Origin of the sequence: Streptomyces stoeckheimensis, from assembly GCF_045822005.1 — a bacterium.
Lineage (GTDB): Bacteria > Actinomycetota > Actinomycetes > Streptomycetales > Streptomycetaceae > Streptomyces > Streptomyces stoeckheimensis.
On sequence record NZ_CP169550.1, the window covers coordinates 3,635,404 to 3,693,074 of the forward strand.

A 57,671-nucleotide genomic window follows, 5' to 3' on the forward strand; every position below is an offset into this window, starting at 1 on the left:
CTTCTACACGGAGAAGGAGCTCGCCGCGATCGAGCTGACGGAGGCCGTGACCGTCCTGACGGACGGTTTCGTTCCCGACGAGGTCTACGAGCGGGCCGCGAAGCACTTCGAAGAGAAGGAGCTGGCCCAGGTGATCGCCCTGATCGCCGCGATCAACGTCTGGAACCGCATCGGCGTCACCACCCGCCTGACCCCGGGGCACTACACCCCGGGCATGTACAAGTAACCCCCTCCCGCTCCCGGCCGTCAGCCGCCCGTGGGGCGGAAGGCGGCCAGGGCGGCCTTGTGGTGGGACTGGGTGAGCGTCCACTCGGGCGCCGGGCCGGCCGTCAGGACGGCCCACTTCTTGCCGTCCTCGGCGACGAAGACCCGTTCCACGCCGCGGCGCCGGCCGTGTGACTCCGCGCTGTCGTACTCGTAGACCAGCTCCCCGCCCTCGGGGGCGCCCTGGGCCGGGCCCACGCGGATCTCCTCGTAGCCGGTGGTCTGGGCGCGCAGGTAGGTGGAGGCGCCCTGGACGGCCGCGAGGGGGGTCAGTTCGGGCTCGCTCACCTGGAAGATCTGGACCAGGGCGGTGCGGTCGGGAGAGCGGTAGAAGACCCCCGCGGCGGCCTCCTCCCGGAGCCACCCGGCGGGAACGGCGACGGTGAACCCCTTGGCGTCGCGCACGGTCTCGTGGGCGGAGTCGCTCGCGCTCGGGCTGGGCGTGGGGCTGCCGCTGCCGCTGCCCGTCGGTGACGGGGAGTCGGTGGCCGCGGCCGAGGAGGTCGGCGTCCCGTCCCCGCTCGGCGGGGCGCTGGAAGCCGTCGGCCCCGCCTGCGGCGGCTGCTCCCCGGTGTCCCGCGCCACGAACCACACGGTGGCCGCACCGATCGCGAGCGCGGCCACGGCGACGGCCGCCGTGGTCGGCGTCAGCCAACGCCCGCCGGCCCGCGGGGGTGGCGGCTGTGCGGGGTACCCCGGCTGTCCGGGCTGCGGATGCGGATACGCCGGGTACGGGTACGGGTCCTGCGCCGCCCCCGGGCCGTACCCACCGGGCCCGACCCCCGGGGCCGGGCTGTAGCCCGGGGCGGGGCCCGGGCCCGGAGCAGGTACCGGAGCTGCACCCGAGCCCGGGTCGTGGCCCGGAGCCGGGGCCGGGCCGGGAGCAGGGGCCGGGACCGGAGCCGGTGGCGGGCCGGGGGCCGGGGCGTAGTTCGGGGGCGGAGTGGGGGCCGGCGTAGGGGGCGGCGGCTGGTCGGGGGGTCGGGGCGGGTCGGAGTCCGTGACCCAGCGTTGGGTCGTGGGGTCCCAGCGGGGGGCGTTCTGCGGGGGCACGGATCAGCCTCCCAGGGTGGTCAGGAGCCCGGCCAGGGCGGTCGCGGCGCTGACCGAGTCCACCAGCGGGGCCCAGCGCTCCAGGGCCCCGCGGAGCCGGGGTACCAGGCCGGGGCGGATCTCATCGGCCCCTTCCAGTCCCTCCGCGACCCCGTCGAGCTCGGCGTCGAGCGCCGCCCTGTCCTCACCCCGCGGCAGCCGTACGAGGGCCGCGCGCAGCTCCAGTACGGCGTCGAGGAGGGCCTGCGGCCCGACGGTGTCCGTCCCCGCTCCCCCGTGGTGCACGGTGTTGGTGTTGTTGCCGCCGCCGATGCTGAACGCGCTGCCCGTGACATCGCCGATGCGGACCGCGGGCGCCTGCCCGGCCGCGCCCGCACCCGTACCCGTGTCCGTCACGCCGTCTTCAGTTGCCACCGGTACTCCTCTTGACCTTGGTGCTGTTGGTGTTGTTGCTGCCGCCGACACTGAAGGCGCTGTGGTTCACCGACTGGATGAACACCCCGCCCTCGGCGACGTTGACCGCGCGCTGCGCGAACTCCTCCGTGTGCCAGCCCGCTTCGTGCAGCGCGAGGACGATGCCCCCGACGACCCGGTCCTGGATCGTCTTCAGGAACCGGTCGAGGTCCATCAGGTGGAACAGCGAGCCGTTGTCCTCGGAGGCCAGCTCGCGCACCGACACCCGCGGCCCCTCCGGCCGGGCCCCGCCGTGGCCGCCGGTGACGATCCGCCACCAGCTCGCCAGGCCGCGGCCCAACGTGGCCGCGGAGGCCGCGAGGGAGCCGGGGGTGTGGCGCAGGGCCCAGACGGCCTTGCCGAAGCCGCTGTTGTTGCGGTAGCGCTGGGCGTCCGCGTCCGCGTTGTGGAAGTCGGTCCGGACGGGCAGCAGCACGTGCGGGGCCACCTCCAGCATCATCATGCCGCCCTGCGTGTGGACCCGTACGAAGACGGTGACGACGAGGTTCTCGTCCCAGCCGCCCACCCGTACGCGCAGGAAGTGCCGGCGGCGCTCGCCGCCTTCCTCGATGGCGGCGGCCCGCTGCTCGCCGAACTGCCCGTGCACCACCTGCGCGGTGTCCCGGTGCGGCAGCCCGCCCGCGGGCAGGAACACGCACTCGTCCAGGACCAGTTCGCGCATCCGGTCGCCCACGGCGGCGGCCTGCTCCGGGGAGCCGTGCGGGGAGGGCACCCGCAGGCCCTCCAGGAGCGGCACGATCCGCGCCAGGATGTGGGCGTTGGTGACCGCGACCGGCTTGCGGTCGGGGCCGAGGTCCTCCCGCGGCCGCAGTTCCACGGACAGCTGCCAGGGCCGGAAGGGATCACCCGCCCCGCAGAACGGGTCGTTGACGTCATACATGATCATCGGCGCGTGCTGCTCGGCCCGGATGCGCTGGCGGACCCTCTGGAAGCGTGCCCCGTCGGCCGCTTCGGCCTGGTCGTTCGCGTGGTCGGCGTAACTGCGCTCGGAGAGGTCGGTGGCGATCGTCCGGTAGACGTGCCCGCGCTGGAGGCCCACGACGGTGACCACCCCGGCGAAGACCACCGGCAGCCCCCACAGCACGGCGGTGCCCGCGGCGTCCCCGCCCGTCGGGGCGAACGGCAGGCCGCTCCCTCCCACCTCGTCCAGGACGCCGAACAGCACGAACCCGCCGAAGCCCAGGACGAACAGGACGATGAGCAGCATCCACCAGACGTAGATCCGCAGGACCACGGAGAGCACTCGCAGCGCCGGGACGTTCCGGGCGCGCAGCCAGTCGGCCAGGCTCAGCCCCAAGAAGGGCAGGACCAGCATGGCGAGGACGCCGCCCGTGAGCAGGGAGCCGACGAACCAGGCCCCGAGCACTCCGGCGGCCCAGCCCAGTTCGGCGCGCCGGGCGCGCAGCGCGTGGGCGAGGACCCGGGAGGCGTCGTAGCCGTAGGAGGGGGCGACGATCCGTTCCTCGTGGACGTACAGCTCGTCGATGACCCGGTCGCGGTACCCGGCGTCGAGGTACGTCCCCGCGCTCAGGAAGCGGCCGGCCTCGCTGAGGGAGGGGTGCACCGGGGGGCGGCCCACGGAGGGACCGGCCCAACTGCCGCCGGGCTGTTGGGGAATCGCGTTCTCGGTCACCGACCGACCCTAGGGTTCCCCTCCATGCGGCGACAGAACGAATCACGCCAAACGCCCCGGCCAGGTTTGGCCGGGGCGTTGTGGTGTTCGTACCGCTCGTACGGGGGCCTGCGCGGCCCGGCCGTACGAAAACGATCAGATCAGGCCGAGCTCGCGCACCGCGTCGCGCTCCTCGACGAGCTCCGCCACGGACGCGTCGATGCGCGCACGGGAGAACTCGTTGACGTCCAGGCCCTGGACGATCTCGTAGCGGCCGTCCTTCGTGGTGACCGGGAAGGAGGAGATGATGCCCTCCGGGACGCCGTAGGAGCCGTCCGACGGGATGCCCATGGAGGTCCAGTCGCCCGCCGCGGTGCCGTTGACCCAGGTGTGCACGTGGTCGATGGCGGCGTTGGCGGCCGAGGCGGCCGAGGACGCGCCGCGGGCCTCGATGATCGCCGCGCCGCGCTTGGCGACGGTCGGGATGAACTCGTCCGACAGCCAGGTCTGGTCGTTGACCAGCTCGGCGGCGTTCTTGCCGGCGATCTCCGCGTGGAAGATGTCCGGGTACTGGGTCGCCGAGTGGTTGCCCCAGATGGTCAGGCGCTTGATGTCGGAGACGGCGGCGCCGGTCTTGGCGGCCAGCTGCGAGATCGCGCGGTTGTGGTCCAGGCGGGTCATCGCGGTGAAGCGCTCGGCCGGTACGTCCGGGGCGGCGGCCTGCGCGATGAGCGCGTTGGTGTTGGCCGGGTTGCCCACGACCAGGACCTTGATGTCGTCCGCGGCGTGCGCGTTGATCGCGGCGCCCTGCGGCTTGAAGATGCCGCCGTTGGCGGAGAGCAGGTCACCGCGCTCCATGCCCGCGGTGCGCGGACGGGCGCCGACCAGCAGCGCGACGTTGGCACCCTCGAAGCCCTTGTTCGGGTCGTCGAAGATGTCGATGCCGGCGAGCAGCGGGAAGGCGCAGTCGTCGAGCTCCATGGCGGTGCCCTGGGCGGCCTTCATGCCCTGGGGGATCTCCAGGAGGCGGAGCTTGACCGGCACGTCCGCGCCGAGCAGGTGGCCGGAGGCGATGCGGAAGAGCAGCGCGTAGCCGATCTGGCCGGCGGCGCCGGTGACGGTGACATTCACGGGAGTGCGGGTCATGGCCTTCTCCGTTAGACAGCTGGGGGTGGGGCGTCCTTGCCCCATGTGCTGGGAGGACGCCGCTCCGTGGCCCGGTAAATCTTGACGTGAAGAGACATCCGCGGTCAGGCTATCCGACCCTGGAACACCCCAATCCCCCGCCCCGTGTGGCGCGGGGCACACGGGGCGTCCCCCCCGGGGGTGCCCCGGGGGCCCCGGAGGCTCAGCGGACCGTGAAACGGACCGCTGTCTCCAGGAAGGGGACGTCCAGCCACGGCTTGGGTTCCATGACCAGTGCGAGCAGGGTGATCGCCACGCCCAGCAGGCCGTACGTGACCATGTCGGTGAAGCGGGAGCGCACCGCGAGCATGCCCACGGAGGGCAGCAGCCGGCGCATCAGCGAACCCGCGATCATCGCGATCCCGATCAGCAGGCAGCCACCGCGCGGATGGCCCACGGCGGTGAGCAGCAGTCCGGCCGCCGTCGCGGCCAGGACGGCCAGCATCGGCCACTGCCGGGCCGGAGCCGGGGCGTCACCGGGCGCGGCCCGGCCGCCGCCCTCGGGACGCGCGGTGTCCCGGGTGACGGAGGGGAAGCGGCGCGACTTGGCCCCGTCCGCCTCGTCGGCGTCCGCGGACCCGGGGGTCGGCCCGCCGTCCCCGTCGCCCTTCCTGGCCCAGCTCGGCACCGGGCGCGGGGCCGCCGAGGCGGCGGCCCCGGTGGGAGCGGGGGTCCGGGCGGGTTCGGGGACGGTGCCGGGCTCCGGCTCGTACTCAGCCGGCACGGGGAACCGCCCGCTCGGCGGCCTCTACGACGTTGACGAGAACTGCGCGCGGGTCATCGGGCCGACGCCGCCCGGGTTCGGGGAGATCCAGCCGGCCACGTCCGCGACCCCGGGGTGCACGTCCCCGACGATCTTGCCGTTCTCGTCGCGGCTGACGCCGACGTCGAGCACGGCCGCGCCCGGCTTCACGTCCTCCGGCTTGACCAGGTGCGGCACGCCGGCCGCCGCGACGACGATGTCCGCCTGGCGCAGCAGTCCGGACAGGTCGCGGGTACCGGTGTGGCACAGGGTCACGGTCGCGTTCTCGGACTTGCGGGTGAGCAGCAGGCCGATGGACCGGCCGACGGTGATCCCGCGGCCGAGGACGACCACGTGCGCGCCGTTGATCTCGACGCCGTGGTGGCGCAGCAGCTGGACGATCCCGTACGGGGTGCACGGCAGCGGGCCCGGCTCGTTCAGGACCAGCCTGCCGAGTGACATCGGGTGCAGGCCGTCGGCGTCCTTCGCCGGGTCCATGAGCTCCAGGACGCGGTTGGTGTCGATGCCCTTGGGAAGCGGGAGTTGCACGATGTAGCCGGTGCACTCCGGGTTGGCGTTCAGCTCCCGCACAACCTCCTCGATGTCCTCCTGGGAGGCCGTCGCGGGCAGTTCGCGCTGGAGGGAGGCGATGCCGACCTCGGCGCAGTCCTTGTGCTTGCCGTTGACGTACCAGCGGCTGCCCGGGTCGTCGCCGACCAGCAGGGTGCCGAGGCCCGGGGTGATGCCCCTGGCCTTGAGCGCCGCCACGCGGGCGGTCAGTTCGGACTTGATCGCGGCTGCGGTGGCCTTGCCGTCGAGAATCTGGGCAGTCATGGCCCCATCCTCCCGGATGGAGCGGCCGCGGATCCAGTCGCGGCCTCCGTACGGCCGGTCCGGCGCACGGCTCGCCCGGCGTCGTTCCGGGTTCGTGCCGCCTTCGTTCCGGGTTCGTTGCACTTGCACAACAAGTACCGGGCGGACGGCGCCCCGGCTGGACAAGGCCGGTCCGGCCGGACGACGATGCGGGGAACGTAGTGCCGCGGGCAGTGCCGGGGGGCGGGCCGCACGACTTGCAGTGACTCCTCCGCGCGTGCCGTGCGTCCCCGCACTTCCACGGAGGAACACCCCAGATGAGCTTCGGCGACCCGAACAACCCGTACGGGCAGCAGCCGCAGGGCGGCCAGCCCGCCTACGGCTATCCCCAGCAGGCACCCCAGGGCATCCCGGCCCAGGGCGGCTACGCCTACCCGCAGCAGGCCTACCCGGGCGTCCCCGGCTACCCGGGCTCGCCGATGCCGATGCCGGGCGGGGTCAAGGGGGCGCGGGTCATCCTCTGGATCCTCGGGATCCTCACGGCCCTCGGCGGCGTGGCCGTCGCCATCATCGGCGCCCTGTTCGCCTCCGAGTTCGACTCCGGCAGCTCCTCGTCGAGCGACGCGGCCACCGCCATGAGCGTCTTCTTCGTCATCATCGGCATCGCGCTGGTCGGAATCTCGCTGTGGCCCATCCTGACCGCCGCCAAGCTGAGCAAGGGCCGTGGCGGTGTCCGGGTCTCCGGCATCATCTTCGGCTCGCTCCAGATCTTCTTCGCCGGCGCCGGTCTGATCATCAACATCGTGACGCTCAGCAGCCTGCACGACTCCGCGGGCGCCGCCATCGTGTTCTCGATGGTCCCCAATGTGATCTCCCTCGGCCTGGGCCTGTGGATCGTCGTCGGGCTGGCCAACTCGGCCGCGGGCGAATACTTCCGCCGGCCCCAGTACTCGTAGGACGCGGCACCAGGACGCACGACACGGCGAAGGCCGCCCCCCGCACTGCTGCGGTGGGCGGCCTTCGCCGTCTGCGGGTGAGCGCCGGACTCAGTGGAAGAAGTGCCGGGTCCCGGTGAGGTACATCGTCACGCCCGCCGCCTTCGCGGCCTCGACGACCAGCTCGTCGCGCATCGAACCGCCCGGCTGGACCACGGCCTTGATGCCGGCGGCCGTCAGGATCTCCAGCCCGTCCGCGAAGGGGAAGAAGGCGTCGGAGGCAGCGTACGAGCCCTGCGCGCGCTCGGCGCCCGCCCGCTCGACGGCCAGCTTCGCGGAGTCGACGCGGTTGACCTGGCCCATGCCGACGCCGACCGAGGCGCCGTCCTTGGCGAGCAGGATCGCGTTGGACTTGACGGCGCGGCAGGCCTTCCACGCGAAGGCGAGGTCGGCGAGCTCGTCGGCGGAGAGGGCCTCGCCGGTGGCGAGCGTCCAGTTCGCCGGGTCGTCGCCCTCGGCCTGGACGAGGTCGCTCTGCTGGAGCAGCACGCCGCCGGAGACGGGCTTGAGCTCGGCCGGCTGGTGCGGGGTGCCCTCGACCTTCAGGACGCGGATGTTCTTCTTCTTCGCGAGGACCTCGACGGCGCCCGGCTCGAAGTCGGGGGCGACGATGACCTCGGTGAAGATCTCCGCGACCTGCTCGGCGAGCTCGACGCTCACCGGGCGGTTGACGGCGATGACCCCGCCGAAGGCGGAGACCGGGTCGCAGGCGTGTGCCTTGCGGTGGGCCTCGGCGACGTCCTTGCCCACGGCGATGCCGCACGGGTTGGCGTGCTTGATGATCGCGACGCAGGGCTCTTCGTGGTCGTAGGCGGCGCGGCGGGCCGCGTCGGTGTCCACGTAGTTGTTGTAGGACATCTCCTTGCCGTGCAGCTGCTCGGCGTTGGCGAGCCCGCCCGGCCGGCCGTCCGTGTACAGCGCGGCCGCCTGGTGCGGGTTCTCGCCGTAGCGGAGGGTGGACTTGCGCTCCCAGGCGCCGGCCAGGAACTCGGGCAGTACGGCCTCCGGCTCCGGGGCGTACGCGTTCGTGAACCAGGAGGCCACGGCCACGTCGTACGCGGCGGTGTGCTGGAAGGCCTCGGCCGCGAGCCGCTTGCGGGCGGAGAGGTCGAAGCCGCCGCCCTGGGCTGCGGCGATCACGGCGTCGTAGCGGGCCGGGCTGGTGACTACGGCCACCGAGGGGTGGTTCTTGGCGGCGGCGCGGACCATCGAGGGGCCGCCGATGTCGATCTGCTCCACGCACTCGTCCTCGGTGGCGCCCGACTGCACGGTCGCGAGGAAGGGGTAGAGGTTGACGATCACCAGGTCGAAGGGCTCGACGCCCAGCTCGGCGAGCTGGTTGCGGTGGTCCTCCAGGCGCAGGTCGGCGAGGATGCCGGCGTGCACGCGCGGGTGCAGGGTCTTGACCCGGCCGTCCAGGCACTCGGGGAAGCCGGTCAGCTCCTCGACCTTGGTGACGGGCACCCCGGCGGCGGCGATCTTCGAGGCGGTGGAGCCGGTCGAGACGAGCGCGACACCCGCCTCGTGCAGACCGCGGGCCAGCTCTTCCAGGCCCGTCTTGTCGTACACGCTGATGAGCGCGCGCCGGATCGGGCGCTTCGACGCGGCGAGGTCCTCGCCCTCTGCGGTCACGGTCTCTACGGTCCCTGCGGCCTCTGCGGCGGTCACTGGATTGTTACCTTTCGTCCCTCGATGCGGTAGCCGTGCCGGGCCAGGCGCCCCACGACGTCGACGAGCAGCTCGCGCTCGACTTCCTTGATCCGCTCATGGAGAGCGGCTTCGTCCTCTTCGTCCCGGACCTCGACAACACCCTGGGCGATGATCGGACCGGTGTCCACGCCCGCGTCCACGAAGTGGACGGTGCAGCCGGTGACCTTCGCGCCGTAGGCGAGGGCGTCCCGTACGCCGTGGGCACCCGGGAAGGCCGGGAGGAGGGCGGGGTGGGTGTTGACGAACCGGCCGCCGAAGCGGCCGATGAACTCGGGCCCGACGATCTTCATGAACCCCGCCGAGATCACGAGGTCCGGCGCGTGCGCGTCCGTGGCCTCCGTCAGGGCGGCGTCCCACTCCGCACGGCTCGCGTACGCCTTGACCGGGCACACGAAGGTGGGGATCCCGGCCTTCTCGGCGCGCTCCAGGCCGGCGATGTTCTCGCGGTCGGCTCCCACGGCGACGACTTCGGCGCCGAAGCCCTCGGATCCGCCGGGATGGGCGTCGATGGCGTCGAGCAGGGCCTGGAGGTTGGTGCCGGATCCGGAGACCAGCACGACCAGGCGGGAGGCGGCCATGGGAGGCCCTTTCTCGTCGAGCGGGGGCGCCTCCCGGCGTGAACCGGGGGCGCGTCGTTCGTCTTGTGTGATCGCATGAAAATTCGGGTCCCCGATATACGGGGGACCATACGAAGCCACCGACCGCCTGCAACGATACCGGCACACCGGACGGCCCCCGAGGGACGGGGGGACGGGCGGGCGGTAGCGTCTGGCGTACACGCCGTAAACAGGCCTCGGACGTCCCAGCGGCGTCCACGACACAGGGGATGAAACACACCCGATGCCGGACCGCCCCCAGCCCGACCGCCCGACCGACGACAACCCCTTCGCGGCGCCCCCGGAAGGCCGGCCCGATCAGCTCTGGGAGCCGCGCGCCGGCGGCGACGGCGGCGACCCGCAGAACCCCGGGTCGGGACCGGGCACGGACCCCGGGTCGGGACCGGCTCGCTGGGACCCCACGGACCCGATCCAGCGACGGGCGCGGTACGCACTGCTGGCCGGCATGTGGGGCTTCTTCTTCGGGGTCTTCGGCATCCCGTCGATGGGGCTGCTGCTGGGCGCGCTCGCCCTCTACTGGGGGATCAGCGCGCTGCGCGGGGTCCCGGCGAAGCCGTCCGGGGACGGGGCGGACAGCACCTCGGGCCGCCCGGGCGCCTCGGCGGCGGACGTCGGTACGGGTACGGGCAGGGCTGCCGCCCCGGCCACGGACACCGGCGCCGCGGCATCCGGGGCGGCCCGGGGCGGACTGGCGGCGCTGGGCGCCGCCGCCCGGCCCCAGCGGACGGCGGCCGCGAGCGGCCTGGTGACCGCTTCGCTGGCGATCTTGCTGGCGCTGTCCTCGTACGCGGTGCAGCTCACGTACAAGGACTTCTACGTCTGCAAGCAGGACGCCCTCACCAAGGCGGCCGAGCTGCAGTGCAACGACCTGCTGCCGGACAACTTCATCGGCAAGATGCTCGAGGTCCAGCGGTAGCCGAGCGGTTGCCGAGCGATGGCTAGTCGATCCGGGCGGCCCCTTCGGGCTGCCCCGGGTCCGCTTCCGGTCGCGGCGCCGGCCCCGTCTCCGGCCCCGTTTCCGGCTTCCGGCGGGTCAGTACGCGGGCTCCGGTCACCGGCGGGACGAGCGGGGTCGGGCTCGGGGGCGCCGCAAGGGCCGATCCGGCCGCCACGAGCGCCCCGGGTCCGGGTCCGGACGCGGGCGTCATCGCCGCCGCCGGCTCCGCGGGCAGTGCGGGGATCGGGATCGGGGTCAGGTCCAGCTTGAGGCCGGGCATGACCAGCACGGGACGCTTCGGCGGTGCGGACACCGGCCGGGCCCCTTCCTCCGGGACCCGGGCCGCGGGAGACCCGCCGCCCTCCTCCGGTGTGCCGGAGAAGTCCGGGATCAGGGTGCCCGCCGCACGGCGCAGGGCCGCCCAGCGGACCTCCCGTACGCCGCTGTCGTGCCAGCCGTCCTCCGAGCCCTCGCCGGCCGGGCCCTTCGCGGGCCGGTTCCGCCAGGCGTGCACGGTGACGGCCAGCGGGACCGCGAGGACCAGGGTCCAGCCCAGGGCCGCCCCGCCCGCCTGCCACCACACGGGGCCGAAGGCGGCCAGCTCCCGGGAGCCGAGGGGCCCCGCCGAGGCCGCGGCCAGGGCGGCCGTCGCCAGGGCGCACACCAGGGCGCCCAACGCCGCCGTGAGCGCGGTCTCCCCGTACGAGACGTCGCGTGCCCGGCGTACCGCGAACCAGCCCACCGCCAGCCCGGCCGCCACCGGCACCGCGCCGACGGCCCAGGTCAGCGGCGTGCCGGGGCCCTCCGCGGGCAGCGCCGCGAGCAGCGGGAAGCCCGGCAGCGCGGCCGAACCGTCGAAGCCGAGCGGGGTCGCGGCGGCTCCGGTGCCCAGCGCGAAGCCGGGGCCGAGGGCGTAGGAGGCACCCCAGACGACGGCGTTCGGGATCAGCGCGAGGGCCAGCAGCAGCACCGCGAAGCGGCCCGACCAGACCCCGGTCAGCGCCGCGAACGAGCCCTGCACCTCCGGCCCGTGCCAGGCCAGCGAGGCGCCGACCAGCAGGGCTCCGCCGCCGAGGAGCACCAGCACCCCACCGGCACCGGCCCGCAGCGCGAGGGCGTAGCGGGGCCGGGTGAGCCGGCCGGGCAGCTGTCCGAGCGGCCTCCCCCGGTACTCCCAGACCCCGCCCGCGGCGGCGAGGGCGGCGACGACGGGGAGGTGCCGGGCCGCACTGAGCGGGTCGGCGGGCATCGGCCCGGAGGCGGCGTAGACGACGGCCAGGGCGCCGACCCCGAGGTAGCCGCAGAGCACGGCGGAGAACACCACGCCCGCGGGCAGCGGCTCCGCACCCCGGTCCTCCTGCGCGGCGCTGCCCAGCCGGGCGGCACGCCGGATGAGCAGGGCGGGCAGGGCCACCAGCAGCAACGGGGTCAGGCCGACGGGGGCGGGCACCCCGGAGAGGGTCTCGTAGCGGACGAGTTCGGTTCCGTGGGCGAGCAGCCAGAGGCCCGCGGCGAGGTGCAGGGCGCCGCCGGGGCCGCTGTCGGGGTAGGGGGAGCTGATCCACAGCACGACGACGAGCACGGCGAGGAAACCGAGCCCCAGCACTGCGGCGACGGCGCCACCCACGACACACGCGGCGGCCGCCGGTGAACGACGCCGTACGGGGGCCCTTGGGGGCGTGGGCAACGAGGTCCCGCGTTCGGTCACTTGGGTCACCCCGCCATGGTGCCAACGACACGCGCTATGGGCGGGTAACAGGCGAATGACCGTGGTGTCGCTCAATATACGTTTATGTACTTTTTCGGTCAGGGCGTCCGGGTCGCGGGGAGTGTGGCATGACACAAAGCGTCACGGAGCTGGGCCTCCCCACCCCGAAGGAACGCCGACGCCTGCGCGAAGCAGCCGATCTGACGCACGAAGAGGTCGCGGCGGCGGTGGGCGTCACCTCGAACACGGTCCGCTCCTGGGAGACCGGCCGCACCCACCCCCGGGGCCGCAAGCTGGAGGCCTACTCCAAGCTCCTGACCCGGCTGTCCGCGGACGACTCCCGCGGCTCCGCCCCCTCGGGCCCCACGGCCCGGGCCGACGGCTCGGCGGCCCCGGAGAGCCCTGACCTGGGCAAGGGCAGGGGCGCGGGCACGGGTTCCGCCTCGGGTTCCGCCGGCCCCGCGCAGGGCCGGGGCGACGGCACCGGGGCGGCACCGGGCGCCGACGGTACGCCCGCCCGGCCCCTGCGGCCCGCCTGGGCCAACGGCACCGCCACCCCGCAGGCCGACGCTCCCGCCGTCGGGGCGTCGGCGCTCGGCTCGGCTGCCGCAACCGGCCCCGCCGGGGCGGCCGCGGACGCGGCGTCAGCCCCGGGCGCCGCGCCCGGAAGTCGGCTCGACGGCGCCGCGGACGCCACGGAGGACGCCTCCGAGGACGCAGCGGAGGTCGCCGGCGCGGCAACCGACGCCGCTCCCGCGGATGCGGACACGGCGTCGGCCACCGACGCCCCCGAGGGCCGGTTCGGGCTGCGCATGATGCGCGGACTCACCCGGCCCGTCGGCGCGCAGACCCGGCCCAAGGCCGCCGCCAAGCGGGCCGCGAAGCCCCCCGTCGGGATGCCCCGGCACGAGGCCAAGTCCCCGGTCAAGGCCGGGGCCGCCGCGGGCGGCCACGGCGGAGGCGGCCGCGCAGCCCTCCGCCCCGGCAGCCCCCTGCCCCCTGGCACCGGTACGGACACCGGTACGGACACGGCCCCTGACACCGGCTCAGACGCCGGAGCGCACTCCGAGACGCGCTCCGGGAAGGTCTCCGCGCCGGACACCGGGCCGGGCCCGGCGAACCCCGCCGGAGCGGGCTCCGAAGCCGCCACCCGGACGGACACCACCGGGACGGGCTCCGGCTCGGACCCCGCGTCAGCGGCCGGGAAGACCGCCGGACCTGACGCCGCATCGGGCTCGGCATCGGGCTCGGCATCGGGCTCGGCATCGGACGCCGCGCAGAGTTCCGCGCCGAACTCCGCGCCGACCGGCGAGGCCACCGGACCGGCCGGACCCGAGGGAGACCCCGCCCCGGGCGAGGACACCGCCCCGACGGTGTCGGCGATCGACGCCTTCGAGGCCCTCTACGACCGCACCGCCCCCGCCCTGACCCGTCAGGCCTACCTCCTCACCGGCCGCCACGCCCTCTCCTGCGAGGCCGTGGAGCGCGCCTTCCAGCAGGCGTGGGAGCGCTGGCCCGAGGTCGCCACCGACCCCGATCCGGTCGGGTGGGTGCGCGCGGCCGCGTACGAGTACGCGCTCTCCCCCTGGCACCGGTTCCGGCGGTCCCACCGGCACCCCGACGAGCCCCCGGCCGACCCCGCGGACCGCATCCTCCTGGACGCGATGCTCGCACTGCCCCCGGCCCACCGCCGCACCGTGCTGCTCTACGACGGCGTCGGGCTGGACCTCCCCGACACCGCCGCCGAGACCGAGGCGTCCACGCCGACCGCCGGCAACCGGCTCGTCAACGCGCACGCCGACCTCGCCGACCAGCTCCCCGAACTGGACGGCGTACCGCCCGCGAAGCAGTCCGCGGTGCTGCGCGAGCGGCTCGGCACGCTGCGGCCCGCGGGCCGGCTGGAGCCGCGCGCGGCGGCCGTCGTACGGGTGGCCGGCGAGCACCGCAACCGGCTGTGGACGCGTGCGGTGATCGGGGTGACGGCCGTCATCACCGCGGCGACGGCCTACACCTGGGTGACCGCTCCGACCGAGTACGAGCCTCCGCGCGCCCCCGGCGCGAGCGTGTCGGGCGTGCCCCCGCACAGCGGCCCGCAGCAGCTCACGGACGAGGGCCGGCAGCTCCACGACAAGCTGCTGTCCGATCCGTCGGCCGGGCCTTCCCGGATCTCGCCGAGCCTCGAATAGCGGTACGCCGGGCATCCCCCGCGTACGGAAACGGGCGTGGCCCGCACCCCTCACAGGGTGCGGGCCACGCCCGTCTGCACGTACAACCAAAGGCTGCTGCTTACTGCGCGGCGTTCAGGATCTCGCGCGCCAGCTTCGCGGTCTCGGTCGGCGTCTTGCCGACCTTCACGCCCGCGGCCTCCAGGGCTTCCTTCTTGGCCTGTGCGGTGCCAGAAGAACCGGAGACGATCGCACCGGCGTGACCCATGGTCTTGCCCTCGGGGGCGGTGAAGCCCGCGACGTAGCCGACGACCGGCTTGGTGACGTTCTTCGCGATGAAGTCCGCCGCACGCTCCTCGGCGTCGCCGCCGATCTCGCCGATCATGACGATCAGGTCGGTGTCGGGGTCCGCCTCGAACGCCTCGAGGGCGTCGATGTGCGTGGTGCCGATGACCGGGTCGCCACCGATGCCGACGGCGGAGGAGAAGCCGATGTCACGGAGCTCGTACATCATCTGGTAGGTCAGCGTGCCCGACTTGGACACGAGACCGATGCGGCCGGGCTTGGTGATGTCGCCCGGGATGATGCCGGCGTTGGACTGGCCGGGGGTGATCAGACCCGGGCAGTTCGGGCCGATGATCCGCGTCTTGTTGCCCTTGGCGGACGCGTACGACCAGAAGGCGGCGGAGTCGTGCACCGCGATGCCCTCGGTGATGACGACGGCCAGCGGAATCTCGGCGTCGATCGCCTCGACCACGGCGGACTTGGCGAACGCCGGCGGGACGAAGAGGACGGAGACGTTGGCGCCCGTCTTCTCCATCGCCTCGGCGACGGAGCCGAAGACCGGGACCTCGGTGCCGTCGAAGTCGACGGTGGTGCCGGCCTTGCGCGGGTTCACGCCGCCGACGATGTTGGTGCCGTCAGCCAGCATCAGCTTGGTGTGCTTCATGCCCGTGGCACCGGTCATGCCCTGGACGATGACCTTGCTGTCCTTGTTGAGGAAGATAGCCATGTGAGTCTGTGACCTCTGCCCTTACTTCGCAGCCGCGAGCTCGGCGGCCTTGTCGGCCGCGCCGTCCATGGTGTCCACGCGCTGAACCAGCGGGTGGTTGGCGTCCGAGAGGATCTTGCGACCCAGCTCGGCGTTGTTGCCGTCGAGGCGGACGACCAGCGGCTTGGTGACCGCCTCGCCCTTGTCCTCGAGCAGCTTCAGCGCCTGGACGATGCCGTTGGCGACCTCGTCACACGCGGTGATGCCACCGAAGACGTTGACGAAGACGGACTTGACGTCCGGGTCGCCGAGGATGATCTCGAGACCGTTGGCCATGACGGCGGCGGAGGCGCCACCGCCGATGTCCAGGAAGTTGGCGGGCTTGACCCCGCCGTGGTTCTCGCCGGCGTACGCGACGACGTCGAGGGTGCTCATGACGAGACCCGCGCCGTTGCCGATGATGCCGACCTCGCCGTCGAGCTTCACGTAGTTGAGGTTCTTCGCCTTGGCGGCGGCCTCGAGCGGGTTCGCGGCAGCGTGGTCCACGAACTCCTCGTGGCCCGGCTGGCGGAACTCGGCGTTCTCGTCGAGCGAGACCTTGCCGTCGAGCGCGATGACGTCGCCGTTGGCGACCTTCGCGAGCGGGTTGACCTCGACGAGGAGCGCGTCCTCGGCGATGAAGGTCGCCCACAGGGTCACGAGGACCTCGGCGACCTTCTCGGCGACCTCGGCCGGGAACTTCGCCAGCGCGACGATCTCGCGGGCCTTCTCGATGGTCACGCCCTCGTTGGCGTTCACCGGGACCTTGGCGAGCTTCTCCGGGGTCTCCTCGGCGACCTGCTCGATGTCCATGCCGCCCGCGACCGAGGCCATGGCCAGGAAGGTGCGGTTGGTGCGGTCGAGGAGGTACGAAACGTAGTACTCCTCCAGGATCTCCGGAGCGGTCTCGGCGATCATCACCTTGTGGACCGTGTGGCCCTTGATGTCCATCCCGAGGATGTCCGTCGCACGGGCGACGGCCTCGTCCGGGGTGGCGGCGAGCTTCACGCCGCCGGCCTTGCCGCGGCCGCCGACCTTCACCTGCGCCTTGACGACCGACTTGCCGCCCAGCCGCTCCGTGGCCTCGCGCGCCGCCTCAGGCGTGTCGATCACTTCACCGGCCAGCACCGGTACACCGTGCTTGGCGAAGAGGTCCCTCGCCTGGTACTCGAACAGGTCCACGCGCGTCCGTCCCTTGTCTTCAAAGATTCGCAGTGATTCGCGGTTGTCTGCTATCTGCGTGGGCGTGCCGCGGAGGGCAACGTGACGGCGCTGTCACAAGGAAGGCGCACACGGTGACCGTGGACGCGGCATGTCCGTCCCGCAGGTTATCCCCGTGGGACGTAGGTCCCTAAATCGCAGATCACACCTGAGCGGTGATACCTGTCACAGATCGCCTCACGGTTGAACTGCATCTTCGTGCGATCCGCCGATGTACGGCCGCCGCGATGGCTCTCCTACGGGGCTGCGCGCGGCGGTGGCCGCCGGGTCACGGGACGGGCAGGGGCCGCTTCTCCAGCGCCGCGGCCATCACCTCCGGGAACAGGTCGGGCGTGCAGGCGAAGGCCGGGGCGCCGAGTGCGGCGAGGGCGGCGGCGTGGTCCCGGTCGTAGGCGGGCGCGCCCTCGTCGGACAGCGCGAGCAGCGCCACGAACTCCACCCCCGCCGCCTTCATGGCCGCGACCCGCTTCAGCATCTCGTCGCGTATGCCGCCCTCATAGAGATCACTGATGAGGACGACGACGGTGTCGGCGGGACGGGTGATCTTCGACTGGCAGTAGGCGAGCGCACGGTTGATGTCGGTGCCGCCCCCGAGCTGGGTGCCGAAGAGCACGTCGACGGGATCGTCGAGCTGGTCGGTCAGGTCCACGACCGCGGTGTCGAAGACGACCAGCCGGGTCGCGATCGAACGCATCGAGGCGAGCACCGCCCCGAAGACGGAGGCGTAGACGACGGAGGCCGCCATCGAACCCGACTGGTCGATGCACAGCACGACCTCCTTCTTCACCGCCCGCGAGGCGCGGCCGTACCCGACCAGCCGCTCGGGAACGACGGTCCGGTACTCGGGCAGGTAGTTCTTCAGGTTCGCCCGGATGGTCCGGTCCCAGTCGATGTCCGCGTGCCGCGGCCGGCTGGTCCGGGCGGACCGGTCGAGCGCGCCGGTCAGCGTGGCCCGCGTCCGGCTCGCGAGCCGCTTCTCCACCTGCTCGACCACCTTGCGGACGACGGCGCGGGCCGTCTCGCGGGTGGTCTCGGGCATGGCCTTGTTGAGGGAGAGCAGGGTGCCGACGAGGTGCACGTCGGGCTCCACCGCCTCCAGCATCTCGGGCTCCAGCAGCAGCGCGGACAGGCCGAGCCGCTGGATCGCGTCCCTCTGCATGACCTGCACCACGGAGGTGGGGAAGTAGGTCCGGATGTCCCCGAGCCAGCGCGCCACGTGGGGCGCGGACCCGCCGAGCCCGGCCGACCGCTCCCCCGCCCGCTTGCGTCCCCCTTCGCCGTCGGCCCCGTAGAGCGCCCCGAGCGCGGCGTCCATCCCCGCGTCCGCCCCGCTCAACGCGACCCCGGTCCCCTCCCCGTCTCCCCCGCCCAACACCATCCGCCACCGCCGCAACCGCTCTGCGCCGTCCGCTCCCGCACCAGCCATCTGCCTACCTCCCACTCTCGAAGCCATACCGACCACCCCGGGCTGCGCCCGGCCTCCTCCCGGGGCTCAACCGCCGACGAAAATCCAGCCCCTCCGGCGTTTGAGGAGCGGGGGTCCGGGGGCTGGCCCCCGGCAACGGCGCCGCACCCGGCACCGGGTCCGGGCAGCGCCCGGGGAACGGTGGAAGGGCGGGTAGGGGAACTCCGCCCCGCGCAGCGGCCCGACGCAGCCCGCCGGGCGGACCGGGCCGGCCCGGTCACCCCGGCGCGCCCGCCAGCAACAGGTGGACCAGGTCCACCACCGCATCCGCCCGGACAGGGTCCAGCTCCGGACCGAAGCCGACCGGCGCCACCCCGGCACCCACCCCGGCCGGACCACCGCCGGGCCCCCGCCGCACCAGCTCCCCCAGACTCCGCCGAACCCCGGCCTCGTACCCACCGAAGGTCCTCCGCAGGAGCGGCAGCACGTCGACGAACGCCCGCTCCGGCACCGACACCAGCCACGCGTCGATCAGCCCCAGCAGCCGCTCGTCGTGCACGAGCAGCGTGCCGCCGCCCCGGCGTCCAGCCCCGCCCGCGAACCCCTCGATCCAGCCCGCCGCGTCGGCCGGCGCGCATGCCGGGGACAGCGAGAGCCCCATCAGCCGCGCGGTCTCCTCGGGCGGCAGCCGCCCGTCGTCGAGCAGCAGCCGCGCCGCCCGCCCGCGGATCAGCCCGGGGACGGTGTCCCGCCCGGCCAGCGTCCGCAGCACCGCCGCCCAGCGCTCCCGCAGCCCCTCCGCGTCGAGCAGTGCGATCGCGCCGTGCACGCCGTCCACGTGCCCCCGCAGCTCCTCCGCCGCCTCGGCGTCCAGCCCCGCCGCGCAGGCGGGCGGCAGGGCCACGCATATCCGCTCCGCGAGCCCGGCCGCCACCGTCGCCAGCGCCGCCGCGTCGGTGCCCCGTACGTCCCCGTAGCGCAGCGAACGGGCCAGCGCGGGCAGCGCCTTGGCCAGGCCCGCCACGTCGGTGTCCAGTGCCGCCCGGTCGGCGAGGGCCCGCAGCACGGCGGGCAGCGCCCCGGAGAGCCCGGCCAGCAGGCACCGCTCCGCCAGGGCGGTGACCTCGCCCAGCTCCCGGGCGCCCACCGCGTCGGCCTCGGCCTTGGCGGTGGCCGCCCCGAGGACGGTGGTCCCCCAGATGCCGGCTTCGGCCACCCGTACGGCGAGCTCCGGCTCCCAGCAGAGCCGCCAGGTCTCGCGGAAGGTGCCCGTGCTCCCCCGGGAGGCCGTCGGCACGCCCCAGTCGATGCCGAGCAGCCGCAGCCGGTGCAGCAGCAGGGACTTGGCCGCGTCGGTGTCCTTGCGCAGGTCGAGCTCCAGCTCCCGGTGCTGCGCCTCGGGCTTGAGGCGCAGCGAGCGCTGCTGCCGGGTCAGGTCGCGCTGGAGCGGTACGACGGGCGCCGCGTCGGGGACTTCGCCGAGCACGTCCCCGACGACGAGCCGGTCCTCGATCAGCGCGAGCGGTATGTCGGAGCCGTCGCACATCACCGCCCGGACCGCTTCCAGGGTTTCCGTCAGCCCCGGCTCCGGTCGGCCCCGCATCGCGGCCAGGGTGTCGGCGAGCCGGACGGCTTCGATGACGTGGGCCGGGGACACCTGCCGGTCCTCCTCGCGGAGCAGGCCCGCGACCTTGGTCAGCCAGCGCTCGACGGGCCGGTCCCGGGCCGCGAAGAGGTGTGCGTACCAGCCGGGCGAGGTGATGCCCGCGCCGTACCCTCCGGCCCGGGCGAGGCGCCGGTGGGTCCAGGGCACCCAGGTGGTCTCCACCTTGACCTTGGGCAGCCCGGTCAGGAGCGCCCTGTCGGCGGCCGCGGTGGTCTTCGCCCGCAGGGCCGGGACGTGCCAGGCCCCGCAGACGACGGCGTAGGCGTCGCCGAACTCCCGGCGCGCGGCCCGCATCCGCTGCCGCATGTACGCCTCGCGCACCAGGTCCCGGTGGTGGCCGCCCGCTCCGTAGGCCTCGCGGAGGGCGCCCATGGCCTCCCCGACCGCCTCGAACACGGCCAGCGGGTCGGCGGCCGGTCCGGACCCGCCGCGGTGCTCGACCACGTCCTCCCACCACCGCTCGGGGTCCTCGTACCCGGCGGTCTCGGCCAGTACGGCCAGCGGGTCCAGCCGTACGGACCCGGGCGCCGCTCCGCTCCCTTCCCCGCTGCCCTCTCCGCCCCCTTCCCGGCCCCCGTCCCCGTCCCCGTCCCGACCCCCGTCCCCGTCCCCTTCTCCGGCCCGCTCCCCGCTCTCCTGCACGGCCAGCGAGTGCGCCGCCGGGAGGTCGATGAACCGGACCGGCAGGTCCCGCTCCTGCGCCCACCGGATGGCGGTCCATTCCGGGGAGAAGCCGGCCAGCGGCCAGAACGCGGCCCGGCCCGGGTCGTCGGCCGCGTGGGCGAGCAGGGCGACGGGCGGCCGCATCCCCGGGTCCGCGGCCAGCGGGAGCAGGGCGTCCCCCTCCGGCGGTCCTTCGATGAGCACCGCCGCGGGCCGGGCCGCGTCCAGGGCGGCCCGCACCGCACGGGCCGAGCCGGGCCCGTGGTGCCGTACGCCCAGCAGCAGCGGGCCGGTGGCGTCCTTGCCTGCCGTCCCCGGGCTCATGCCGTCACCTCCCGGCAGGCCCGGTAGAAGTCCTTCCAGCCGTCGCGCTCGCGGACCACGGCCTCCAGGTACTCCTGCCAGACGACCTGGTCGGCGGCCGGGTCCCGGACGACGGCCCCGAGGATCCCCGCCGCCACGTCGGAGGGGCGCAGGACGCCGTCGCCGAAGTGCGCGGCCAGGGCGAGGCCGCCCGTGACCACCGAGATGGCCTCGGCGGTGGACAGGGTGCCGCTGGGCGACTTGACCTTCGTGCGCCCATCGTCGGTGACTCCGCCGCGCAGCTCGCGGAAGACGGTGACCACGCGGCGGATCTCCTCCAGGCCCTCCGGGGCGGCGGGCAGGTCCAGGGCGCGGCCCATCTGGTCGACGCGGCGGGCGACGATGTCGACCTCGGCGTCGGCGGTGGCGGGCAGCGGCAGGACGACGGTGTTGAAGCGCCGGCGCAGGGCGCTGGAGAGCTCGTTGACCCCGCGGTCGCGGTCGTTGGCGGTGGCGATGAGGTTGAAGCCGCGCACGGCCTGCACCTCCTGACCCAGTTCCGGTATCGGGAGGGTCTTCTCGGACAGGACGGTGATGAGGGTGTCCTGCACGTCGGCGGGGATGCGGGTGAGCTCCTCGACGCGGGCGGTCATGCCCTCGGCCATGGCCCGCATGACCGGGCTCGGTACGAGCGCTTCGCGGCTCGGGCCGTGGGCGAGGAGGCGGGCGTAGTTCCAGCCGTAGCGGATGGCCTCCTCCGGGGTGCCCGCGGTGCCCTGGACGAGGAGGGTGGAGTCTCCGCTGACGGCGGCGGCGAGGTGCTCGGACACCCAGGTCTTGGCGGTGCCGGGCACTCCGAGGAGCAGCAGCGCGCGGTCGGTGGCGAGGGTGGTGACGGCGACTTCGACGATCCTGCGCGGGCCGACGTACTTGGGTGTGATGACGGTGCCGTCTTCGAGCGTGCCGCCCTGCAGGTACGTGGCCACGGCCCACGGGGAGAGTTTCCAGCGGGCCGGGCGGGGCCGGTCGTCGACGGCGGCCAGGGCTTTCAGTTCGTGCGCGAAGGCGTCTTCGGCGTGCGGTCGCAGCGCCTCTGCGGTGGTCTCGTTCCCGGTCGTGGCCATGGTCCCCCTCCAATGCTCCGCAGCCGCTTCCGACTGCTGCAACCACGATGCACCCGACCACTGACAACGCCCCCCGGGAGATGCGTTGTTGCAGGTCAGAGCGATTGTCAGTGGGGGTCTCTACGGTGGAACACATGACTGAGCAGGGGGTCCGCTGGACAGCGGAACAGGTACTGGCTCTGGCTCCTGACGACGCCTCACGCAAGGCGGGGGCCAAGCTCGGCGCGGCGGGGCCGTGGTCACAGACCGGAGGTTCCGCTTCCGGTGCGGTGTGGGGGTTGTGCAAGGGCAGCGGCAGCACGCCGTACCGGACGGTCGTCGACCTGTCCGGGCCCGCGTACAAGTGCTCCTGCCCGAGCCGGAAGTTCCCGTGCAAGCACGCGCTGGGCCTGTTGCTGCTCTGGGCCGCGGAGGAGCTCGACACCCCGGCCGGGGCTCCGGACTGGGCGGACGAATGGCTCGTGGAGCGGGCGGCGAAGGCCGCGCGACCCGCTGCCGACGGCTCCGGCCGGGCCGGACCGGCGGACGAGGAAGGAGCGCGCAAGCGGGCCGAGCGGAGGGCGGCCCGGATCGGCGCCGGCGTCACCGAGTTGGAACAGCGGCTCGCGGACCTGGTGCGCGGCGGCCTCGCCGGTCAGGAGCGGGCGGGATATGCGGCCTGGGAGGAGACCGCCGCCCGGATGGTCGACGCCCAGGCACCCGGACTGGCCGCGCGGGTAAGGGAGTTGGGGACGATACCCAGTTGCGGCGCCGGCTGGCCCGCCCGGATGCTGGAGGAGGCCGCGCTGCTGCACCTGCTGGACCGGGCCTGGCTGGGGGTTTCGGGACTGCCGGAGCCGCTGGCCGCGACGGTCCGCAGCCGTCTGGGACTGCAGCCCCGGGCGGAAGGCGAGGCCGTACGGGACCACTGGCTCGTGCTGGCCCAGTACGACACGGCGTCTCCGGACGGCCGTCTCACCACCCGCCGGATATGGCTGCGCGGGCTGGCGAGCGGGCGGCCTGCCCTGGTCCTGGACTTCGGCCCGCCCGGGCGACCGCCGGGGCTGGCACTGCCCGTCGGCTTGGTGCTGGAGGCGGAAGCCCGCTTCCGGCCCGGCTCCGCGGGACTGCGGGCGGACCTCGGGGAGAGGTTCGCGGCGGCCGAACCGTGCCGGACCGCGCCGACCGGCGTGAGCACGGGCGCGGCACTGGAGGCGTACGGCGCGGCCCTGCGTGAGGACCCCTGGCTGGAGTCCTGGCCGGTGGTGCTCGGCCCGGTGGTGCCGATACCGGGAGGGCGACAAGGACGGCAAGGGGGACCAGGGGGACGACAGGAAGGAGCGCAGGAGGACGGGCAGGACGCGCAACAGAGCCCAGCGGCCTGGCAATTGGCGGACTCGGAGGGGACGTCCGCCCTGCCCGTGCCCCTGACCGGGGCCGGGAGCCGGCCCGGGACCGGGTTGTGGCAGCTGGCCTCGCTCTCGGGGGGCGGCCCGTTGACGGTGTTCGGCGAATGCGGACACCGCGGATTCACCCCGCTGACGGCCTGGCAGCCGGGCTCCTCGGAGCCGGTGGTGCTGGGCTGAGCGGGCGGCAGGGGAAGGCGGCGGCGCGGGGGCGCCGACGTATTCGAGACGAGTGAGCCGGGGGGCTTTCGTGGACGACAACCACGCCAGTTGAGGCCGTAGTGCGGCCGTGTGCACCACAGGGAGATCGAGCTGCTCCGGTCCCGCGGAGGGGGCGGGACCGGAGCAGCCACCTGCACACGGCACGGCACGCGAAGGAAAGAGGGAGGGGATCCGGTGAACACGACCACGGACACGACGACGGACGCGACCACGGACAGAACGACGGGCGGGACGATGGACCCGGCCTACGGGGACGCGGCCTACGGGGACGCGGGCTACGGGGACGCGGGCTGGGACGAGCTGGTGGCCGCCGCGCTGCTGGGCACCGAGCGGCGCCGGGGCAGTCCCGGGGCGCTGCTCGGGGCCGCGGCCGTGCAGACGGTACGGCGCCGGGCCGGGCTGAGACCCGCCGAGGCGGGCCCCCGGCCCGAGCCCGCGCCGCGCGACCCGCGTCCCGAGCCTCCGGAGCCGGCCCGGCGGCGGCTCGCCCAGCTGTTGGCGGGCCGCGCCGGTGCGGGCAGCGGCAGCGGGCGGCGGGGGGCCGCCCCGGACCTGACGGAGCTGCTGCCGCAGTGGCTGGCCGCCGCCGGACAGCACGGGTACCGGGCTCCGGCTTCGCTCGTGCCCGCGCTGCTGGACGTGGCCCGGGCCCGTAGCGACCTCAGGCCGCAGGCGCTGGCACTGGCGGGGACGCGCGGGCTGTGGCTGGCCCGGCTCAATCCGGACTGGCGGTTCGCGCTGCGCGGGGGATCCGGGGGCGCCGGCGAACTGCCCGACGCGGAGGACTCGGCGGGGGTGGAGCGGCTGTGGCAGGAGGGGCTGTTCGCGGAGCGGGTCGCACTGCTCGGCCTCGTACGGGCCCACGAGGCGGCCGCCGGACCGCGGCTGCTGGAGACCACGTGGAGCACCGAGCGGGCCGAGGACCGGCTGATGTTCCTCGACTCCCTGCGGGTGGGGCTGTCGGCGGACGACGAGCCCTTCCTCGAGGCGGCGCTGGGCGACCGCAGCCGCAACGTCCGGGCGACCGCGGCCGAGCTGCTGTCCGCGCTGCCGACCTCGGCGCTGGCCGGGCGGATGGCGGAGCGGGCGCTGGCCTGTGTCGGCCCGGAGGGGGTGACACCGCCGGCCGCGTGCGATGCGGGGATGCTGCGCGACGGCGTGGTCAAACGGCCGCCGGCCGGTCGCGGAGAGCGGGCGTGGTGGCTGGGGCAGTTGGTGGAGTCCGCGCCGCTGTCGTGCTGGCGGGAGCGGTTCGGGGGGCTCGGCCCGGCGGAGATCGTGGCGCTGCCGGTGGCCGAGGGCTGGGCGGAGGAACTGCACGCGGCCTGGTGCCGGGCCGCGGTGCGGCAGGGCGATCCGGCGTGGTCGCAGGCCCTGCTCGGCTCGGCCTCCGCTCCGCCCGCGGCGGGCCCGGCGACGGCGTCGCTGGCGGAGCGGGCGAAGCTCCTGTCGACCCTCGGGGACGAGGAACGGGCGGCGTGGGTGGCGGAGTTCATACGGGCGCACGGGCTGTCGGAGGCGTTCCAACTGCTCGGGGTGTGCGTGGTGCCGTGGGCGGGGGCGCTGGGGAGGGCGGTGATCGAGGCGCTGGACTCCGCGCGGGAGGCGGGCGGCTACCCGTGGAGCTTCAGCGGGGTCATGGGGCTGGCGGAGCGGTGCCTTGATCCTGCGGAGGCGGGGCGGCTCGATGCGCTGGCGGCGGAGCCGGTGGAGGAGGGGGGTGCGGCGGCCTACTGGTCGGAGGCCTTCCAGCGACTGGTCGCCACCCTGCGGCTGCGGGCCGCGCTGCACGCGGAACTGGCGCCGCCGAGCTGATCGCCGGCGGGGCTGGAATTGCCCTGCGGGCAATCCAGCCCCGACCAGGCCGAATCCAGCCCCTCCGGCGTTTGAGGAGCGGGGGTCCGGGGGCCGGCCCCCGGAACGGCGCCGCGCAGGCGCGGGCTGCGGCTAGGCCGGCTGGCGGACGTGGGCGCGGACCCAGTCGACGATGGCCGTGGTCGTCGCGCCCGGAGTGAAGATCTCGGCCACGCCCTTCTCCTTCAGCGGAGCGATGTCCGCCTCCGGGATGATGCCGCCGCCGAACACCTTGATGTCCTCCGCGTCGCGCTCCGCGAGGAGTTCCAGCACGCGCGCGAACAGCGTGTTGTGCGCGCCCGACAGGATCGACAGACCGATCGCGTCGGCGTCCTCCTGGATCGCCGTGTCGACGATCTGTTCGGGAGTCTGGTGGAGGCCCGTGTAGATGACCTCCATGCCCGCGTCCCGCAGGGCCCGCGCGATCACCTTGGCGCCTCGGTCGTGGCCGTCGAGGCCCGGCTTGGCCACCACCACACGGATCGGACCGGTCACACCCATCGCACTGCCTCCCGAGTGAACGAACGTTAAGTACAGCATTGCGCACACCCCCGTTTCGCGGTCAACCACGAGGGGGAAATCACACGTGGGATGGCGTACCACCGCTCCGCGCCGACAGCCGCACGGCACGGGGCGGTCGGACGCCCCGGTCCCGAGTCGCCAGGACCTACGGGGGGGCCGTCGATGGGGCTGACCATGTCCGGGGCCGCACTGCGGGCCGGCGTACTGGAAGCGATCGTGCTCGGCGGGCACATCCTGCTGTATCCCACCGGAGTCCTGCCGGAGCGACCCGCCAGCGCCACCCACGAGCGTCCGCCGGTGCTGCTGCTCCACGGGTTCACCGACAACCGCTCCGTCTTCGTCCTGCTGCGCCGCTCCCTCGGGGCCGGCGGCCGGCGGCAGGTGGAGGCGTACAACTACTCCCCCTTCACCCGCGACCTGCGCGTCACCGCCCGGCACCTGGCCCGCCGCGTCGAGGAGGTGTGCGCGCGCACGGGGCAGGACCGGGTGGACCTGGTCGGGCACAGTCTCGGCGGGCTGGTCGGGCGGTACTACGTCCAGCGCCTCGGCGGCGACGCGCGCGTCCGCACGCTCGTCACGCTCGGCACCCCGCATTCCGGCACCCGCGTGGCGCCCTTCATGGACGCGCACCCCCTGGTCCGGCAGATGCGCCCGGATTCCGAGGTGCTCGCCGAACTGCGCGCGCCCGCGCCCGGCTGCCGGACCCGGTGCGTGGCGTTCTGGAGCGAGTTCGACGGGCTGATGGACCCGACCGAGACGGCCCGCATCGAGCACCCGGACCTGCTCGCGGAGAACGTGCAGGTCACCGGCATCGGACACCTCGCCCTGCCCGCGCACCCCACCGTCATCGCGGCCGTCCGGCGCGCGCTCGACGGCCCCAGGCCGATCGCCGTCCCGCACCCGGGGGCCGCTTCCGTCGCCTGAGCGGGCTCGAGCGAAAAGCGACCTCCAGTCGAACGGTTTTCGAACTCAAGGCCAAGGGTGGGTCTTCAGCCGACCGAAAGGCGGCCGAATGCCCGGTTCCGCCGAGCACAAAACCCTCCGAAGATTGTCGTTGCGTGTAACCGCCGGGTACAGTCACGCCACTGCTCTCCTCCGAGGACCCCACGTTCCTCGGCCACCCAGGCCCCCCGCTGCCGAGGCGAAAGAGAAGTTGGTGAACGACCGCCCCTCGTCGGGCCAGTACCCCGATTTCGGGTACGACGGCCTTTCCACCACCACTTTCGCTGGCGATTCAGCGTTTACGCCCTATGAAACACAGGGTCAGGGCTACAACTACGGTGCTGCCTACGGCTCCTACGACACCGGCTCGTACGACACCACGGCCTGGACCGCCCCCCAGAACGGCTACGCGCAGCCGTCCGTCGACGGATACGCCGGCTACGACGGCTACCTCTCGACCGTCCCCGTCCAGGGCGGCGTCTCCATGGACTACCAGTCCACCGGCTTCGGCTACGAGACCTCCGCCGAGCAGACCGGCCACTGGTCGGTCCCCGGCTACGGGACCGAGACCGGCGCCTACGACGCCACCGCCTGGAACACTGCCTCCGAGCAGACCTACGGGTACACCGGCTACGAGCAGCAGCAGCCGCAGCACGTCCCCGAGCCGGCGCAGGAACAGGCCCACGAGCAGCAGTACGCCTACGACTACGGCTACGAGCCCTACGCCGCGACCTCGCCCGAGGGCGAGACGGCCTACACCGAGACCGCCGTCTTCGCGTACCTCCCCACCGGTGCGGACGCCGACGGCGCGGACGTTGACCTGGACTTCCACGCGGACGCAGACGCAGACGTGGACATGAGCGCGGACGCCCGGGTGCACGATCTCCCCACCCAGGCCATGCCGGTCACCCCGGCCGGTCCCGCCGAGCCGCGCCCCTCGCGCCGCGCCGGCTCCAAGCCCGGATCGAAGCCCGCCGCCAAGGCGAGTACCGCCAAGGCCGGTGCCAACAACCGCCGTCGCACCCCGGCCAAGCGTTCCGCGCTGCTGACCGTGGCCGTTCCCTCGGCCTGCGTGATGGGCGTCGCGGGTGTCGCCGCCGCTTCCGTGGGCGGGCTCACCGGTGCGGAGAAGCCGTCCGAGGAGACCACCACCCTGGCCGCGCCCGACCCGGCCTCCATCAAGCCGGTCGCCGCGAACAGCAAGCTCGACACGCAGCTCACCGCCCTCAGCGCCGACGCCGGCGACTTCGCGGACCGGGCGAGCCGCACCCAGGAGCGCATCGACCTGCGCCTGCGCCAGGACGAGGAAAAGAAGAAGAAGGCGGAGGAGGAGGCGGCCAAGGAAGCGGCCCGCCCCAAGTTCGCGCTCCCCGTCGCACGGCACGGCCTCAGCGCCGGCTTCGGGCAGGCGGGCGTCAACTGGATGTCCGTGCACACCGGCATCGACTTCCCGGTGGGCTACGGCACTTCGGTCATGGCCGCCACCGACGGCACCGTGCGCAGCCAGTTCAACAGCGCCTACGGCAACATGGTGATACTCACCGCGCCCGACGGTACCGAGACCTGGTACTGCCACCTCAGCAGCGCCAAGATCCGGTCCGGCAAGGTCAAGGCCGGCGACGTGATCGCTTACTCCGGCGACACCGGCAACTCCACCGGTCCGCACCTCCACTTCGAGGTGAGGCCGGGCGGCGGCTCCCCGGTCGACCCGCAGGCATGGCTGCGCGCCAAGGGCCTGAACCCGAACTAGGACCGACCCCGCACGCAGGGACGAACGAACGCGGAAGGGCCCGCCCCCCGAGGGGCGGGCCCTTCCGCGTCGCCCGCGGGCCGTCCCGCGTCCCGCCCGCTAGTGACCTGGTTTGGAGATCCTGTCGCAGTAGCGGCAGATGCGGTCGAGGATCTGGTCGGCGGTCTTGGTCCACTTGAACGGCCTGGCCTGGTCGTTCCAGACCTCGATCCAGCCTTCGAGTGCGGCCTTGAGGTCATCGAGTGAGCAGAACACTCCGCGTTCGAGGCAGCGTCGTTCCAGCTCGGCGAACCACCGCTCGACCTGGTTGATCCACGACGAATACGTGGGAGTGAAGTGGAGCTGGAACCGGGGATGCGCAAGGAGCCACTTGCGCACGACCGGTGCCTTGTGGGCGGAGAGGTTGTCGCAGATGACGTGGACCGCCAGGCCCGGATCGGTCTGGCGGTCGATGTCGTCGAGGAAGTCCCGGAAGTCCACGGCCCGGTGCTGGGCTGACAGTTTCGTGATCACCCTGCCGGTCGCGGTGTTCAGGGCGGCGAACAGGTCGACGGTGCCATGCCGGACGTAGTCGAAGCTCCGCCGCTCGGGAACTCCGGGCAGCATCGGCAGGACCGGTGTGGTCCGCTCCAGGGCCTGGATCTGCGGTTTCTCGTCCACCGCGAACACGGCCGCGTTCGCCGGCGGGGCGAGGTAGAGGCCGACGACATCGCGGATCTTGTCGATCAGGAACGGGTCCGGGGAGATCTTGAAGGTCTCCGTCCGCCAGGGCTGCAGGCCGAAGGCATGCCAGATCCTCAGCACGCTCGCCGGGGAGATCCCCACGACCTTGGCGAGCTCCCGCTTCGACCAGTGTGTCCCGCCCGCCGGTGTCTGTTCGAGGGTGCGGACCACCACCTCTTCGACCTGGGCGTCGGTGATGGTCCGCGGCACCCCCGGCCGCGGCTCGTCCGACAGGCCGTTCAAGCGGTCCCGCAGGAACCGCGTCCGCCATCTGGCCACCGTCTTGCGCTCTGTGTTCAACCGCGCGGCGACCACGGTGTTATTCCACCCTCGTGCGCACGCGAGCACGATCTGCGCTCGCTGGGCCAGGCCCTGCGCAGTTGAACGGCGCCTGGCCCAGCTCTCCAACGTCAGTCGCTCAGCTTCCGACAGCACCACTGGCGGCAGCCTGTTATCGCCCATCCCGTCAGGACACCGGACCGAAACCCGCCCCGTCAGGCAGAACCCAAGATCTGAAACAGAACACGACTCATGGGGCGAGCCCAGACCTCAAAACCAGATCACTAGAGCTTCTGCACCGGCGCGTACCGCAGCAGGAGCCGCTTCGGCTTCTCGTCCCCGAAGTCGATGGTGGCCTGCGCGTCCGCGCCCGCCCCCCTGACCTCCATGACCGTGCCCAGCCCGAACTGGTCGTGCGTGACCCGGTCCCCGACCACCAGGGCGATGACCGGCTTGTCGGCGGCCCGCCGCGTCGCGAACCCCGACGGGCCCGACTTCGTACGCGACGAGGACAGGAAGGACTCCGGCGAGGTGCCGAAGGAGGCCTTCGAGCCGCCGCCGGAGGACCCGTACCCCGAGCCGGAGCTGCGCATCGGGCCCGCCGGCTTCTGCGCCGCACCCGTCCGCTTCCACTGCAGGTACTCGGCCGGGATCTCCTCCAGGAACCGCGACGGGGGGTTGTAGGAGGGCGTGCCCCAGGCGCTGCGCATGCTCGAGCGCGTCAGGTACAGCCGCTCGCGCGCCCGCGTGATGCCGACGTAGGCGAGGCGGCGCTCCTCCTCCAGTTCCTTGGTCTGGCCCAGCGCGCGCATGTGCGGGAAGACCCCGTCCTCCATGCCGGTCAGGAAGACCACCGGGAACTCGAGGCCCTTGGCGGTGTGCAGGGTCATGAGGGTGATGACGCCGTTGCCGTCGGTGTCCTCGTCCGGGATCTGGTCGGAGTCGGCGACCAGCGCGACCTGCTCCAGGAACTCGGAGAGGGTGCCGGGGCCGACCGGCGGGGCCCCGTTCTCGGCGGCCTCGGCCGCCGCCGCTTCCCGCGCCTGCTCGAATTCGAGCGCCACGGCAGCCAGTTCCTGGAGGTTCTCGATCCGCGTCTCGTCCTGCGGGTCGGTCGAGGCCTGGAGTTCGGCGAGGTAGCCCGTACGCTCCAGGACCGCTTCCAGGACCACCGCCGGGCCGGCGCCCGAATCGACGATGGTGCGGAGCTCCTCCATCAGCACGTTGAAGCGCTTGACGGCATTGGTCGAGCGGGCGGCCATGCCGAAGGCCTCGTCGACCCGGCGCAGCGCCTGCGGGAAGGTGATCTTCTCGCGCATCGCGAGCGCGTCGATCATCGCCTCGGCGCGCTCGCCGATACCGCGCTTGGGGACGTTGAGGATCCGGCGGAGCGGGACGTTGTCCTCGGGATTCGACAGGACGCGCAGGTACGCGAGGACGTCGCGGACCTCCTTGCGCTCGTAGAACCGGACGCCGCCGACGACCTTGTAGGGCAGTCCGACGCGGATGAAGATCTCCTCGAACACGCGGGACTGCGCGTTGGTCCGGTAGAAGATCGCGACGTCGCCGGCCTTCGCGTCGCCCGCGTCCGTCAGCCGGTCGATCTCGTCGGCGATGAACTGCGCCTCGTCGTGCTCGGTGTCCGCGACGTAGCCGGTGATGACGGCGCCGCTGCCGGCCTCGGTCCACAGGTTCTTCGCGCGGCGGTTCTCGTTGCGCTCGATGACCGCGTTGGCGGCGGACAGGATCGTCTGGGTGGAGCGGTAGTTCTGCTCCAGCAGGATCGTGGTCGCGTCCGCGTAGTCCTCTTCGAACTGGAGGATGTTGCGGATGGTCGCGCCGCGGAAGGCGTAGATCGACTGGTCGGCGTCACCCACCACGCACAGCTCGGCGGGCGACAGGTCCGGGTAGCCGGTGCCGACCAGCTCGCGCACGAGCGTGTACTGGGCGTGGTTGGTGTCCTGGTACTCGTCGACCAGCACGTGCCGGAAGCGGCGCCGGTAGTGCTCCGCGACCTCCGGGAAGGCCTGGAGCAGGTGGACCGTGGTCATGATGATGTCGTCGAAGTCGAGGGCGTTGGCCTCGCGCAGCCGCCCCTGGTACATCGCGTACGCCTGGGCGAGGGTCTTCTCGAAACCGTCGGCGGCCTGCCCGGCGAAGGCGTCCTCGTCGATGAGCTCGTTCTTGAGGTTCGAGATCTTGGCGCTGAACGCCTTCGGCGGGAACTTCTTCGGGTCCAGGTCCAGGTCGCGGCAGACGAGCGCCATCAGGCGCTTCGAGTCGGCCGCGTCGTAGATCGAGAAGGAGGAGGTGAAACCGAGCCGCTTGGACTCGCGGCGCAGGATGCGCACGCACGCGCTGTGGAAGGTGGAGACCCACATCGCGTTCGCGCGCGGACCGACCAGGCCCTCGACGCGCTCCTTCATCTCGCCGGCGGCCTTGTTGGTGAAGGTGATCGCCAGGATCTGGCCGGGGTGGACCCCGCGCGCGCCCAGCAGGTGGCCGATGCGGTGCGTCAGCACGCGCGTCTTGCCCGATCCGGCGCCGGCCACGATGAGCAGCGGGGAGCCCGCGTGCACCACGGCGGCTCGCTGCTCCGCATTCAGCCCTTCCAGGAGCGCCGCCGGGTCGATGACCGGCCTGGGGGCGCCGTCCCGGTAGTACGCGTCCCCGTGGATGGGCGCGTCGAACCGGCCCCCGAAGAGATCGTCCGCGCCCGCCTCGGGGGCGGCGTGGTCTTCGGGCGGCGGGGGGACCTCTTCGGAGGGGGAGAGGTCGGCCAGGAAGCTGTCGTCAAAGAGGCTGCTCATCGCCTTCCGAGTTTAGAGGGCGGGACCGACAGCCGGTCCCGCCCTGGGAAAATCCCGGTCCCGCATCCCGGTCCCGCCCCGGAAAATTCGGCGGCATATGCCCTGCGAACCCCTCCCGCCCCCTTCCGAGGCACCCCCTCCGGCGCTAGCGTGCTCCGCCAACCGGAAGGAGGTGCCGGCCCGTGTACACGTACGGATTCCCCTCGTCCCACCCCTCCCCCCACCACCGCAAGCCGCGCACCCGAAGACATCCGAACGCCCCCACCGCGGTCGTCACGACCGCGGCCCTGTCCTCCTTAGGCCTGCTCCTCCCCCACCAGGCCGCGGCGGCGCCGGCGCCCCGCCCCTCGGTGGAGGAGGTACGGACCCGCGTGGACGAGCTGCACCGGCAGGCGGGCACGGCCACCCAGGCCTACGACGCCGCGGCCGGGCGGACCGAGGAGCAGCGGGCCCTGCTGTCCGCGCTCATGGACCAGGTGGCCGCCACCACCCAGAAGCTGAACGAGGCCCGGCGGCTGCTCGGCAGCTACGCCGCCGACCGGTACCGCGGCGCCGGCGGCCTCGGCGGGACCGCGACCCTGCTGCTCAGCGACGATCCGCAGGCCTTCTTCGCGCAGACGCATCTGCTGAACCGGCTCGGCGGCCGCGAGGACGCACTGCTCACCCAGTACACCCGGGCCAGGGCGGAGACGGCTGCCAAGCGCCGGGAGGCGGCCGTGGTGGTCTCGGAACTGGAGCGGGCGCAGGAGGAGCTGCGCGGGCGCAAGCAGGACGTGCAGACCCGGCTCGCGGAGGCGAACGCCCTGCTCGCGCAGCTCACCGCGCCGGAGCGGGCGCGGGCCCTGGCCCCCCGGGCCCCGGCTGCTTCGGGGCCGCTGCCGGCGGACGGCTCCGCGTCGGCGGCCGGCGCCAGGGCGGTGGCCTTCGCCCGGGCCCAGCTGGGAAAACCGTACGTCTGGGGCGCGACCGGCCCGCGCTCGTACGACTGTTCCGGGCTGACCCAGGCCGCCTGGCGGGCGGCGGGGGTCACGCTGCCGCGCACCACCTGGGACCAGGTGAAGGCGGCCCCGCGGATCGCGACGAGCGCGCTGCGCCCGGGGGACCTGGTCTTCTTCTACGCGGACATCAGCCACGTCGGGATCTACATCGGCGGTGGCCGCATGATCCACGCCCCGCGCCCGGGGACGTCCGTCCGCGAGGACTCGGTCTACTACCAACCGATCTACGGGAGCGTCCGGCCGGGGTGAACGCGACGGCGCCGGCTTCTCCGTCGGTGTGCTCCTCAGCGTGTTCCTCGGCGTGTCCGTCACTCAGCGCCACCGTGCGGCGGGCGCTCCGGCGTGGCGCTCACCGTCCGTATCAGAGGAGTTGGCGGGGCGCCCGCCAACTCACCCTCTCCGTTGGTCCGTTCGTGCCGTTCGATTCGCACGTTCCGCCAACCGGGCCTAGCGTCTAGCACATCGAGGAGCAATTACCCCTCTTTGCGGACAAATAGTTCGCTGCTGCGCCTCGGGGACCCGGAGGATTCACCATGCGTTCCATACGTGTCGCGTCCGTAGCCCTGCTGTCCACCGCAGCCTTCGCGCTCGCCGCGCCGATCGCCTCGGCCAACGACGGCGGGACCACGCCCAACGTCACGTCGTTCGGCTTCACCGTCTCCCCCACCACCGTCGCCCCGGGCGGCACCGTCACGCTGAACGCCACCGGTTGCCAGGAACCGCTGGTCAAGGCCTCCTCCGGCATCTTCGACGCGGTCGAGCTCAACGAGGGCAAGCCCGCCACCGCCACGGTGGACGCGGACGCCAAGCCGGGTGCCCAGTACGAGGTCACCTTCGACTGCAAGGGCGAGAAGGGCACGACCACCCTCACGGTCGCGGGCCACTCGACCGGCACCGGCACCGGCACCGGCACAGAGGCCGGAACGACCACTCCCTCCAAGGGCGTCAAGGCCGGCCTCGGCGGCGGCGCCGGAGGTCTGAACGGCGCCGAGATCGCGGCCGGTTCCGCGCTGCTGGCCGGTGCACTCGGTGGTGGCGTGTTCCTGATGCGCCGCCGGGCGGGCGACCAGGCCTGACCGCAGGTCCCCTGACAGCCGGGCCCGTCCGACCCGCCCCTGGCGACCGGACGGGCCCGGTCCAGCACCCGGGCCGGCACCCGGCCCCGGAACCCCCGGCACCACGGAAGGAGCGCGCATCATGCCCCGCCCCCAGGAACGTACGAAGCCCCGCGGCGGCTGGGGCGTCGTCGCCGTGGTCGCCCTCAGCGGCACGTTCCTCCTCTCCAACGGGCTCGACCTGAACGGCGGTCCGCCGCAGCCCGCGCAGGCCGCCTCCCTGGTCAGCGACCCTGCCCACGACGCGGCCGCCCGCCGCCTCCCGCCGGCCCCGCAGCCACTGAAGCCCTCCCCGCCGACCCGGATCCGGATTCCCGCCGTACAGGTCGACGCCCCGGTCACCCGGGTCGGACTCGACGCCGAGGGCTGGGTGGACGCCCCGCCGCCGGAGAACCGGAACCTGGCCGGCTGGTACGGGGGTTCCCCCGCCCCGGGCACCCGGGGCACGACGGTGATCGACGGTCACGTGGACAACGAGCGGGGTCCGGCCGTCTTCTACGCGCTCGGCTCGCTCAAACAGGGCCAACACGTCGAGGTGGACCGACAGGACGGCCATACCGCCGTGTTCACCGTGTACGGCATCGAGGTCGTCGGCAAGAACGGCTTTCCGGCGGCGCGGGTCTACGGCCCCAAGGGCGCCCCGGAGCTCCGCGTGATCACCTGCGGCGGCGGCTTCTCCAAGAAGGGGGGCTACGACGGCAACGTGGTCGTCTTCGCCCGCCTGACGGAAATCCGCTGATGGCCACCGCCTAGGCTCGTCGCCATGAACGTACTCATCAACGTCTTCCTCGGCCTGCACATCATCGGGATCGCCTCGCTCCTCGGTGGGTTCCTGACCCAGATGAAGGCGATGAGCGCCGGCACCGCCCGGTTCGTGCCCGCGATGTTGCACGGTGCGTTGACCATGCTCGTCACCGGCGTCCTGCTCGTCGGTTTCCGCGAAATGGACGGCGGGACCGTCAACAACATCAAGATCGGCGTGAAGCTCGCGATCCTCTTCGTGATCCTGGCGATCGTGTACGTCAAGCGCGACGAGGAGCGGGTGGAGAAGGCACTGTTCGGCGCGGTCGGCGGACTGACGATGGTCAATATCTTCATCGCCGTTCTCTGGCGCTGACACCGAAAGGCCATCGGGCGCCACCCTCCCGCCCAGGTCCGATCACGTGCGGACACTTTCGACCATCTCGTCATCTGCCCGTTACCTTCGGGTCTAGCGTCCTCCCCCAAGCACCGACGGAGGAAGGACGTGAGGCCCTCGTGGCCAGTCATCGAAAGCCCAGGCAGCGCCCGCTCACCAGCGGCACGGCACGGAGCACCGTACGCACCACCGCCGCCACCCTCGCCCTCGCGGGCGCTGCCACCGCCACCGCCTTCGAAGGCACCTCCCACGCCGATCCGCAGCTGACGCCCTCGCAGGTCAAGGCGGAGATGGACCGGCTCTACGAGGAGGCCGAGGCGGCGACGGACCAGTACAACGGGGCGAAGGAGAAGGCCGACGAGGCGCAGCGCGCGCTCGACGGGCTGCGGGACGAGACCGCCCGCAAGACCGACCAGCTCAACACGGCCCGCAGCACGCTCGGTTCGCTGGCCGCGACGCAGTACCGCAGCGGCACGCTGGGCGCCGCCGTCCAGCTGGCGATGTCCGACGATCCGCAGGAGTACCTGGACCGGGCCGCCCTCATCACCCGCGCCGGGAACCGCAACGCGGCGGAGATCTCGGCCGTGCGGCGGGGGCTCGACGAGGTCGGGAAGCTCAAGGACCAGGCCGCCGGACGCCTCGCCGACCTGCGGGCCCGGCAGGGCGAGCTCGCGGGCCACAAGGCCGCGATCGAGGAGAAGCTGACCGCCGCGCAGCGGCTGCTGGCCAAGCTGACGGCCGAGGAGCGGGCGGCCTACGAGGCCCGCTCGGCAGGCCCCGCCCCGGCCGGCCCCGCGACCCAGGCTCCGCCGCCCTCCGACGGCTCGCGCGCGGCCCGCGCGGTGGCGTTCGCGTACGGGGCGATCGGCAAGCCGTACGTGTGGGGCGCGACGGGCCCCGGCTCGTTCGACTGCTCCGGTCTGACCCAGGCGGCCTGGCGCGCGGCCGGGGTCGCGCTGCCGCGGACCACCTACACCCAGATCAACGCGGGCCGGCGGGTCTCCCGCGACGCGCTGGCCCCCGGTGACCTGGTGTTCTTCTACTCCGGCGTCACGCACGTCGGCATGTACGTGGGCAACGGCCAGATGATCCACGCTCCGCGCCCCGGCTCCACGGTCCGCGTCGCGCCGGTGGACTCGATGCCCTGGGCCGGAGCCTCGCGGCCCGCCTGAGCGGGGCCTGGACCGCTGAGGCTCAGATCAGCCGGCGGGCCGTCGCCCAGCGGGTCAGCTCGTGGCGGTTGGAGAGCTGGAGCTTGCGCAGCACCGCCGAGACGTGGGATTCCACCGTCTTGACCGAGATGAACAGCTGCTTGGCGATCTCCTTGTACGCGTACCCGCGCGCGATCAGCCGCAGCACCTCGCGCTCGCGCTGGGTGAGGCGGTCCAGGTCCTCGTCGACCGGCGGGGCGTCGGTCGAGGCGAAGGCGTCGAGTACGAAGCCCGCCAGCCGCGGCGAGAACACCGCGTCCCCGTCCTGGACGCGGAAGACCGAGTCGACCAGGTCGGTGCCGGTGATCGTCTTGGTGACGTAGCCGCGGGCGCCGCCCCGGATGACCCCGATGACGTCCTCGGCGGCGTCCGACACCGACAGGGCGAGGAACCGGACCGGGTCCTCGACGGCGCCCATCAGCGGGGCGCAGCGGCGCAGTACCTCGACGCCGCCGCCACCGGGCAGGTGCACGTCGAGGAGCACCACCTCGGGGCGGGTGGCGGTGATGACGGTGACGGCCTGGTCCACGTCGGCGGCCTCGCCGACGACCTCGACCCCGGTCCGCTCGGTCTCGCCGATCTCGGCCTGCACCCCGGTGCGGAACATCCGGTGGTCGTCGACGAGCACCACCCGGACCCTCCTGGTCACGCCGCCGGTGCTCGCGCTGTCCTCGGTCATGCTGCCTTCGCCGCCCTCTCCATCTCCAGCTCGACTTCCGTGCCGCCGTCCGGCGCGGACCGCAATCGCGCGGTCCCGCCGTTGCGCTGCATCCGGCCGATGATCGATTCTCGTACGCCCATGCGGTCGTCCGGTACCGCGTCCATGTCGAAGCCGGGTCCGCGGTCCCGTACGGACACGAACACCGTCTGGCCCTCCACCTCGGCGTACACCTGGACGGGGCCGCCGTCGCCACCGTACTTGGCGGCATTGACCATCGCCTCGCGCGCGGCCTGCATCTGTGCGGCCAGCTTCTCGTCGAGGGGGCAGTCGCCGACGACGACCACCTCGATCTGGACCCCGTGGTGGTCCTCCACCTCTGCGGCGGTCTTCTTCACGGCCTCGGCCAGCGTCGTCGGCTCCTCGCCCTCGTCCTTGCCGGTGCCCTCGGGCTTGTACAGCCAGTTGCGCAGTTCCCGCTCCTGGGCCCGGGCGAGGCGGCGCACCTCACCGACGTCCTCGGCGTTGCGCTGGATCAGGGTGAGGGTGTGCAGCACGGAGTCGTGGACGTGGGCGGCCACCTCGGCGCGCTCCTGGGCGCGGATGCGCATCAGGCGTTCCTCGGAGAGGTCCTGGGTCATGCGGATCAGCCAGGGTCCCGCCAGGAGGGCGACGCCGACGAGGACGGCGAGGGTGGCGGTCAGTACGTTGCCGAGCTGGGCGGCGGAGCCGCGGACCACGATGAAGACGGTCAGGCCCACGCCGACCAGGGCGACGCCGGCGAGCGCGCGGGCCGCCTGCAGCAGCCGGGCGTGCCGGCCGGCGGCGGCGTTCCAGTGGGCGCGGCGGGCGTTGTCGGCCTGGCGCCAGACGAGGACCACGCCGGCTCCGACGAGCAGGGTCGGCCACACGTACCGTCCGGAGCTGCCGCCGACCTGGACCTGGGAGATGAAGATGCCCGCGCCGACGCACAGCGCGATCAGCGCGATGATCTGGCCCCGCTCGGGCTTGCGCAGCCGCCGGGTGCCGTCGGGGAGGGTGTCGAAGTAGGAGCGGTGGCCGCTGCGGCCGCCGACGCCGAGCGGTACGAAGACCCAGAACGCGGCATAGAGCAGCACGCCGAGGCCGTCGCCCCACATGAACAGGCCGAGGAAGGCGAGCCGGACCCAGACGACGGGCAGGCCCAGGTGCCCGGCGAGTCCGCGCGCGACTCCGCCGAGCATCCGGCCGTCGGCGCTGCGGTAGAGCTTGCGCTGCGGCGTCTCGTCGGAATCCGGTGCGTACGGCGGGCGGGGGGCGGCTGCTACGGGCATGTCACCGATGGTCACACGCGCGCGGCGCCCGTGACATCAGGGCAGCCCCCCAGTTCTCTCGGGGGGATATCAGGGTTGCGCCAGGGTAGATCCGGATGCCCGCGGCGACGGCGGACCGTCACCATGTAGGCATGACCGAAGTACACGATTCCCCGCCGCCGGACGCAGGAGCCGGCTCGAGCGCGGCCGGCCCGGGCGCCGGCTCCGCTTCGCCGCTCGTCGAGCGGTCTCCGCTGCGCCGCGGCAAGCGCGACAAGGTGCTCGCGGGCGTGTGCAGCGGCCTGGGCCGGTACTTCGATCTCGACCCGGTGATATTCCGGATCGTCCTCGGCGTCCTGGCCGTCACCGGCGGCGTCGGTCTGATCTTCTACGGCTTCGCGTGGCTGCTGCTGCCCCAGGAGGGCGAGGAGGACAGCGAGGCGAAGAAGCTGCTGACCGGCCGGATCGAGGGCTCGACGCTGGCGGCGGTGTTCGCCGCACTGGTGGGCTGCGCCCTGTTCCTGTCGATGCTGGACAACGGCGGGCTGGCAGTCTTCTCCGTCCTGGCCGTGCTGGCGCTGGGCGGCGCGGCGTACTGGTCGCAGCGCCGGCGGAGCGGGTCCGGCGGGCGCATCCAGCCGAGCGAGGAGGAGCAGGCCGCCGCGGGCGCGGAGTTCGTGTACCCGGCGGCGACCCGCACCGGGCACCGCACCGTGCACAGTCCGGCGCCGCCGGAGACCCAGGCGCCGCCGGTGCCCGGCGGCCCGTCCTGGTGGCGGGATCCGCTGGTCAAGGACGGCACCACGGGGCCGGTCGGCTCGACGGGCTACCTGTGGGGTCCCGAGGACTCGGTGCCCGTCGGCCCCGGCGGCGATCCGGCCGCGCCCGCGGCACCGGAGGGCGCGCAGCAGGTCCGCAAGGAGCCGCGGGGCGGCATCGGCGGCCGGGTGTTCGTGCTGGCCCTGCTCGCCTGGGCCGTCGCCACCGCCTCGGTCTGGGAGGGCAGCACCCTGAGCCATGCCCTGCAGGTCGGCTTCGCCTCCGCCCTCGCCGTGTTCGGCCTCGGGCTCGCGGTGAGCTCGGTCAAGGGCCGCACCGGCTTCGGCACCGTCCTGCTCTCGGTGATCACCGCCGTGCTGCTGGCCGGGGCGGTGGCCCTGCCCAAGGAGATCGGCACCGCGTGGAAGGACGTCGTCTGGCGGCCGGCCGCGGTGGCCGACGTGGCGCCGTCCTACGAGGCGGGCACCGGGCTCGCCACCTTGGACCTCAGCCGCCTGGACGTGCCCAAGGGCGCGACCGTGCCCGTCCGCGCCTCCATCGACGCCGGCCGGCTGCGGGTGATCCTCCCGAGGGAGGTCACCGCGGAGACGGAGGCGGCCATCGAGCTGGGCGACATCCAGATGCCCGGCGATACGGGCGAACACATACGCATCCAGAGCCGTGACGAGGTGCGGCGGGTGACCCTGCAGCCCTCCCCCGGCACCGAGGCCGGCGGCACGATCGAGTTGCACCTGAGCGCGGGTGTGGGACAGGTGGAGGTGGCCCGTGCGGCGTCATGAGTTCCAGCCGGGACGGCTGATCGCGGGACTGGTCCTGATGGCGGCCGGGGTGCTCTATCTCCTCGGCGCGGCGGGCGAGGCGGATCCGCCCTGGTTCTTCGTCCTCATGATGACCGCGGGCGGTCTCGCGTTCGCCGCCGTCGCCGGGCTGGTGACCTACGCCGTGCGCCGTGACCGGCGGGAGCGGATCAGCGAGTCCAGCGAGAGGTAGGGCGCCCCGGCGAGGACCAGCGGGGTCCAGGCCATCAGGTAGATCAGGTCGTTGCCGTAGTAGTAGGGGGTCACCGCCCAGGACACGGTGAGCCACAGGCTGAGCGAGATCAGGGCTCCGCCCACGGCCGCGATCCGGGTCAGCAGTCCGGCCAGCACCCCCAGGCCGACCAGGAGTTCCCCGATGGCCAGGGCCACGGCGAAGCCGACGGGCGCCTTCAGGGCCAGGTCCACCATGGCCGGGATCGCCGAGGTGTCGCGCACCCCGTTCATCAGCTCGCCGATGGAGCCGCTGCCGGTGGCGGAGAGGAAGGCGGAGTCGGTCAGCTTGTCCAGGCCTGCGTAGACGAAGGTCACGCCGAGGAAGATCCGCAGGGGCAGGAGCGCGTGGCGGGCGGCCGACTCGCGCAGGGCGCGGGGGCCGCTCGGTCCGGTGGGAGCGTCAGGGGCGCCGGAGGGGACGTCAGTTCGGGTCACGCGCTATGTGTACCCGCTTCACTCCGCCACGTCGATGGTGCACCGGTTGGATTCCACCCCCGCGGCAGTGACGACCTGGATCTCGATCCGCCCCGGCTCCACTTCCGCCGGGACCGGCACGGTCAGCACGGCGTCGGACGGGTTGGTGAAGCCGCCCGCCACCGGGACCAGCGGTACGTGCACATGGACCGCGCCCACTCGGACCACCAGCCGGGCCAGCATCTCCGGCGTCTGCGCCCCCGGCGGGACGAAGCCCACTCCGCGGATCTCGATGTCGTCCCCGGGGCGGATCGCCGCGTCCAGATCCCCGGGCTCGCGTCTGCGCACCACCGACAGGACCAGCGGGCGGCTTCCCTCGGCGTACTTCGCCGCCAGGTACACGGCCGCCGACAGCGCCACCAACAGCGCGAGCGCCCACGGCAGTGCCGGCAGCCGGTCCGGGAACCGGGCCAGCGAAACCCCCGCGAAGACCAGCGCCGCCGTGGAGACCAGCACGTACTGGGCGTCCGGGAAGGAGCCCCGGCCCGCGTCGTCCGTCAGCAGGTCCACCCCGGACGGTCGGTCCGCCGGCAGCTTCTGCAACCGCTGCCCCATGATCCGTACGGAGACCACCCGGCGAACCAGCACCGCGACCCCCGAGGTCAGCCCGAGGACCGCCAGCAGCGGCAGCGCCCGGTCGAGGGCGAGACCCTCGTACAGCGCCTGGCGCTCGGGTCCCGGCGAGGAGGCAGCCAGCCGCAGCGCGGGCAGCAGCGTCGCGAAGGCGGTGAGCACCAGCCAGGCGCTCGGTACCGCCTTCGAGGTGGACAGCCGGTTGTCCTCACCGACCAGCGGGGCCAGCAGGCCGCCCCGGAGCGTCTGTGCGCGGGCCGCCACCGTCAGCAGGGCGGCCAGCACGAGTGCGGCCAGCAGCCCGGCGGTGCGCGCCGTGGACCAGCCGGTGCCGAGCGCGGTGCCGACCTGGACCAGGAGCAGCACCCCCGCGGCGATCCACACGGCGAGGACGGCCCGCCGGGAGAACAGGTAGAGCCAGGAACTGCCCGCCTCCCGGCCCCGGTCGGCGACCGTCCGGGCCGACAGGGTCAGCTCGTCGGAGACCCACTGGCGGGAGGCTCCCAGGGAGTGGGCCACGGCGGCTGGAACCCCCTGCCCGGAGGCGAACTCGTCGCGCTTCGCCAAAAACGCCGCGACCGCCCGGCGGTGCCCCTCTCGTGTGCAGTCCTCGCAGGCACAGGCCGCGGTATGGGTGCTTCTGGACATCTCTTGGACAGCCACGAACGTGCCGCCTCTCTGAACTACGGTGCAATGCCAGCGAATTGTGCACCACTGCGGCAGTGTTCCGGATTGCGCACGATGTCAGAGCAGGTGATTAACCGTTCATGATGTTGACGGACCCGCTCCGACGGTCTCCAGTAGCGGCTGGCAGTTGGCCCAGGCGGCCAGATCCGACCCGAACCGTTCCCGGGTCGCGAGCGCACCGTGGTGGCTGATGAGCACGGCCTTCCCGGCCGCCCGCGCGATCAGCTGCACCTGCGCGGCCCGCTCCGCCGCGATGAACCACCACGCGGCGGCCTCCACCGAGTCGCCGACCGTCAGCAGCCCGAGGTTGCGCAGCACCAGCGCCTTGTAGGGGCCGAGCGCACCCGCGATCCGCTCGGCGTCCCCGGTGCCCGCCCCGCCGCCCAAAAACTCGTCGAGCAGCGCGTGGTCCTCGTAGAAGGCGCAGGCCTCCTGGGTGACGGGGGCGAGCAGTTCGCCGAGCGCGGCGAGCGCCCGGCCGTACGGGGCCTGCGTGCGGACGACGGCCACCACGGCCGGCCGGGCCCGGTGGACGGCCGCGTGCACGGCGAAGGCCAGCTGGTTGACCCTGCGTTCCCCCTGGCGGACCCGCCCCTCCCCGTCGACCAGCAGCAGGTCGTCGGGGCCGATCGCGCCGAAGGCCCGGCCGAAGGGGTTCACCCAGTAACAGTCCTCGAACTCCGGGTCCCGGGCGCTGACGTGCCCGCCCACCCCGTCCTCGTACCCGAGCCTGCCCAGCAGCCGCAGCACCGCGGCGAGCCGCTCCTTGCGGTGCGCGCGCGCCTCCCCGGGGGTGGCGAACACCGGCGGCATCTCGAAGCCCAGCCGCTCCACGGGCACGGGCGCGGGTGCGTGTGCGGATGCGGGTGCGAGTCGCTCGGTCATGGCCCCTCCTTCAAGGTCGCGGCGCAAAGTACCTGCGACCGGCCGAAGAGGCCATACACGCGGCGAGGCCGCCGCTCCCCGTACGGGAGCGGCGGCCTCGTCACGTCTTTCTCACACCGCGACCAGCGGGGCGAGCGGGAGGGCTACTCCCACTCGATGGTGCCCGGGGGCTTGCTCGTGCAGTCCAGGACGACGCGGTTGACGTCCGGCACCTCGTTGGTGATGCGGGTGGAGATCCGCGCGAGCACCTCGTACGGCATGCGCGTCCAGTCCGCGGTCATCGCGTCCTCGGAGGAGACGGGGCGCAGCACGATCGGGTGGCCGTACGTACGGCCGTCACCCTGGACGCCGACGCTGCGGACATCGGCCAGCAGGACGACCGGGCACTGCCAGATCTCGCGGTCCAGGCCGGCCGCCGTGAGCTCGTGGCGGGCGATGGCGTCGGCCTCGCGGAGCAGGTCCAGACGCTCCTTGGTGACCTCGCCGACGATGCGGATGCCGAGGCCGGGGCCGGGGAACGGCTGGCGCTGGACGATCTCGGCGGGCAGGCCGAGCTCCTGGCCGACCATCCGGACCTCGTCCTTGAACAGCTGGCGCAGCGGCTCGACGAGCTCGAACTCGATGTCCTCGGGGAGCCCGCCCACGTTGTGGTGGGACTTGATGTTGGCGGTGCCGGTGCCGCCGCCGGACTCGACGACGTCCGGGTACAGGGTGCCCTGGACCAGGAAGGCCACCGCCGGGCCGTCCTCCTGGAGGATCTCCAGCTGGGCCTGCTCGAAGACGCGGATGAACTCGCGGCCGATGATCTTGCGCTTGGTCTCCGGGTCGGAGACGCCGGCCAGCGCGTTCAGGAAGCGCTCCTGTGCGTCGACGACCTTCAGCTGCACGCCGGTGGCGGCGACGAAGTCCTTCTCGACCTGCTCGGTCTCGCCCTTGCGCATCAGACCGTGGTCCACGTACACGCAGGTGAGCTGCGAGCCGATGGCCTTCTGGACGAGGGCCGCGGCGACCGCGGAGTCCACGCCGCCGGACAGGCCGCAGATGGCGCGCTTGTCGCCGACCTGCTCGCGGATGAGGGCGACCTGCTCCTCGACGATGTTGCCGGGGGTCCAGGTGGGCTGCAGGCCCGCGCCGCGGTAGAGGAAGTGCTCCAGGATCTGCTGGCCGTGCGTGGAGTGCATCACCTCGGGGTGGTACTGCACGCCGTAGAGCTTCTTCTCGTCGTTCTCGAAGGCCGCGACCGGGACGACGTCGGTCGACGCGGTGACGGTGAAGCCCTCGGGAGCGGCGGAGCAGGCGTCGCCGTGGGACATCCACACCGACTGGTTCTCGGGGGTGCCCTCGAAGAGGGTGGATCCGGCCTTGGAGACGGCCAGCGGGGTGCGGCCGTACTCGCGCGAGCCGGTGTTGTCGACGGTGCCGCCGAGGGTGACCGCCATGAGCTGGAAGCCGTAGCACATGCCGAAGACGGGGACGCCGGCCTCGAAGATCGCACCGTCGAGCTGGGGGGCGCCCTCCTCGTACACGGAGGACGGGCCGCCGGACAGGATGATCGCCTTCGGGTTCTTGGCGAGCATCTCGGCCACGGGCATCGTGCTGGGCACGACCTCGGAGTAGACCCGTGCCTCGCGGACGCGGCGGGCGATCAGCTGCGCGTACTGGGCGCCGAAGTCGACGACGAGAACCGTGTCCGGGGCGCTGTCGTGGGTGGCGAAGGTGGCTTCTGGCACGGGGCAGGCCTTCCGGCGGAAGAGGGGGTTGTTTTGTCGATTCTAACGGGGGACGGATACCCCTCTTCGTCTCACCGTCCGAACCGGCTTGGCACGGAGCGGGACAGAGGGCCATAATCCCTCCATGCGCAAGCAGCTGAGCTTCCTCTTTACCTATGGCACCGGCCGGTCCGGTCGCCATGGGTCATCGTGATGCTCGCTTGAGCCACTGACTTCCCAGAGCGCCCCGGTCCGACAGGACCGGGGCGCTCTGGCGTTTCCCGCTCCGGTCGGACCCCCACCCGACAGGAGAACCCCATGTCCGTCACCACCCCCGAGCAGCTCATCACCGACTCCCGCGAGCGGATCGACGCCATCGACGACCGGATCATCGGCCTGATCCAGGAACGGATGGCCGTCTCGACCGTCATCCAGGAGGCCCGGATCGGCTCGGGCGGGCGCCGGGTGCACCTGTCGCGGGAGATGGAGGTCCTCAGCCACTGGAGCGACGCCCTCGGCAAGCCCGGCACCACGCTCGCGATGACCTTGCTGGAGCTGTGCCGCGGCCGGGTCTGAGGCCCGCGGAGGGGCCCGCGGAGGGGCCCGTGGAGGGGCCCGTGGAGGGGCCCGCAACTGCGCCCGCGTCGCTGTTCGTCACCCGTCCGGACCGTGACCGCCCCCACGGCCCTTCGTTGATGCGGATGACCGTGCCAGCCAGGTGCGGGACCGCAGCACCACGCGTGGCTCAGCTGGAGCGATGAGACGCACCCCCTGCCGGGCGTGCGTCGTGGGACCTCGCTCCTTCATGTGACCGGACGGCAGGGGACAGCAGCCCGGTCACCACACAAAGGACGGCCGGCCCGGGGGACGCCCCGGACCGGCCGTTCTTCTGCTGTTCTGCTGTTCTGCTGTTCTGCCGTTCTCCCGCTCACGCCCGGCCGGTGACCCGCCGGCGGAAGGCCAGGAAGACCGCGCCACCGGCGGCGACGAGCGCCACGCCGGCGATCAGCACCGGCCCGGTCGCGGCGCCGGTCGTGGCGAGGCCGCCGTTCGGCGTCTTGCCGTTGCCCGTACCGGCACCCGGGCTCGGAGAGGCGCTCGCACCCGGCGTGGCCGCCGGGGACGTGGGCGCCGTCGGCGTCGGGCTCGCGGTGGTCGGGGCCGGGGTCGGCGTGGGGACGGGGTCCTTGCCGTTGAGCACGAGGGCGGCCGTGTTGTTGTCGTGGTTCGGGTCCCAGCGCGGCTGCGTGGTGCCGCCGGGAGCCCAGCCGCCGACCGAGACGGAGCCGGTGGCGGCCGCCACGACCTTCTCGATCTTCAGCTCGAACGGGTACGAGAACTTCTCCTTCTCGCCGACGACGTGCGACGTCGAGCAGAAGTAGCGCGGGGCGCCCAGCTGCTCCTCGCGCTGCTCGCCCTGCGCGGTCGCGGCCCGGCAGTCCGCCGGCACCTTGGTGACCTTGGCTCCGGCCGGGATCACGATGTCCGTCATGGCCACGTCCTCGCCGGAGCGGAGGTAGGCGATCCACGCCGGGCCGCTGTTCCGGAAGCCGAGGTCGGCCTTGACCGTCTCGCCCGCCTTGCCCTTGAGGGAGGCCCCGGCCGCGACCAGGTCGGCGGTGTTCTTCGTCTCGAAGTCGAACTCGTGCTGGTTGTTCCACGGGTCCAGGTCCGCCGAGCGGAGCGCGCCCTTGGCCGCGCGCTTGCGGGCCTCCAGCTTCTTGCCCGTGCTCGGCTTGACCAGCTTCCGCCCGGACTTCGGCTCCTCGCCGGCCTCGTGCACCCCGTAGATCAGGCCGTCGATGAAGGCGTGCGGGGCGGCCTTCAGGGTCAGCGGACCGGCGATCTCGTAGAACTCACCGGGCTGGACGACGTTGTCGAAGGTGCAGACCGTCGTGCTCCAGCCCGTGTTCCAGGGCTGCCCCTCGGTGTTGTCCTGGCTGTAGGCGCAGTTGTCGTACTGCTCGACCAGGTCCATGCCGTGGGTGGTCTTCAGTTCCAGCGCCACGCCCTTGGCGGACTCGGTGCCCGTGTTGCCGAAGACGATCGGCAGCGGCTGCGTCTCGCCCGGGGTCAGCTTGGCCTTGAGCTCGGACTTCTCCATCACCAGGTCGGGGCCGCCGATCCTGACCTTCGTGGTGGCGGGCTTGAAGGTGGCGCCCTCCGCCGACCCGGTCATCGTCAGGTCGACGACCGCACCGGTCCTGCTGCCCTTGGCCGCGGTGAGGTCCAGGCCGACCACACTGCTTCCGTGCCAGATCCCCCAGTCCTCGCAGGTGACGGTCGTCGCGGCGAGGGTGCAGCCGTAGTCCTGCTCCTTGTCGAGCGCCACGTCGACGACGCCCTTGAGCGCGCTCAGGTCGATCGTGTAGGTGATCCGGTTGTTGAAGGGCGCCCCGGCCTCGTTCTCCACGCGGAAGTCGACCCTGGTCTTCTGCGGCTTGCCGGTGTCCCCGGGGTGCGGGAACAGGCCGATCTCCGCCGGGCTGGTGAGCATGAATACCGGGCCCGCGGCGTTCGCGGGGGCGGCCAGACCGATGGCCGCCAGGCCGGCTGCCGCCAGCAGGGAGATGCGCTTTCTCATGCCGGTCCTGACACGCGAGGGCCCTCCCTGGTTGTACCGCTCACCCTGTGACGGACGCCACACCTCCGTCGCCGGATTTCTCTACAACCATCCGGGGCGAACAGATGTCTTGCATGTAGTTCGGCGGGTACCGCACTCGGAGGGGGATTGCGGTACCCGCCGAAGTCGTCTATTCGGTGGGCGCCGCCGAGCGCGGCGGAACCTCCGGTACCGCCAGGAACGGCAGGCGCAGCGCCCCGAAGGCCTCCTTCGGCACCGCCGGGCGGACCGGTTCCACGGCCGTCAGGCGGGTGTAGGCCGCCCCCTGCTCCGGGCGCGGGTCGCGCTCGCCGTTGTTCGGCCAGTAGGACATCGCCCGTTCCGCCTGCGCGGTGATCGTCAGCGACGGGTTGACCCCGAGGTTCGCGGAGACCGCCGAACCGTCCACCACCGAGATGCCCGGGTGCCCGTAGAGCCGGTGGTACGGGTCGACCACGCCCTCCTCGGGCGAGGCGCCGATCGGGCAGCCGCCGAGGAAGTGCGCCGTCAGCGGGGTGCCCATCAGCTCGCCGACGTTGCTGCCCGGGAATCCGTTGATCTCCTCGGCCAGCAGCGTCGCCGCCCGCGTGGCCTCGGCGATCTGTACGGGGTTGGGCGCTCCGTGGCCCTGCCGGGCCGTGAGCAGGCCCTTCCCTATGCCGCCGGGCTTGCGGTAGGTGGTCAGGGAGTTGTCCAGGGACTGCATGACCAGGCCGATGATGGTCCGCTCCGACCAGCGCCGGTTGGAGAGGGACCGCAGCAGTTGCACCGGGTGCCGGGCGGTGCGCCCGAACCAGGCGCGGACCCGGTGGGGTGAGTACGGCACCTGGAGGATCGTCATGAAGCCCATCGCGTTGGAGCCCTTGCCGTAGCGCACCGGCTCGATGTGCGTGTCGGCGTTGGGGTGCACCGAGGAGGTGATGGCCACGCCCCGCGTGAAGTCGGCCCGCTTGTCCTTGCCGTGCCGCTTGCGATAGCGCCGGTCGTCCGTCTGAGCCCCTACGAGGCCTTCGGAGTTGGTCCGGGTCAGATCGCCGAGCCGGTCCGAGAGGCGGGGCAGCTCGCCGAGGTCCTTCATCGTGTGCAGGAGGGTCTGGGTGCCGTACGTGCCCGCCGCGACGACCACGTGGCGGGCGCGCAGCACCTTCGGCTTGCCCCGGCGCCGGCCGTCGGTGGGGACGGTGCGGACGCGGTAGCCGCCGTCGGGGTGCTCGGAGAGGGCGGTGACCGTGGTCATGGGGTGGATGACGGCGCCGGCCCGCTCCGCGAGGTGCAGGTAGTTCTCGTTCAGGGTGTTCTTCGCGCCGTGCCGGCAGCCGGTCATGCACTCCCCGCACTCGGTGCAGGCCTTGCGGGCGGGCCCGGCGCCGCCGAAGTACGGGTCGGCGACCTCCTCACCGGGGCGGACCTTGCCCTGTCCCTCGGCATCCTCACCGTCCCCGAAGAAAACGCCGACCGGGGCCATGTGGAAGGAGTCCGCGACGCCCATCTTGGCGGCGGCCGCCTTGAGGTGGACGTCGGAGGGGGTCGTCGTCGGGTTGAGCCGGACCCCCAGCATCCGCTTGGCCTGGTCGTAGTAGGGGGCGAGCTCGTCGTGCCAGTCCGTGATGGACGCCCACTGCCGGTCCTCGAAGAAGGCGGTGGGGGGCACGTAGAGGGTGTTGGCGTAGTTGAGGGAACCGCCGCCGACCCCGGCGCCCGCGAGGACCATCACGTTGCCGAGGAGGTGGATGCGCTGGATCCCGTACAGGCCGAGGGCCGGGGCCCACAGGTAGTTGCGCAGGTCCCAGCTGTTCTTCGGCAGGCTCTCGCGGGTGAACCGGCGTCCTGCTTCCAGGACGCCGACCCGGTACCCCTTCTCGGAGAGCCGCAGCGCCGAGACCGACCCTCCGAAACCCGATCCGATGACGATGACGTCGTAGTCGTACGACACTGCGGTGCCTCCCAAACGGAACGGACGGGCGGAACGGACTAGGGCGTCTCTTTCGGATCTTGTCGGCCGAGCCCGCGGCGTCTGGTGCCGTGCCTGGCCGTGCTGTCGGGGCACGCGCGTACTGGACGTACTCGGTTGCCCTGGCAGTGCGGCCAGGCACGGTGCCAGGCGTCGCGGGCCCGGCAAGATCCGAAAGAGACGGCCTAGCGGAGTCGGAACGCCTTCATGACCTGGAGGCTGCGGGTCATGAACGCCGCGTACTTCTCGTCGTCCATCCCGAACGAGGGCGCCATCGGCAGCAGCCGCTGGTGGGCGACGGTCTGGGCCTCGGTGTACTTGAGGATGCCCTCGGAGCCGTGGCGGCGGCCGAGGCCGGATTCCTTCATGCCGCCCATGGGCGCCTGGGCGGAGCCGTAGGCCGGGGCGTAGCCCTCGTTGATGTTGACGGTGCCGGTGCGCAGGCGGGCCGAGACGGCGTGGCCGCGGCGGGCGTCCTTCGTCCACACGCTGGAGTTCAGGCCGTAGGAGGTGCCGTTGGCCTCTTCGATGACCTGGTCCTCGTCGGTGAAGCGGTAGATGGAGACGACCGGGCCGAAGGTCTCCTCCCCGCACACCGCCATGGCGGCCTCGACGCCGTCGAGGATGGTCGGCTCGTAGAAGAGCGGGCCGATGTCGGGGCGGGCGACGCCGCCGGTGACGAGGGTGGCGCCCTTGGCCACGGCGTCGTCCACGTGCCGCTGTACGGCGGCCAGCTGGCGTTCGCCGGCCAGGGAGCCCATGTCGGCGCCGTAGGCGAGGGAGGAGCCGAGGCGCATGGCCTTGGTCCGGGCGGCGAACCGGGCGACGAACTCGTCGGCGATCGAGGCGTGCACGTACAGCCGCTCGATGGAGATGCAGAGCTGGCCCGCGGAGGAGAAGCAGGCGCGGACGGCGCCGGCGGCGGCCTTCTCCACGTCGGCGTCGCGCAGGACGAGCATGGCGTTCTTGCCGCCGAGCTCGAGGGAGGCGCCGACCAGGCGGGCGGCCGCGCCCTGGGCGACCTCGCGGCCGGTACGCGTGGAGCCGGTGAACGAAACGTAGTCGGCGTGCCGGACCACCTCGGGGCCGACGACCGGGCCCTCGCCGAGGACGATCTGGAACACCTCGGCCGGCAGGCCCGCCTCGATCATCAGGTCGCGGGCCCACAGGGCGGTGAGCGCGGTCTCCGTGTCGGGCTTCATCACGACGGCGTTGCCCGCGACGAAGGCGGGCAGGGCGTCGCCGATGGAGAGCTCGAGGGGGTAGTTCCAGGGGGCGATCTGGCCGATGACCCCGCGCGGCTGGCGCAGCTCGGTGACCTTGGTGAGGGTGGGCATGGCGCCCGTGTGGCCCTTGGGGCGCAGGTACGAGGGCGCCTTGCGGCCGTAGTGCCGGGCCGCGATGGAGACGGCCTGGACCTCCTCGTGGGCGTGCAGGCGGGCCTTGCCGGTCTCCAGCTGAATCAGGTCGAGCACCTCGGCCTGCCGGGAGAGGACCAGATCGTGGAAGCGCAGCAGTACGGCGGCCCGCGCGCGGACGGGCACGGCGGCCCAGGCGGGCTGCGCGGCGCGGGCGGCGGCGAAGGCCTCGGCCACGTCCTCGGGGGTGGCTTCGGGGAGCTCCGCGAGCCGGTCCCCGGTGAAGGGGCTGTGGTTGGCGGTGCGGCCGGAGCCGGCCACTCCGCGGGTCAGCCGGGCGACCAGTTCGGGGGTCACCACGTCGGCGGCGCTCCGGGCGCCGGCCGGGGCGGGGGCGACCGGGTTGGTGGGCTGCGGGGCGCTGCGGAGGGGGGCCGGGGCCTGCGTGTCCGTCATGGCCGTGAGCGTATTGCGCCGGGGGGTGCTTTGGGTACCCGCCGGTAACCGGATTTTGCCATTTCTGCCAGTGATCGCTGGCAGGATGGCGAAATCCGGCACCCGGCGGACGCCGGGATCACCGGGATCAGCGGGGCGGGGCCGGCTCCCAGCCGCTGAGCACCACGTCGAACTGATCCCGGGTCGTGTCCCAGTCCGCGACCGGACCCGACATGTACACCGCGTACTCGGTGCCGTCCGGTGCGTAGTACATCTGCTCGATGGCCTGCCGGGGCCCGGTGAACGCCCCGGTCTTCTCCGTCCAGACGAACTCCCACAGGGCGGCCTTGACCTGCCCCCGGAAGGTGTTCGGGTGGAGGGTCAGTTGCCTGTAGTCGGAGCGCTTCTGGACCTGCTTCTCCAGGTCCAGCAGGTGCGCGTACGGATCCTTGAAGGTCGGCTTGCGGTCCATCGCGATCCGGATGAAGTGCTTGCCGCCGTCCCCGGTGTAGTCGATCTGCGACCCGTCCTCCCGGCGCTTCCAGCCGTCCGGGACGAAGAGGGTGAAGCCCTGCTTGTCGACCACCTTGCTCCAGCCCGCCGGCGGAGCCTTCACCGCCTGCCCCTTGGCGTCCCCGGCGCCGGCCGAGGCACCGGCCGACACGTCCGGAGAACCGGCCGTCCGGCCCGGGATCGCGCCGTCCGTGGCCGAGTCGCTCGTGTACTTCAGGATCCCGAACACCCCGCCGCCGCCGAGCAGCGCCGCCACCACGGCGATGACCGCAGCACGCCTGATCCGGCCGGGGGCCCCGGTGTCCCCGCGGCCCGTTCCGCCCGGTCCGGCCTCGGACCGGGCGGCGAGCACCGGCTCCGGCTCCGGGGCCCGGCCCTGCTCCGGCCCCTGGCTCTGGCCTTGGCCCTGCTCCGCTCCGCCGGCCGGCTCGGCCGTGTCCACCGGCTCGTTCCGGGCGGCGCCCAGCTCCTCGGAGCCCATCGCGCGCGTGGGGACGTACGCCTGCGCCGCCTTCGGCTCCCGGCCCTCCATCGCCTGCAGGAACATCTGCTCGGCCTCGTCGGCCGACGGCCGCTTCGCCGGATCCTTGCGCAGCAGCGCCGTGATGACCGGGGCCAGCGCGCCCGCGTGGGTCGGGGCGGGCGGCTCCTCGTTCACCACGGCCTGGAGGCTGGAGATGGGCGAGGTGCGGCGGAAGGGCGAGCGGGCCTCGACGGCCGTGTACAGCGTCGCGCCGAGCGACCACAGGTCGGAGGCCGGGTCGGGGGACCCGCCGGTGACCCGTTCGGGGGCCAGGTAGTCGATGGAGCCGATCAGTTCGCCGGTGCGCGTGATGGAGGAGTCGCCCTCGATCGCGGCGATGCCGAAGTCGGCGAGCATCACCCGCCCGTCCTTGGCGAGCATCACGTTGCCCGGTTTCACGTCCCGGTGCAGGACTCCGACCGCGTGCGCGGCGCGCAGCGCACCGAGCACGTGCAGCCCGATCCGGGCCGCCTCGCGGGGTTCGATCCGGCCGGCCGTCTTCGCCGCGTCCGCGAGGGAGGGACCGTCGATGTACTCCATGACGATCCAGGGCCGGTCGTCGTGTTCCAGTACGTCGTGGACCGTGACGACCGCCGGATGCTGGATCCGGGCCGCGGCCCGGGCCTCCTTCTGCGTCCGGGCGTGCAGGACGTCCCGGTCGGCCTGGGCGACGTACAGGCCCGCCGTCAGTTCCTTGACGGCTACCGTCCTGTGCAGCAGCTCATCGTGCGCGCGCCACACCTTGCCCATGCCGCCCCTGCCGATGGGCTCCACGAGCCGGTACCGGCCCGCGAGCACCGCACCCGCACCTGTCTGCTGTTCCACGAATCCCCGCCGCCGCTCTGTGCACTTCCGGTCAGACTACGGAGATCCCGGGCGACGGCGGAACCACTCGGCCGCGGTTGGGCCGCACTGTGACGCAATCGCCGTACTGATACCGAGTCAGCCGCCGCTCTTGTAGCTGGCCGTCGCCTGCTCGAAGGTTTCGGTGACCTTGCCCTCCTGGTCCTGCGGGCCGGTGACCATCACGACGTGGTAGGAACCTCCGAGCGCGACGACGAAGTTGCGGGCCACGACGGAACGGCCGTTCCCGTCGATCCAGGTGTACCGGCCGGTGACGCGGAGCTGGTTGCCGACCTTGGTGGACTTGATGTCGCTCACGCTCGACCAGGTGGAAGAGCGGTACGGAGCCAGCTCGGGCTCCTTGTCCTTCTGGTAGGTGGCCGGGTCGGGGTTGCCCTCGACCTTGTCCCGGCCGGGGACGACGGTCAGCACGAAGTCCCCCTCCGTGTAGCGGACCTGACCGGACTCGTTCATTCCGCGGCGCTCCCAGCCGTTCGGAACGTTGATCGAGAAGTGCTCGGCGTCCTGCTGGGCCGTGTACCCGGACGGAGCGGGGGCGTTGGTCTGCGGAGCGGGCTTGGACTCGGGCGGGTTCGCGGAGGGGCTCGGAGCCTGGCCGGACCCGCTCGGCTTCGCGCTCGGCTTCGGGCTCTGGCCCGGGCTCTGCGGCTGGGACGCGGCGGGCGGCCTCATGCCGGCGGCCTTCTGCCCGCCCTGCGGATCGGCGGAGCGGGGCATGAAGAACAGGGCGTACGCCACGGCTCCCGAGAGCAGGACGAGGATCCCGAGTAACAGGGAACGCCCGAGCGAGCGCGGCTTGCGGGGGTGTTCTGCGCTGCGGTGCCGGCCGTGCAGGTCGGCTCGCCGCCGTACGACGGGCAGCCTGGTCGGATCCTCCACCACCGGCGGCAGCATCGCGAAGCCCCCGTCGGGCTCCGGAGCGGACCGCACGAGGGAGCGCAGCCAGCCGCGGAGCTCCTCGAAGTCGGGGCGCTCGGTCGGGTCCTGGCGCAGCAGGGACTCCACGACCGGGCGCAGCGGGCCGCACTCCTCGGCGAAGGCGGGGGGCTCGGCGCAGACCATCTCCACGAGCTCGGCGACGCTGTCCTCGGGGTACGGGGCGTGCCCCTGGACGGCGCGGTACAGGAGCGCGCCGAGCCCCCACAGGTCGGTGGCCGGCCCGACCGGCGCGGCCAGCTGCCACGGCCCGTGCACGGCCTGCGCCTGCTCGGGAGCCCACCGCTCGGTGACGGCCCCGACCACGGCCATCCGCGTCTGCCGGGCCCGCTCCGCATCCAGCCCGCTCCGCGGCCCGCTCCCCCACCCGGCGGCTGCCGGGTGCCGAGCGGCACCCTGCGGATCGCCCTGCGGCCCCGCCTGGCCGTAGCCGTCGACCCCGGACGCCGCGGGATACCCGGCACCGGTCTGGCCCGTCTGGCCGGTCTGGCCGGTCTGACCGGTCTGGCCGGTCTGGCCGGTCTGGCCGTAACCGTCGGTCCTCGGGGCCGCCTGATATCCGGCACCCCCCTGCCGACCGCCCTGCGGGCCCGTCTGCGGACCCGTCTGGCCGGGGCCGTGGGCCCCGGAAGCCGCTGCGTACCCCGCTGCGCCTTGTGGACCGGTCTGCCGACCGCCCTGTCCGGACTCCCGGGTCGCGGGCATCGCCGCGTATCCGGCGGTGCTCTGCCCGGTGCCCGCCGGGTCCGGGCGGGCCGGTCCGAGCTGGGGCTGCCCGCCGTATCCGGTGCCGTCCCGCGCAACCTGCCGGCCGAAGCCCGCCTGATCCTGCTCCGGGTGGCCCGGTCCCGGCGAAGGCTGCCCGGGGATCCGGCCGTCGGCGTCGGCCGGGCCGCCGGGGGCGTCCGCCTGCTCGTAGCCCTGGGGAAGGGCGAGTTGCGCCGGCAGCGCGGCACGGGCCGACGGCTCCGCTTCGGCCGGGGGCAGGGCCTGGCGGCGCGGAGTGGCGCCGTGCCAGGTCGCGCCGCTGTCCGGGCCGCCGTACGGGTACGAGTACCCCTGCGGCAGCTTCGACCCCTCGGGCCTCGGCTCCGCTTCCGGCTCCGGCGCGGACTCCGAACCGGCCCTGCGCTGCTCGGTGATCCGCGCGGCGGCCTGGGCCCCGGCCCGGTACGCCGCGATGGCCCCGGCCCGCGCAGCGGCCTTGAGATCGGGCCGCTCCCCGGCGGCGCCGGGAGCGACAGGGGAGCCTGAGGCGCCGTGAACTCCGGGGGCACCAGGAGTACTGGAAGAGCCAGGGGCGCCGGAGGCCCCGTGAACCCCGGACGCACCAGGCGTACCGGGGGCACCAGGTGCAGCGGAAATGGCATGGGTACCGACGGCCCCGTGACCGCCCGGCGCACCGGGAGCACTCGGAGCACCGGGGGTGCCGGAGGTACCGGACGCATGAGGACCGTTCCCGGTCCCGGGGCTTATGTGGTCCCGGTAACGCGGCCCGGTGTCGTACCCCGGAGCCACGAGCGGCGCGTACTGCGCCGTGTTCCCGCCCTCCTGGACGGTCGTACCCGTACCGGCCCCGCCGTCCCGCCCGGACCGCTCCGCGGGCCCGCCCCCGTACCGGTCGTCGTACGGGTCGTCGTACCGGCCTCCGGGCTCCCCGCTTTGCTGCCCGCCGACCCGCCCCGCGCCGGGCCCGGGCCCCTGCCCGGCCCCTTGCCCGGCCCCCTGCCCATACCTGGCATCCGCCGCCGGCCCGCCCCAGGAACCGCCCGGGGAGCCGCCGCCGTACCCCGCGCCCGCCCCCGGCCCGGCCAGAGCGTCGTGGCCGTACCCGTCTGCGCGCCCCGTGCCGTACCCGCCGCCGCTCTCCGGCCGACCCGCCGCGAACCCGGCGCCACCACCCGGCCCGGGCCCCGCGCCACCCCCCGGTTCACCGCCCGGCCAGGGCCAGGGCACCGCGGAGCGGTCCGTACCGTCCCGCGGCGGAACCGGGTCGTACCCGCACAGGGCGTCCTCCGCGGCTCCCGCCGCCAGCCCCGTCAGGACGACCCGCCCGTCCTCGCAGATCAGTACCGTCCGCATGGTGATGTTCCGGTGCGTCCACCCGTGCGCGTGCAGCACGCGCAGAGCGGTCAGCACGTCCGCCGCCACCTCCGCCGCCCGGTACGGGCTCAGCGGTTCGTCGGCGATCAGCGCCGCCAGCGGTCTGGCCGGGACGAGTTCGCTCACTATCCAGAGCGACCCGCCCTCCGCGAACACGTCGAAGACCTGGTCCAGCCGTGGATGGTCCGGTACGGACGCCGCCGCCTGCGCGGCCTCGATCGCCCTGCGCACGGCGGGCAGTTCACCGTGCGGGAGCCGCCGGCCCCCGGCGGCCGAGGAGCCACCCCGCGTGCCGTCCAGCAGCTCCGCGTCGACGACCTCCGGCAACGGCACCTGCCGTACGAGGACTTCCTGGCCGCTGCGCGTGTCGAAGGCCCGGGTCTCGATCAGTTCGTAGGCGTCGGACGGCGGCAACGGCAGACGGTAGCGCTCGGCCAGGATCCGGCCCGCATAGTCCTCCACATCGCCTCCCCCGAGAGCTGCGGACCCGTCCCCCAGGCCCCGCTGACACGATACGACGCCCAGGGCGCCCGCGTCCCGGCCCTGGCGAGGCTGACCCGAGCTCGCGTGGAACCCGTGTCAGCCCAGCGGCTGGAAGGTGTCGAACGCCGTGGTGCGCAGCTGCGTGCACTCCTGCGCGTCCCACTGGTCGGCGAGGCAGGTGATCATGATGGCGTAGCCGTGCTTGGCGTCCATCCTGAACCCGCGGTCGAGCACCCGGACCCGCGAACCCTTCTGGTCCCGCTCGAACTCCCAGTCCGCGACGGTCGGGTACCCGCGGTACTCGACCTTTTCGAGGCGGAGCAGCTTGTAGTTGGTGCTGCTGCCCGCCACGCTCGGCGCCAGTTCCGCCCAGGCGGCGCGGGCGTCGTCCTTCGGCGAGCTGTTGAAGTCGATCTGGACGCGCGGGAAACCACCGTCGCGGCTGTATATGACGCCGTCGTTCTTGCCTATCACGCCGGTCTGCTTGAAGCCGTCGGGCAGGCCCATCGCGAAGTGGAACCCGGGGTCGTTGACCTGGCCGTACCCGGGCGGGAGCCCGGGCAGGGCGCCGCCGGGCGTGGAGCCCTGGCCCTGGCCGGGGTTGGTGCCCGACCCCGGCAACTGGCCCGACTGGCCCGGGTCCGGAGACGCGGCCCCTCCGCCGGGCACCTCGCCGGTCTTCGGCGAGGGGGAGGGCGAGGGCGAAGCCGGGGGCGGGGTCGAGGAACCGGACGCGGGGCTCGACGCGGCGCTGGCCTTGCTGCCGCCCTTGCCGTCCTTCGGGGTAGCGCCCTTCTCGTCGTCTCCGCTGAACGCGTACGCGACGATCGAGCCGATGACGGCGAGCGCCATGACCACACCGGCTATCGCGAGCGCGATGGTGCGGCGCGGCACGACGTCGGTGAGCGGGGCGGCGACGGGCGCCGGGCGCGGCGACGGGGACTCGGCCGCGGTCACGGCCGTCGCCGTGGCGGCGGCCGCGGCGGCGCTGGCGGCCGCCGCCTTGCGGGCCGACTTCAGCGCCGCGCGGGCGCGTTCGCGCTGCTCGCGCTCACGACGCTCGCGTTCCTTCTTCTCCGCCTTCTCCGCGACCTTGGCCGCCTTGTCGGCTGCCGCCTTCTCGGCGGCCTCCCGGGCCTCGGTCAGCGATATCTGCCGGGTCGCCTCGGCGTCCGGGA

Annotated in this window: 45 protein-coding genes and 1 pseudogene (2 of these 46 only partly in view); 17 read left to right on the forward strand and 29 right to left on the reverse strand. The window is 73.2% G+C overall.

From position 1 onward, the window contains the following. A protein-coding gene (locus ACE1OC_RS16195; protein ID WP_407837621.1) for a carboxymuconolactone decarboxylase family protein crosses the window boundary here: on the forward strand, positions 1 to 226 show its 3' end. It extends 263 nt beyond the left edge of the window; only the last 226 of its 489 coding nucleotides appear in the window; the start codon falls outside the window, past its left edge; it ends in the stop codon at positions 224 to 226. A gap of 20 nt (positions 227 to 246) precedes the next feature. Here the strand turns inward: ACE1OC_RS16195 and ACE1OC_RS16200 are convergent, their stop codons facing one another. Next, entirely contained in the window at positions 247 to 669 is a 423-nt protein-coding gene (locus ACE1OC_RS16200; protein WP_407837622.1) for a hypothetical protein, read from the reverse strand. Between ACE1OC_RS16200 and ACE1OC_RS16205 the strand changes: the two genes are divergently transcribed. Next, complete coding sequence (locus ACE1OC_RS16205; RefSeq protein ID WP_407837623.1) at positions 656 to 1,063, forward strand: hypothetical protein; 408 nt, start codon at positions 656 to 658, stop codon at positions 1,061 to 1,063. The genes ACE1OC_RS16200 and ACE1OC_RS16205 overlap by 14 nt on opposite strands. A gap of 257 nt (positions 1,064 to 1,320) precedes the next feature. Here ACE1OC_RS16205 and ACE1OC_RS16210 read toward each other — a convergent pair whose 3' ends face one another. The 5 genes and pseudogenes from ACE1OC_RS16210 to ACE1OC_RS16230 all read right to left on the reverse strand — a co-directional run bounded on the left by ACE1OC_RS16210 (position 1,321) and on the right by ACE1OC_RS16230 (position 6,164). After that, positions 1,321 to 1,731: a hypothetical protein gene (locus ACE1OC_RS16210; protein WP_407837624.1), complete on the reverse strand. Its 411-nt coding sequence runs from the start codon at positions 1,729 to 1,731 to the stop codon at positions 1,321 to 1,323. Beyond that, on the reverse strand, positions 1,721 to 3,424 hold the full coding sequence (locus ACE1OC_RS16215) for a hypothetical protein (RefSeq protein WP_407837625.1): 1,704 nt from the start codon (positions 3,422 to 3,424) through the stop codon (positions 1,721 to 1,723). Before ACE1OC_RS16215 ends, ACE1OC_RS16210 begins: the two co-directional genes overlap by 11 nt. A gap of 135 nt (positions 3,425 to 3,559) precedes the next feature. Next, positions 3,560 to 4,549, reverse strand: a complete 990-nt coding sequence (locus tag ACE1OC_RS16220) for a malate dehydrogenase (protein WP_407837626.1) — start codon at positions 4,547 to 4,549, stop codon at positions 3,560 to 3,562. Positions 4,550 to 4,751: 202 nt separating this feature from the next. Continuing rightward, on the reverse strand, positions 4,752 to 5,312 hold the full coding sequence (locus ACE1OC_RS16225; protein WP_407837627.1) for a DUF3017 domain-containing protein: 561 nt from the start codon (positions 5,310 to 5,312) through the stop codon (positions 4,752 to 4,754). Beyond that, positions 5,302 to 6,164: pseudogene (locus ACE1OC_RS16230) on the reverse strand (bifunctional methylenetetrahydrofolate dehydrogenase/methenyltetrahydrofolate cyclohydrolase). Before ACE1OC_RS16230 ends, ACE1OC_RS16225 begins: the two are co-directional and overlap by 11 nt. A gap of 296 nt (positions 6,165 to 6,460) precedes the next feature. Here ACE1OC_RS16230 and ACE1OC_RS16235 point away from each other — a divergent pair. Further along, a complete protein-coding gene (locus ACE1OC_RS16235; protein WP_407837628.1) occupies positions 6,461 to 7,099 on the forward strand; it encodes a hypothetical protein in 639 nt (212 codons plus the stop codon). A gap of 90 nt (positions 7,100 to 7,189) precedes the next feature. On the opposite strand, the gene purH is transcribed toward ACE1OC_RS16235, so the two are convergent. Then, on the reverse strand, positions 7,190 to 8,770 hold the full coding sequence (gene purH, locus ACE1OC_RS16240) for a bifunctional phosphoribosylaminoimidazolecarboxamide formyltransferase/IMP cyclohydrolase (RefSeq protein ID WP_407837629.1): 1,581 nt from the start codon (positions 8,768 to 8,770) through the stop codon (positions 7,190 to 7,192). 32 nt (positions 8,771 to 8,802) lie between these two features. Then, complete coding sequence (purN, locus tag ACE1OC_RS16245) at positions 8,803 to 9,426, reverse strand: phosphoribosylglycinamide formyltransferase (RefSeq protein ID WP_250744072.1); 624 nt, start codon at positions 9,424 to 9,426, stop codon at positions 8,803 to 8,805. Positions 9,427 to 9,688: 262 nt separating this feature from the next. Between purN and ACE1OC_RS16250 the strand changes: the two genes are divergently transcribed. Continuing rightward, a complete protein-coding gene (locus ACE1OC_RS16250; protein ID WP_407837630.1) occupies positions 9,689 to 10,381 on the forward strand; it encodes a hypothetical protein in 693 nt (230 codons plus the stop codon). Positions 10,382 to 10,403: 22 nt separating this feature from the next. Here ACE1OC_RS16250 and ACE1OC_RS16255 read toward each other — a convergent pair whose 3' ends face one another. Beyond that, on the reverse strand, positions 10,404 to 12,119 hold the full coding sequence (locus tag ACE1OC_RS16255; RefSeq protein ID WP_407837631.1) for a DUF6350 family protein: 1,716 nt from the start codon (positions 12,117 to 12,119) through the stop codon (positions 10,404 to 10,406). Positions 12,120 to 12,238: 119 nt separating this feature from the next. On the opposite strand from ACE1OC_RS16255, the gene ACE1OC_RS16260 reads away from it, so the two are divergent. Then, entirely contained in the window at positions 12,239 to 14,296 is a 2,058-nt protein-coding gene (locus tag ACE1OC_RS16260) for a helix-turn-helix domain-containing protein (protein WP_407837632.1), read from the forward strand. 100 nt (positions 14,297 to 14,396) lie between these two features. Here the strand turns inward: ACE1OC_RS16260 and sucD are convergent, their stop codons facing one another. From sucD to ACE1OC_RS16285, 5 genes are all read right to left on the reverse strand, one after another. Continuing rightward, a complete protein-coding gene (gene sucD, locus ACE1OC_RS16265) occupies positions 14,397 to 15,287 on the reverse strand; it encodes a succinate--CoA ligase subunit alpha (RefSeq protein WP_274549144.1) in 891 nt (296 codons plus the stop codon). A gap of 21 nt (positions 15,288 to 15,308) precedes the next feature. After that, positions 15,309 to 16,487, reverse strand: coding sequence for an ADP-forming succinate--CoA ligase subunit beta (gene sucC, locus ACE1OC_RS16270; RefSeq protein WP_407837633.1), 1,179 nt, complete (start codon positions 16,485 to 16,487; stop codon positions 15,309 to 15,311). A 307-nt stretch (positions 16,488 to 16,794) separates the two neighbouring features. Beyond that, complete coding sequence (locus tag ACE1OC_RS16275) at positions 16,795 to 17,952, reverse strand: VWA domain-containing protein (protein WP_407837634.1); 1,158 nt, start codon at positions 17,950 to 17,952, stop codon at positions 16,795 to 16,797. A 256-nt stretch (positions 17,953 to 18,208) separates the two neighbouring features. Continuing rightward, positions 18,209 to 20,584, reverse strand: coding sequence for a DUF5682 family protein (locus ACE1OC_RS16280; RefSeq protein WP_407837635.1), 2,376 nt, complete (start codon positions 20,582 to 20,584; stop codon positions 18,209 to 18,211). Continuing rightward, on the reverse strand, positions 20,581 to 21,687 hold the full coding sequence (locus ACE1OC_RS16285; RefSeq protein WP_250744079.1) for an ATP-binding protein: 1,107 nt from the start codon (positions 21,685 to 21,687) through the stop codon (positions 20,581 to 20,583). Before ACE1OC_RS16285 ends, ACE1OC_RS16280 begins: the two co-directional genes overlap by 4 nt. A 134-nt stretch (positions 21,688 to 21,821) precedes the next feature. On the opposite strand from ACE1OC_RS16285, the gene ACE1OC_RS16290 reads away from it, so the two are divergent. Then, complete coding sequence (locus ACE1OC_RS16290) at positions 21,822 to 23,252, forward strand: SWIM zinc finger family protein (RefSeq protein WP_407837636.1); 1,431 nt, start codon at positions 21,822 to 21,824, stop codon at positions 23,250 to 23,252. 276 nt (positions 23,253 to 23,528) lie between these two features. Further along, the gene (locus ACE1OC_RS16295) at positions 23,529 to 25,109 is read left to right on the forward strand and encodes a DUF5691 domain-containing protein (RefSeq protein WP_407841581.1); all 1,581 of its coding nucleotides are present in this window, start codon (positions 23,529 to 23,531) and stop codon (positions 25,107 to 25,109) included. Positions 25,110 to 25,241: 132 nt separating this feature from the next. On the opposite strand, the gene ACE1OC_RS16300 is transcribed toward ACE1OC_RS16295, so the two are convergent. Then, positions 25,242 to 25,649 (reverse strand): cobalamin B12-binding domain-containing protein, encoded by a 408-nt coding sequence (locus ACE1OC_RS16300; protein WP_243333486.1) that lies wholly within the window; start codon positions 25,647 to 25,649, stop codon positions 25,242 to 25,244. Between the two features lie 195 nt (positions 25,650 to 25,844). Between ACE1OC_RS16300 and ACE1OC_RS16305 the strand changes: the two genes are divergently transcribed. Both ACE1OC_RS16305 and ACE1OC_RS16310 read left to right on the forward strand, forming a co-directional pair. Beyond that, positions 25,845 to 26,594 carry an esterase/lipase family protein gene (locus ACE1OC_RS16305; RefSeq protein WP_407837637.1) on the forward strand — a complete coding sequence of 250 codons (750 nt, stop codon included), beginning with the start codon at positions 25,845 to 25,847 and terminating at the stop codon, positions 26,592 to 26,594. A gap of 88 nt (positions 26,595 to 26,682) precedes the next feature. Next, a complete protein-coding gene (locus ACE1OC_RS16310) occupies positions 26,683 to 28,362 on the forward strand; it encodes a M23 family metallopeptidase (protein ID WP_407837638.1) in 1,680 nt (559 codons plus the stop codon). Between the two features lie 99 nt (positions 28,363 to 28,461). Here the strand turns inward: ACE1OC_RS16310 and ACE1OC_RS16315 are convergent, their stop codons facing one another. Together ACE1OC_RS16315 and pcrA are read right to left on the reverse strand one after the other, a co-directional pair. Next, the gene (locus ACE1OC_RS16315) at positions 28,462 to 29,547 is read right to left on the reverse strand and encodes an IS630 family transposase (protein WP_407837639.1); all 1,086 of its coding nucleotides are present in this window, start codon (positions 29,545 to 29,547) and stop codon (positions 28,462 to 28,464) included. 101 nt (positions 29,548 to 29,648) lie between these two features. Beyond that, complete coding sequence (gene pcrA / locus ACE1OC_RS16320) at positions 29,649 to 32,174, reverse strand: DNA helicase PcrA (RefSeq protein WP_407837640.1); 2,526 nt, start codon at positions 32,172 to 32,174, stop codon at positions 29,649 to 29,651. Between the two features lie 182 nt (positions 32,175 to 32,356). Here pcrA and ACE1OC_RS16325 point away from each other — a divergent pair, with 182 nt between their 5' ends. From ACE1OC_RS16325 to ACE1OC_RS16345, 5 genes are all read left to right on the forward strand, one after another. Beyond that, positions 32,357 to 33,421 (forward strand): NlpC/P60 family protein, encoded by a 1,065-nt coding sequence (locus ACE1OC_RS16325; RefSeq protein WP_407837641.1) that lies wholly within the window; start codon positions 32,357 to 32,359, stop codon positions 33,419 to 33,421. Between the two features lie 284 nt (positions 33,422 to 33,705). After that, complete coding sequence (locus tag ACE1OC_RS16330) at positions 33,706 to 34,248, forward strand: hypothetical protein (RefSeq protein ID WP_407837642.1); 543 nt, start codon at positions 33,706 to 33,708, stop codon at positions 34,246 to 34,248. Positions 34,249 to 34,369: 121 nt separating this feature from the next. Continuing rightward, positions 34,370 to 35,026: a class F sortase gene (locus ACE1OC_RS16335; RefSeq protein WP_407837643.1), complete on the forward strand. Its 657-nt coding sequence runs from the start codon at positions 34,370 to 34,372 to the stop codon at positions 35,024 to 35,026. A gap of 24 nt (positions 35,027 to 35,050) precedes the next feature. Further along, positions 35,051 to 35,404 carry a hypothetical protein gene (locus tag ACE1OC_RS16340; RefSeq protein ID WP_407837644.1) on the forward strand — a complete coding sequence of 118 codons (354 nt, stop codon included), beginning with the start codon at positions 35,051 to 35,053 and terminating at the stop codon, positions 35,402 to 35,404. Between the two features lie 140 nt (positions 35,405 to 35,544). Next, complete coding sequence (locus tag ACE1OC_RS16345) at positions 35,545 to 36,597, forward strand: C40 family peptidase (protein ID WP_407837645.1); 1,053 nt, start codon at positions 35,545 to 35,547, stop codon at positions 36,595 to 36,597. 22 nt (positions 36,598 to 36,619) lie between these two features. On the opposite strand, the gene ACE1OC_RS16350 is transcribed toward ACE1OC_RS16345, so the two are convergent. Continuing rightward, positions 36,620 to 37,315, reverse strand: a complete 696-nt coding sequence (locus ACE1OC_RS16350; protein ID WP_243333471.1) for a LuxR C-terminal-related transcriptional regulator — start codon at positions 37,313 to 37,315, stop codon at positions 36,620 to 36,622. Beyond that, positions 37,312 to 38,607, reverse strand: coding sequence for a PspC domain-containing protein (locus tag ACE1OC_RS16355; RefSeq protein WP_407837646.1), 1,296 nt, complete (start codon positions 38,605 to 38,607; stop codon positions 37,312 to 37,314). Before ACE1OC_RS16355 ends, ACE1OC_RS16350 begins: the two co-directional genes overlap by 4 nt. A gap of 131 nt (positions 38,608 to 38,738) precedes the next feature. On the opposite strand from ACE1OC_RS16355, the gene ACE1OC_RS16360 reads away from it, so the two are divergent. Together ACE1OC_RS16360 and ACE1OC_RS16365 are read left to right on the forward strand one after the other, a co-directional pair. Continuing rightward, complete coding sequence (locus ACE1OC_RS16360) at positions 38,739 to 40,145, forward strand: PspC domain-containing protein (protein ID WP_407837647.1); 1,407 nt, start codon at positions 38,739 to 38,741, stop codon at positions 40,143 to 40,145. Further along, a complete protein-coding gene (locus tag ACE1OC_RS16365; protein ID WP_266905352.1) occupies positions 40,132 to 40,356 on the forward strand; it encodes a hypothetical protein in 225 nt (74 codons plus the stop codon). Before ACE1OC_RS16360 ends, ACE1OC_RS16365 begins: the two co-directional genes overlap by 14 nt. On the opposite strand, the gene ACE1OC_RS16370 is transcribed toward ACE1OC_RS16365, so the two are convergent. From ACE1OC_RS16370 to guaA, 4 genes are all read right to left on the reverse strand, one after another. Further along, complete coding sequence (locus tag ACE1OC_RS16370) at positions 40,302 to 40,832, reverse strand: DoxX family protein (protein ID WP_407837648.1); 531 nt, start codon at positions 40,830 to 40,832, stop codon at positions 40,302 to 40,304. The two genes, ACE1OC_RS16365 and ACE1OC_RS16370, sit on opposite strands and share 55 nt — an antisense overlap. An 18-nt stretch (positions 40,833 to 40,850) precedes the next feature. Continuing rightward, positions 40,851 to 42,107: a hypothetical protein gene (locus ACE1OC_RS16375; protein WP_407837649.1), complete on the reverse strand. Its 1,257-nt coding sequence runs from the start codon at positions 42,105 to 42,107 to the stop codon at positions 40,851 to 40,853. Between the two features lie 102 nt (positions 42,108 to 42,209). After that, a complete protein-coding gene (locus tag ACE1OC_RS16380) occupies positions 42,210 to 43,016 on the reverse strand; it encodes a class II aldolase/adducin family protein (RefSeq protein WP_407837650.1) in 807 nt (268 codons plus the stop codon). Positions 43,017 to 43,159: 143 nt separating this feature from the next. After that, positions 43,160 to 44,746, reverse strand: a complete 1,587-nt coding sequence (guaA, locus tag ACE1OC_RS16385) for a glutamine-hydrolyzing GMP synthase (RefSeq protein WP_250744099.1) — start codon at positions 44,744 to 44,746, stop codon at positions 43,160 to 43,162. Between the two features lie 297 nt (positions 44,747 to 45,043). Here guaA and ACE1OC_RS16390 point away from each other — a divergent pair, with 297 nt between their 5' ends. Further along, positions 45,044 to 45,301 (forward strand): chorismate mutase, encoded by a 258-nt coding sequence (locus ACE1OC_RS16390; RefSeq protein ID WP_407837651.1) that lies wholly within the window; start codon positions 45,044 to 45,046, stop codon positions 45,299 to 45,301. A gap of 352 nt (positions 45,302 to 45,653) precedes the next feature. Here ACE1OC_RS16390 and ACE1OC_RS16395 read toward each other — a convergent pair whose 3' ends face one another. The 6 genes from ACE1OC_RS16395 to ACE1OC_RS16420 all read right to left on the reverse strand — a co-directional run. Continuing rightward, positions 45,654 to 47,309: a peptidase gene (locus ACE1OC_RS16395; RefSeq protein WP_407837652.1), complete on the reverse strand. Its 1,656-nt coding sequence runs from the start codon at positions 47,307 to 47,309 to the stop codon at positions 45,654 to 45,656. 169 nt (positions 47,310 to 47,478) lie between these two features. Further along, positions 47,479 to 49,260, reverse strand: coding sequence for a GMC oxidoreductase (locus tag ACE1OC_RS16400; protein WP_407837653.1), 1,782 nt, complete (start codon positions 49,258 to 49,260; stop codon positions 47,479 to 47,481). Positions 49,261 to 49,463: 203 nt separating this feature from the next. Next, positions 49,464 to 51,092, reverse strand: coding sequence for a succinic semialdehyde dehydrogenase (locus ACE1OC_RS16405; RefSeq protein WP_407837654.1), 1,629 nt, complete (start codon positions 51,090 to 51,092; stop codon positions 49,464 to 49,466). Between the two features lie 127 nt (positions 51,093 to 51,219). Beyond that, positions 51,220 to 52,932, reverse strand: a complete 1,713-nt coding sequence (locus ACE1OC_RS16410; RefSeq protein WP_407837655.1) for a serine/threonine-protein kinase — start codon at positions 52,930 to 52,932, stop codon at positions 51,220 to 51,222. A 117-nt stretch (positions 52,933 to 53,049) separates the two neighbouring features. After that, positions 53,050 to 56,472 carry a hypothetical protein gene (locus tag ACE1OC_RS16415; protein ID WP_407837656.1) on the reverse strand — a complete coding sequence of 1,141 codons (3,423 nt, stop codon included), beginning with the start codon at positions 56,470 to 56,472 and terminating at the stop codon, positions 53,050 to 53,052. 117 nt (positions 56,473 to 56,589) lie between these two features. After that, positions 56,590 to 57,671: the 3' portion of a protein kinase domain-containing protein gene (locus ACE1OC_RS16420; RefSeq protein WP_407837657.1), read on the reverse strand. Its footprint extends 1,561 nt past the window's final position; only the last 1,082 of its 2,643 coding nucleotides appear in the window; its start codon lies off the right edge, out of view; it ends in the stop codon at positions 56,590 to 56,592.

What these genes read in the sequence shown, in the direction of transcription:
- ACE1OC_RS16310 (WP_407837638.1), top strand. Translation starts at nt 26,683, where the DNA reads ATGCCCGGTTCCGCCGAGCACAAAACCCTCCGAAGATTGTCGTTGCGT.
- ACE1OC_RS16350 (WP_243333471.1), bottom strand. Translation starts at nt 37,315, where the DNA reads ATGACCGAGGACAGCGCGAGCACCGGCGGCGTGACCAGGAGGGTCCGG.
- ACE1OC_RS16250 (WP_407837630.1), top strand. Translation starts at nt 9,689, where the DNA reads ATGCCGGACCGCCCCCAGCCCGACCGCCCGACCGACGACAACCCCTTC.
- ACE1OC_RS16285 (WP_250744079.1), bottom strand. Translation starts at nt 21,687, where the DNA reads ATGGCCACGACCGGGAACGAGACCACCGCAGAGGCGCTGCGACCGCAC.
- ACE1OC_RS16340 (WP_407837644.1), top strand. Translation starts at nt 35,051, where the DNA reads ATGAACGTACTCATCAACGTCTTCCTCGGCCTGCACATCATCGGGATC.
- ACE1OC_RS16335 (WP_407837643.1), top strand. Translation starts at nt 34,370, where the DNA reads ATGCCCCGCCCCCAGGAACGTACGAAGCCCCGCGGCGGCTGGGGCGTC.
- ACE1OC_RS16300 (WP_243333486.1), bottom strand. Translation starts at nt 25,649, where the DNA reads ATGGGTGTGACCGGTCCGATCCGTGTGGTGGTGGCCAAGCCGGGCCTC.
- ACE1OC_RS16330 (WP_407837642.1), top strand. Translation starts at nt 33,706, where the DNA reads ATGCGTTCCATACGTGTCGCGTCCGTAGCCCTGCTGTCCACCGCAGCC.
- ACE1OC_RS16380 (WP_407837650.1), bottom strand. Translation starts at nt 43,016, where the DNA reads ATGACCGAGCGACTCGCACCCGCATCCGCACACGCACCCGCGCCCGTG.
- ACE1OC_RS16220 (WP_407837626.1), bottom strand. Translation starts at nt 4,549, where the DNA reads ATGACCCGCACTCCCGTGAATGTCACCGTCACCGGCGCCGCCGGCCAG.
- ACE1OC_RS16260 (WP_407837632.1), top strand. Translation starts at nt 12,239, where the DNA reads ATGACACAAAGCGTCACGGAGCTGGGCCTCCCCACCCCGAAGGAACGC.
- ACE1OC_RS16295 (WP_407841581.1), top strand. Translation starts at nt 23,529, where the DNA reads ATGGACCCGGCCTACGGGGACGCGGCCTACGGGGACGCGGGCTACGGG.
- ACE1OC_RS16290 (WP_407837636.1), top strand. Translation starts at nt 21,822, where the DNA reads ATGACTGAGCAGGGGGTCCGCTGGACAGCGGAACAGGTACTGGCTCTG.
- pcrA (WP_407837640.1), bottom strand. Translation starts at nt 32,174, where the DNA reads ATGAGCAGCCTCTTTGACGACAGCTTCCTGGCCGACCTCTCCCCCTCC.
- ACE1OC_RS16395 (WP_407837652.1), bottom strand. Translation starts at nt 47,309, where the DNA reads ATGAGAAAGCGCATCTCCCTGCTGGCGGCAGCCGGCCTGGCGGCCATC.
- ACE1OC_RS16390 (WP_407837651.1), top strand. Translation starts at nt 45,044, where the DNA reads ATGTCCGTCACCACCCCCGAGCAGCTCATCACCGACTCCCGCGAGCGG.
- ACE1OC_RS16235 (WP_407837628.1), top strand. Translation starts at nt 6,461, where the DNA reads ATGAGCTTCGGCGACCCGAACAACCCGTACGGGCAGCAGCCGCAGGGC.
- ACE1OC_RS16305 (WP_407837637.1), top strand. Translation starts at nt 25,845, where the DNA reads ATGTCCGGGGCCGCACTGCGGGCCGGCGTACTGGAAGCGATCGTGCTC.
- ACE1OC_RS16275 (WP_407837634.1), bottom strand. Translation starts at nt 17,952, where the DNA reads ATGGCTGGTGCGGGAGCGGACGGCGCAGAGCGGTTGCGGCGGTGGCGG.
- ACE1OC_RS16405 (WP_407837654.1), bottom strand. Translation starts at nt 51,092, where the DNA reads ATGACGGACACGCAGGCCCCGGCCCCCCTCCGCAGCGCCCCGCAGCCC.
- sucD (WP_274549144.1), bottom strand. Translation starts at nt 15,287, where the DNA reads ATGGCTATCTTCCTCAACAAGGACAGCAAGGTCATCGTCCAGGGCATG.
- purN (WP_250744072.1), bottom strand. Translation starts at nt 9,426, where the DNA reads ATGGCCGCCTCCCGCCTGGTCGTGCTGGTCTCCGGATCCGGCACCAAC.
- ACE1OC_RS16355 (WP_407837646.1), bottom strand. Translation starts at nt 38,607, where the DNA reads ATGCCCGTAGCAGCCGCCCCCCGCCCGCCGTACGCACCGGATTCCGAC.
- ACE1OC_RS16280 (WP_407837635.1), bottom strand. Translation starts at nt 20,584, where the DNA reads ATGAGCCCGGGGACGGCAGGCAAGGACGCCACCGGCCCGCTGCTGCTG.
- ACE1OC_RS16315 (WP_407837639.1), bottom strand. Translation starts at nt 29,547, where the DNA reads ATGGGCGATAACAGGCTGCCGCCAGTGGTGCTGTCGGAAGCTGAGCGA.
- ACE1OC_RS16360 (WP_407837647.1), top strand. Translation starts at nt 38,739, where the DNA reads ATGACCGAAGTACACGATTCCCCGCCGCCGGACGCAGGAGCCGGCTCG.